This is a genomic window from Collinsella aerofaciens, assembly GCF_032584215.1.
Taxonomy (GTDB): Bacteria; Actinomycetota; Coriobacteriia; order Coriobacteriales; family Coriobacteriaceae; genus Collinsella.
Window position 1 is genome coordinate 1 of the sequence record NZ_JAWHPN010000014.1, and the last position, 57,671, is coordinate 57,671.

Genomic DNA, 57,671 nt, shown 5'->3' on the forward strand with positions numbered 1-57,671 from the left:
TCAGGGTCAACCAGGCGCGCGACAGGTGGGACCCGACTGCAAGGGTGGTGCGCCATATCCTGATGGCCGACGCGACTTACCGCAGCTTGGGATAGGTGCGGCATCACCCGTTATCTAAACTGTTAGAAAACAAAAAAGCGTGAGAACGTCAAAATTGTTAAAGCGTTTCAACAGATGATGAAAAATAATGCGGCAAAGGGACAGCCCCTTTGCCGCATTCGGTTACTTTCGGCAGCCCTCTTTCCAAGCCTCGGCCGCAACCTTCCAGCGTAAGCGCAAGTCGCGCTCGCGGTCGATGAACATGATGGCAAACGCGACAAATAGCAGCAAGCTCGCCACGATGATGGCATGCAGGCCCATGCGCTCAATACACCAGTTGCCCAGCACGGCGCCAAACACAAAGGTAAAGATCACGCCAAAGTACAGCACGCCGTTTTCCAAAAAGCCGCGCTTGTGGGTGATGATGTAGTCGTCCACGTTTTGCAGCGCATTGCGCAGGTTACCGATGCACATGGTCGTGGCGATGCCGTGACCATGTATCTTGCGGAAGCTCTCAACCTGCATGCCGCAGGCAAACGAGGTGAGGCAGTTGGCGAGCAGGTTGTAACCGCCACCGGGGATAAAGCTCACGCCCAGCAAGATGACGGCTTCAAAGAACACCGTCACCTGACGCCAGTGGATCACACTGCCAAACCGCTCGTGCACCAGGTCGGCAAGCATAATGCCCACGGCAAACGACACCACGGGGAAGAAATAGCGTCCCGCCAGCGCCCAATTGCCCTCCGAAATGCTCACGCCCACCAGCAAGATGTTGCCCGTCTGCGCGTTGGCGAAAACATGGTCGCGCCCAATGTACGAATACACGTCCATAAAGCCACCGGCGAGCGCCAAGATGATGCCCAGCTCAATAGACTCCGATATCTGTTTGGCACGCTGCATCGTCGTGCATCCTCCTTGTTGACGACTCTCTCGTGCGTTGGCGGAAACATAGCCGCCGTTCATACTGTAACCCATTGACAACATGGCGTGCGCGCGAGACGGGTTCTCCAACGCGCAGATACACAGTCTGGAAACAAACGATCCCCGCATCGACGCGCCGATCCCCAGCTCATGTACTCCCCCAGTCTTTTTAGCCCGGTCCCAAAAAGACTGGTTACAATTACGTGCAGCATACAAACACCGGGAGGGATCGTGGCAAAAAAGCCTCAGCACGCTCAGAACAACCAGCGCAGTCAGCAGGGCAAACAGGGCCAGCAGCAAAAGCGCGGCGGTAAGGCGCAGGCCACGATCGCCCGCACCAAGCATTCCCAAGCGACGCCCGCCCGCCCCTGGCGACCGGGCCGCGATAAGTTCCTCCCCGTCAGCCGCGCCGACATGGATGCGCGTGGCTGGGACCAGTGCGACTTTGTCTACATCTGCGGCGACGCCTATGTGGACCATCCCAGCTTTGGCATGGCCATCATCAGTCGCGTCCTCGACGCGCACGGCTACAAGGTGGGCATCATCTGCCAACCAGACTGGACCGACCCCGCCAGCATCACTGTGCTCGGCGAGCCGCGCCTGGGCTTTTTGGTCAGTGCCGGCAACATGGACTCCATGGTCAACCACTATTCGGTGACCAAACACCGCCGCCACACCGACGCCTATACCCCCGGTGGCGAGGAGGGGCGCCGTCCCAACCGAGCCGTCACGGTCTACGGCAACCTCATCCGCCAGACGTTTAAGGACGCCCCCATCATCATCGGCGGCATCGAGGCAAGCCTGCGCCGCCTGGCCCACTACGACTACTGGCAGGATAAGCTCAAGCGCTCGGTGCTGCTCGACTCGGGCGCCGACATCCTCATCTACGGCATGGGCGAGCACGCGATTGTCGAGATTGCCGACGCGCTCGACGCGGGGCTGCCCATCGATCAGATCACCTATATCAACGGCACCGTCTACCGCACAGGCTCGCTCGACGAGGTCTACGACTACGACCTGCTACCCAGCTGGGACGACCTTACCGCCGACAAGCTCAACTACGCACGCAGCTTTAACGTGCAACAGCAGAATATGGACCCCATCACCGGACATCGCCTGGTAGAGCCCTATCCCAACAGCGTCTATGTGGTGCAGAACCCGCCGTCGGCGACGTTGACGACCGATGAGATGGACGAGGTGGCCGAGCTCCCCTACGCACGCGATTGGCATCCCGACTACGATGCCGCGGGCGGCGTGCCGGCCTTTGCCGAGATCAAGTTTTCAATCAGCTCCAACCGCGGGTGCTTTGGTGAATGCTCGTTTTGCGCCCTCACCTTCCACCAAGGTCGCGTGTTGCAGATGCGCAGCCACGACTCGATCATGCGCGAGGCAGAGCTGCTCACGCGCGATCCCGAGTTTAAGGGCTACATCAACGACGTAGGCGGACCGACGGCCAACTTTAGCCGTCCCGCCTGCGACAAGCAGCTCAAGCACGGCGTGTGCAAGAACAAGCGCTGTCTGTGGCCGAGCGTGTGCAAGAACATGGTGGTCGACGAAAGCGGCTACACGCAGCTGTTGCGCGACCTGCGCCAGCTGCCGGGCGTCAAAAAGGTCTTCGTGCGCAGCGGCATCCGTTTTGACTACACCATGGCCGATGCCTCGGACGAGTTTTTACGCGAGCTGCTGGAACACCATGTCTCGGGCCAGCTGCGCGTAGCGCCCGAGCACGTGAGCGACGCGGTGCTGTCCGTGATGGGCAAGCCGAGCCGAGCTGTCTACGACGCATTCTGCCGTAAATTTGAACGCTTGAATCGCGAATACGGACTCAAGCAGTACGTGGTGCCGTATCTGATCTCGAGCCACCCCGGTTCAACCATGAAGGAAGCCGTGGACCTTGCCGAAGCCGTGCGCGACATGGGCTACATGCCCGAGCAGGTACAGGACTTCTACCCCACCCCGTCCACCATGTCGACCTGCATGTACTACACCGGTGTAGATCCGCGCACCATGCAGCCGATCTACGTGGCGCGCGACCCGCATGAGAAGGCCATGCAGCGCGCGCTCATCCAGTATCGCAAGCCCGAGAACTACAAGCTGGTGCGCGAGGCGCTAGAGAAGGCCGGGCGTCGTGATCTGATCGGCTATACCAAGCATTGCCTGATTCGCCCCGTGCCGCCACGCCCGGGCGAGACGTCTGCCGGCGGTGGGCATGGCACCGGCAAGAAGGGCGGCAAGGCCCACGGTGGCGCCGCCGGCAAGGGGCCCAAGGGCAGCAAGGGTCACGGCGGTATGTCCCGCGCGCAGAACACTGCCGGTCGCAATCGCGCGGCACAGGGGCGTCAGGGCGCCAACGGAGGCGGCAGACGCAACTAGCGCGGCGAGGCGGCATGCCGCCGTTGGCGACACGACACGCCCCACCAATAAAATGCCGCTCGCTGGAGCGTCGCAGAACGATTCCCCGGCGAGCGGCCGATTAATATTGTCTATCTCAAAACGTCGTTACTTTTTGTCGAAACGACCATAGAGCGCAAACGAGAGCGCCGCAGAGATAACCCAAGTCAAAGCGATGCAGACGACAATCATGATCAGGTTCATGGGATTGCCGCTTGGATCGGCATAAACGGGCAACGAGGTAATGCCGGGCATAACAAAGCCGAAGCACTTTGCGCCGAGAACAACGGTAAGCGCACCGCCAATGCCATCCGCAATCATCGCAGCGATAAGCGGAGTCCTGTTAGGAACCTGAACGGTAAACAAGGCGGGCTCGGAAATTCCCATAAATGCTGAGAAGGCGCACGTCATTGCAGCGGACTTGAGCTTTTCGTCGGTCATGCGCAGGGCTGCACCAAAAGACGCACCGCTTTCGGCGAGGTTATGGCAGAAAGAGATCGGGAGCAGATAGTCATACCCAAGCGTTGCGATATTGGAAATCTGGATAGGGCTCGTTGACTGATGCATGCCGAAGAGCACGATAAGCGGCATAAAGAAGCCCAGCAGAAAACCGGCAACGGGGCCTAACGTCGAGAATAGCCAAACGATACCGTTGGCAAGACCAAGACCGCACCAGGCACCAATCGGAGCGAGCACAAACAGGTTGACGGGAATCACGATAGCAAGGGAGAGCGCCGGAACGACAACGAGCTTAAAAAGATCCGGCACGACTTTGTCGATTGCACGATATACAAAAGACAAGCCAATGACGCCAAAGATAACCGGGAACACGGAATCGGCGTAGCTAAAAATCGGCACCGCAAAACCGAACAGCGCAAGGGGCGTCTCGCCCGTACCGACAGCGTTGACAATGGTCGGGTACATCAGCGATCCGGCAACACAAAGCGCAAGCGAACGGTTGACCCGGAACTTATCAGCTGTAGACATTGCCAGCAAAAACGGCAAGAAGTAGAACGGGATATCCGAAATCATATTGAATATCGCAAAGTCGCCGGCACCCGTGTCGATTCCAAAAGCCGCGATAGCAGCCAGGATGCCCTTTACGATGCCTCCCGCCACCAGTGCGGGAATGATAGCGGAAAAGATGCCGGTGATGATATCGAATACGCGAGCCGAACCTTTTTGGAGCTCAGGCTGCTCGGCGTCGGCGGAGACCTCGCCACCCATCCTGTCACCTAGCATGGGCTCCAATTCGTCATATACCGACCCCACGCTGGCGCCGATGATAACTTGCCACTGTCCGTCTTTAACCTGCGCGCCCAAGGCGCCGTCAAGCGTCTTAAGGGCCTCCAGGTCTGCCTTGCTATCGTCCTTCAGGTTGAATCTGAGCCTTGTAATGCAGTGCGTTGCCATAACAACGTTATCGGCGCCGCCCACGAGCTCGAGGACACGAGCGGCCAGTTCCTTCTTGTCTGCCACGACAATCACTCCTACCCAAGATCCTCGCCATTAGTGGCGATACATTTCTGATACCAATAGAAAGAGTCTTTACGCGAGCGCTCCGCAGTGCCGTTGCCGCAATTATCCAGATCGACATAGATAAGCCCGTAGCGCTTGTCCATCGTAAGAGGACCGCAGGCAACAAGGTCAATGAATCCCCAGATCATGTATCCGCGCACGTCAACGCCATCGATCACTGCTTCCTTAAGGCACTTTATGTGCTGGCGCAAATAATCGATTCGATACTCGTCGTGGATGCTGCCATCCTCCTCGACTACATCAGATGTACCGAGGCCGTTCTCGGCGATATACAGGGGCAGCCCATAGCGGTCATACATCTGGTTAAGGGTAACCCTCAGACCAATGGGATCGAGCTGCCAGCCCCACTCACTCGTCTCGAGATAAGGGTTCTTGTTTGCCATGACCAGATTACCCGCAGTCTTCTCCCATCCCTGATCGCAGGTGGATACCTGGGAAAAGTAGTACGAGAAGGCCAGGAAGTCGACCGTGTTGCGAGCGATGAGCTCTTCATCGCCCGGTTCCATTTGAATCTCGATATCGCACGCATCGAAATAGCGATTCATATAAGCGGGGTATTTTCCACGAGCCATCACGTCCGTATAGAACCAGTTGGAATACTGGTCGTCGTGAATAGCCTGCATGTTATCTTCGGGACGGCAGGTGGCGGGATACGTACAGAATCGAGCGATCATGCCGCCAACGGGAGTATCGGGCGAAAGACGATGGACAATCTCGACGGCACGCGCATTGGCAACGAACTCGTGGTGCAGGCACTGGAAGATGGCTCGATCGAAGTTCTCCCCCTCTTCGTCTTTGACCAGACAGACCCCGTCCCAAGGCGAAAAACGTGCTGCATTGAACTCGTTAAAAGGCAGCCAGAAATCGACCAGATCGCCCAATTCCGTAACGATTGTCTCGACATAGCGGGCAAAGAAATCAATCGTCTTGCGATTCTTCCATCCCCCATATGTGGTGACAAGATTTACCGGGATGTCATAGTGGAGCATGGTGACGAAGGTTTTAATGCCGTGCTTTTTGCACTCACCCAGCATGCTTCGATACCACTCGATGCCTTCGCGGTTAGGTTCAAGATCATCTCCGTTAGGATAGATTCGGCTCCAGCAAATAGAAGTGCGGAACAGCTTGAGGCCCATCTCCGCAAAAAGCGCGATGTCCTCACGGTAGTGATGATAGAAGTCGTTACCGCGCCTAAACGGGTAGAACTCAACACCATCATCTGCGAGAGCGTTCATTAGCTCGTCATGGCAGAAGGGGTTGTTTTGATGCTTGTCCTCAATCTGGTCATGAGTCCAGGTACCATCCAGCCATCGACAATCCTGCGTCGACTTTCCCTTTCCGCCCTCATTCCAGGCGCCATCGGCCTGCGAGCACGATATGGCTCCGCCCCATAAAAAGTCGGAGTCAAACCCATGTTTTAACTTACTCATTTTCCCTCCTTGATCGGATGCTCCAGCGAATAACCCAATACTAGGAAGAACAAGATGCATAAGATATCGCATAGAAAGCGTGGGTTTATAACATTTTTTTAGATATAATACCGTTTAAGGCATCGATTCTACCGTTCACCCCTGGAGCACCCCATGGATTCGAATCTCAAACAGCTGCTCTATACGCATACCGAGACCGAAGAGTGGCATCGCACACATCCGGGAGAGCTCAGCCCGCGATATAACAGGGTGGAAACCACAACCATTAACGGCGAAGAGATCTATCTGTTTGATTGGAAAGAAACTCTCGACGAAAACCCCGTGGGCCTTATCAAGGAGTCGCGCTTTACCGATATTCCTCCTCATATCAATCGGGATATGGAGCTTAACTACGTGTACGACGGCGTCTGCACGTTTATCGTCAACGGACGGCGACTACTCCTTAAAAAGGGCGACGTGCTCATTTGCAACACCGGCGTAGTCAGAAGCGTTCCATACGTTAAGGGCGAGCATGATATCGTCATTTCGATCGTCTTCAAAAAAGAAATGTTCGATTCGTTGTTCCTGAGCCAGCTACCCGGCGCGTCACCATTAACGAATCTTCTATTTGATTTTGTGTCCAAAAACCGCGAGGCCCGAAAATATCTCATTCTTCCAGAGGAATACGCCCGACATGCGCGACGCCTCATCGAGATGCTCTTTATCGAATATCACTTTAAAGATGCCTATTCCAATGAACTCATGAGGCACCTCGCCGTCAGCCTATTCCTTGTTCTCATTCGAGGACTGTACCGACGCTCCGCAACTGATAACCAGGCGATCATGTCGGACGAACGCATCGTGTCGATTCTGAATCATATTGAGCGAAGCTACGGCGACTGCACACTCGAAAGCATTGCGAGCGATACGGGTTATAGCACCAGCTATCTCAGCAGCTTGATCAAGCAAAAAACCGGCAAAACGTTTTCGCAAATCAAGCTCAACCAGCAGCTCACAGAGGCGGCATATCTTCTCAATAACACCGAGCGCAGCGTGCAGTATGTAGCCCGAAAAGTCGGCATCTCCAACATGTCATTCTTTTACTCAAAATTTAAAGAAGCATTCGGCGAAACGCCAGGTGCGTTCAGGACGCATCGGTCTAATTAAAGGCGTTATTACTCAGACCGATCAGCTTCGCGCGACACGGGAATGCGCAATCGAAGCAGCGAGCGCATCGCCTCTACCAGCACAAAGCCGGCGATGCCAACCGTGACCACAACGTCGAGCGGTGTGCTCACAAACCACAGCAGCCCCATGAGATACGACCCGGCATTAAACGCAAAGTGCAGCAGAATCGTGTAGCGAAGCTTTCCGGTGGTCACGAGTGCCCAACCAAAAATGAGGCCGGCAGCGCCCGCGTAGCAGCCCTGCACCCAGTTCATGTGCATAAAGCCGAAGACCGCCGCCTGCAGCACGATTGCCGCGGCGACGCCCCAGGTACTCGGGGCCGCCCAGGGCACTATGGCGCCGTCCTGCGCGTTCGCGCGGCGCCGGCGCTTCCAGAGCGAACGGCACTGTGGATTAAACGCACGCAGCGAAAACTCAAAGATGATGCCGCGCACCAGGAGCTCTTCGCAAAACGGAGCGCCGAGCACTGTGGTCAAGACAGCAAGAAGGCTGGTATCGCCCATGCCCGTCTCCTCGACGAGCTCGCTATAGTCTGCCGCGGCCTCGGGCAGCAGCGACAGTACGCCGTCGCATAGGTAGCTAATGACCACCTGCATGGATAGGCCGATCACAACAATGCAGACAATGCGCTTCCATGCCGCGCCTGCTCCCCCGCCGAGTGGGCGTTCGCCTTGCCGGCGCGCCATGAAGGAGCGGGGCCACAGATAGCGCCACCACAGCAGCGCCATCAAAAACGACGCCGTCTGCGCGACGGCCTGGAACCATTGGATATCGAGATTGTCGATCGGATAGCCCGTCAGCACCGACACGGCATCGAGAACTGAAAACAGAACCATGCTCAGGGCAATATCGGCAGCAACAACACCAAAACAGGCAAGCGCCCAAATCATCGCATTGAGCATGCCAACCTCCTCAAAACCCGGCACTTGGGGACGTTCCTTAACTGCCGGCAGAAAAGGAACGTCCCCAAGTGCCGGCAGTTTGGAACAGTCATTGTTGATGAGAATCGGGCGCAGCGCCAAAGGCCCCGTTGGGCGAAATGTCGAACGGAAAGGTGCCGCAGCGATTGAAGGCGGCGATGAACATGCGGATGGCGTTGGACGGCGTAGTGCCCACGAGCTGGGTTGCCGCCGCGAAGGCCGCCTTTTCCTCGGGCAAGACCTTCGCGACAACCGGGGTCATGTGTTCTGCCATGGCGCTTCCTTTTTGAAACGACGGTGGTGCGGATGGATGCGGGCCACGCGGCTGGGCGACGGGCTGTGAAGGCAACCCGATTGGCCCGCATCTGGAGTTTGTTCTACGGCGTTGGTATTACTTGGTATTCCTAAGTATTACCCCACAGATAGAATACCATACCCGACCCCATGGGGACGGAGAAAAACGGATCAATTTGTTGCTGAGCAAGTATTTAGAGCGTGATGATGTCCGAGATATTGAGGGCCTGAGCGTCGACGGCATCGTGCGTAGCAAGCAACAGCATGCGGCCGTCGAGCAAGTCGCGCACGACCTCGGCGCATGCGTCGCACGCAGCGATGTCTAGACCGGTAAAGGGCTCGTCCAGAATCACCGCGTCGCCTGGGCACAGCAGAGCTCGGGCAATCTCGACGCGACGGCGCTGCCCGCCCGAAAGCTCGGCCACACGAGCATGCACATCGACCCCCGGCACCAGTAGGCGCAACAGGGCTGCGGTACTCGAGGCGTCCACGCGCGCGTCTGCGCACACCAGCACGTTATCCAAAGCCGAGGCGCCCTCTACCAGGCGCATATCCTGAAACACCATGGAGCACGGCGCGCACTCCCCCGCCGCCAGCGCAAGCAGCGTCGACTTGCCCACGCCAGAGGCGCCCATCACGCAGGCGCGCCCACCGGCGGGCACACGAAGCACCAGCCCGTCGAGCGCCGGCGCCAAGGGCGCCCGATCGCCCACGGCGAGCGCAAGCTCCGCCGCAGCCCCGCCACCAGCAGAGCCGCCCGCACGCCCGCGCAGTCCATGCCCATGTGCCCGCACGGCCGCGCGCCACGCCACGGGTCCCGAAACCCGCAGCAGCCACACCAGCACGCGCTCACACGCCCACGAGGCGGCAACGACCAACACGGTCCACGCCAGCAGATCAGCCGTCTCGATGAGCAGCTTCGCCTGATAGATGCGTTCGCCCACGGTGCCCGCCGCCATGCCGATCAGCTCCGCCGCCACGCCGGCCTTCCAGCTCATGCCAATCACGGCACGGGCGCACGAAAGCGCAAACGGCAGGACTTCGCGCCAGGTGTGGGCGCAAAACAGACGCCAACCCCGCACGCCATGCAGACGGAACATCTGCTCCAGCGGTTTATCCACTTGTGCCAAGCCCTCGGCCAGCGAAAAATACACGCCCGGCAGCGCCATCAAAAAGACCGCCGCAATGCTCACACGCGCCGATCCCAACCAAATGAGCAGCAGGACCACCACGCAGGCAACCGGTGTCGCCTTAACAAACGAAAGCGCCGGCGCCACCAGGCGGGCAAACGTCCGCGACCGCACCGAGGCTCCCGCCATCACGCCGCCGCACACCGCGGCAAGCGCCAGCCCGCCCAAGATTCGCGCACCCGAGCCCGCCAGAATCGCCCATGTGCCGGCATCGCATACCAGTCGCAGCAACACCACCACGACAGCGCCCGGCCCCGGCAAAATCAACGGCTGCGCCACGAGACCCGCCACCAGCACCCACACGGCAAGCCAAAAGGCGGCAACGGCACCTGCTGCCGCCACCGCCTTCATACGCTCTGCCATTTGTCGAGCAAACGCACGCACGGGCTACTCCATGTAGTAGAAATCGTCAGCCGGGAGCTTGCCGCCCACGGCGCTCGCGTCCGCATCGGCCAGCACCTGCAGGTACCCACCGAGCGCCGCCTTCATATCCTTCCCCGTCTGGCACACGAGCATGCACCCGGGAATCGCCTTTTCGGCAATCGTGGCGTTATCCACGATGCCCGCATCGACCACGGCCTGAGCCCAGTCTGCCGGCGCCGCGTTCACGCCCTTCACACTCGCCGCGTGGCGGCTCAAGAATTCCGCCACGGCCCCGGGATGCTCCTCGGCAAAGGCCCGGCGCACCACGGTCACGCCCGTCAGCAAGCGCGAACCCGTGTCACCTGCCAGCTCGTCCCACACATCGGTCAGGCTTACCGGAGCCGACAGCTTGCCTTCGCTCTTTGCGATGGCAGCGGTCTTGAACGGCTCGGGCAGCACGCCCACGGCAGACGGATCGGCAAGCAGGGCCGACAGCACCTCGGTGGGCTCGCTCTTAAACTCAAGCGCCACCCGGCCGGTCAGGCCCGCGCGCTCCAGCAAGTAGTTCATGGCGTACTCCGGCGTGGTGCCCTTGCCCGTCATGTAGACGGTACGACCCGCCAGATCGCCAAACGAGGCAACGTCCGCGTTACCCGTCACCACGTTCAGCACGCCCAGCGTGTTGATATCGATGACCTGCACCGCACCTTCGGTCTTGTTGTAGAGCACGCTCGCCACGTTGGCGGGCACCAGGGCGATATCGACATCGCCCTGAATCACCTTGGGCACGATCTCATCGGCTGCGGCGCTGATCGCAAAGTCGAACTCGTTATCCGTCTCGCCACTCGCTGCCTGGTCCATAAACTGCACCAGGCCAATCGAGGTCGGCCCCTTGAGCGAGGCGACGTGCACCTCGACCGGCTCTGCGACAGCACCGGCGCCGTCCGTGGCAGCCGAGCCCACAGCAGACCCCGCCCCCGCAGCTCCGCCGCCACAACCAGCAAGCACGAGTGACAACGCGCCCGCAGCAAGCGCCGAGGCAAATCCCCGGCGCGTCATCTCAACATCAAACGCACGCATGGCTAGCACGCCCCCTCGTTAGGCATCGTCCATGCGTGATGGTCGGTATGCAGCAGCTCCTCGGCCAGCGGCGAGAGCGGCTCGCCCAAGAACTCGCGGTAGCATGCCTGGACATCGGGATTCTCGTGCGAGAAGCGAATCTCGGCATTCGCATCGAGGCCCCAGAGCACCTGACCGCGCTCGGCTGCCAGCTCGCAACCGTCGTGGATGGGCTGACCGCCGCCACCGACGCAGCCGCCCGGGCACGCCATGACCTCAACGAAGTCATAGCTCACGCGGCCGTCGCGAATCGCGTCGAGCAGACGGGCGGCATTGCCCAGCCCGTGTGCCACGGCGACGCGCACCTTGGTGCCATCGATATCGGCGACGGCTTCCTTCCAGCCATCCAGGCCACGCACGTCGGTAAAGAAATCGGCATCCGGGTTCTTGCCCGTCACCAGGTAATAGGCCGAGCGCACGGCGGCCTCCATCACGCCGCCCGTGGCGCCAAAGATCACGCCCGCGCCCGTGCCAAAGCCCAGCGGCGTGTCGAGCGGCTCCTCGGTAAGCGTGTCGACGCTCACGTGGCTCGCGCGGATCATGCGCACCATCTCGCGCACCGTCAGCGCAACGTCCACGTCGGGCGCGCCGCCCTCGCCCATCATGCTCGGCAGCGCGCACTCAGCCTTCTTGGCCGTACACGGCATAACGGACACCACAAACAGGCGCTCGGGCTCCACGCCCAGCACCTTGGCGTAGTAGGTCTTGGCAATAGCGCCGAACATCTGCTGCGGCGACTTGGACGTGGACAGGCTGTCGACAAACTCCGGATAGCGCGCCTTCACAAAGCGCACCCAACCCGGGCAGCAGCTCGTAAACATGGGCCAGCCGCGGCTGTCGCCCTCGCCCTTGGCCGCCTTGCCCAGGCGCTCGAGCAGCTCGGAGCCCTCCTCCATAATGGTGAGATCAGCCGAGAAGTCGGTGTCGAACACATACTCAAAGCCCACGCGGCGCAGCGCGCAAGCCAGGCGCTCGACGGTAGCCTCCTCGCGCGGAATGCCGAGCTCTTCGCCCCAGGCGCTACGCACGGCCGGCGCAATCTGCACCAGCACGATCTTATCGGGATCGGCGAGAGCATCGAACACGGTCTCGGTATCGTCACGCTCGCGCAGGGTGCCCGTCGGGCAATGTGTGATGCACTGGCCGCACGCGACGCAATCGGTCTTGCCGATCGGCGCGCGCCCGCGGGTACCCACGGCGGTATGTGTGGCGCGGTTGGTCAGGTCCCAAATCCCTAAGCCCTGAACGCTCTCGCACACCTTGATGCAGCGCATGCATTTGATGCACTTGTCGTTATCGCGGATGATGGGGAAATCGAAGTCCCAGCCCTCGCGCGCCAGGTGCTGCTCGTACGGCAGATAGAAGATGCCCAGGTCGTTGGCGATGGTCTGCAGGTTGCAGTTACCACTGCGCACGCAGCTCGTACAGCGCGAGTCGTGCTGGGACAGCAGCAGCTGCACGTTGGTGCGTCGCGCCTCGCGGGCCTTGGGGCTGTTGGTACGGACCACCATGCCGTCGAGCACGTAGTTGTTGCAGGCGGCAACCAGCTGGTCGCAGCCCTCAACCTCGACCACGCACACGCGGCAACCGCCAATCTCGTTTAGATCGCGCAGGTAGCACAGGGTGGGAATCTGGATGCCGACGGACTTGGCCGCGTCCAGGATCGTGGTGCGCTCGGGCACCACGACCTCGCAATTATCGATCGTGAGCTTGACCATATTGTTCGCTCCGTTTTCGGTGTTGTCGCTGACGGTGGTTTTGTTGGGCTCTACCATTCCAGGCTCCTCCCTCCGCGGAACGCGCCAAATCCAAAGTGGTCGCAACGCAGGCAGCGGCTTGCCTCCTGGCGTGCCTCCTCCTCGGTAAGGCCCTGCTCGACCAGATTCCAATCGTGGATGCGCTCGCCGGCCTCGCGCTCGCCCAGCTCGCAGCGGCCGCACTCGTGCTTGCCCTTAAACTGCACGGTCGGCAGCTCAACGTCGAGCTTGATCTTGTGGTCAAAGCCCAGATAGCGGTCGATATTTGCCGAAGCAACGCGGCCAGCGTTGATGGCCCGGATGACGGTGGCGGGACCGGTCTGGCAGTCGCCGCCGCTAAAGAGACCATCGAAGTTAGGCACGGCGCCATCCGAATCGGTGACCACGCAGCCCCACTTACAGGCAATGCCCATGTCCTCAAACGGCTTGGAGTCGATGTCCTGGCCAATGGCCACAAACACGCGCTCGCAGGGAATGACGCGCTCGGGCGTGGCTGCGGCACGCGGGGCCGGACGCCCACGACGGGGCTCGCCGATAATCTGCGGCTGCACGCGCAGGCCAGTCACGCGGCCTTCCTCACCCGTCTCGATAGCGAGCGGTGCGGTGAGTTCCAAAACCTCGCAGCCCTCGGCCTGGGCACCGGCGATCTCGGCATCCTGGGCCGTCATGTCACAGATGCGGCGGCGGTAGACGATGCTCACCTTTTCGGCACCGCAGCGCACGGCAGAACGCGCCACGTCCATGGCCACGTTGCCGCCGCCGATGACGCACACGTGCTGGCCACTCAGGTCGGGCAGCTCGTCGTCGCCGATGGCGCGCAGCATCTTGACGGCCGACTCCACGCCGGGCGCCTCTTCGCCCGGAAGGCCGAGCTTCTTATCGCTGTGGGCGCCAATGGCCAGGTAGACGGCATCGAACTCGTCGCGCAGGCGGGCAAGCTCCTCGCCGTTGACGGAGTGATCGAGCTCAACGTCGATGCCGGCGCTCAAGATCCAGTCGATCTCGGCCTGCAGGCGCACGCGCGGCAGACGGTAGCTGGGAATGCCATAGCGCAGCATGCCGCCCAGGTGGTGGCGCTGCTCATAGATGGTCACCTTATGGCCCATCACGGCCAGGTAGTAGGCGCAGGAAAGGCCGGCCGGACCGCCGCCAACCACGGCGATGCGCCTGCCGGTGTTGTCGGCCACGCTAGGCTTGTAATCGTTAAGGTCGCTGTGCTCAACGGCAAAACGCTTGAGGGCGAGGATGTTCATGGGGTCGTCGACCATGCCGCGACGGCAGTGCATCTCGCAGGGATGCTCGCACACCAGGCCGCAAACGAGCGGCAGCGGGTTGTTCTTGCGGATGACCTTGACGGCATCGGCATAGCGGCCGGCCTCGACCAGCGAAATGTAACCGGGAATGTCGACGTGCGCCGGACAGCCCGAGACACACGGAACGCGGGCCTCGCGGTCAAAGCCACAGGAGTGCTCGCGGATGTGGTGCTCAAAATCGTCGCGGAAACCGCGGATAGCCGTAAGCGCCATGGCACCGGCCTCGTAACCGATGGCGCAGTCGCTCGAAAGATAGATGGTGCGGGCGGTGCGCTCAATCAGGTTGAGCGTAGACTCATCGGCACGCCCTTCGAGCACATCGGCAAGCAGGTCGCTCAGCGCGCTCAGGCCCACGCGGCAGGGCGTACACTTGCCGCAGCTCTGCGTCGAACACAGGTTGACGAGCGCTGCCGTAAACTCAACGGGGCACGGGGCGAGCGAGCTCACCGCCAGACGACGTCCGAGCGCATCGTGCAGGTCGTCCATGACGGCCTGAGCGTGGCTGCGTTCCATTACGTGCAGTCGTGCCATAAGATCCCCTCTCATGCGGCAGCCCGGAGGCGAGGCCGGGCGAAATTGCTACACGCACAACACTGACCTAAAAAGTTGTTAGGTCTTCACGCAGTTCGGCAGGCGGCATGAAATGTCACCCTCAGCGGTGAAATAGAACATTACCGCAGATAAATGCCATATTTGATAAAACGCGTTACCAAATGACAATATTCAATGTGAAAAAGAGCGCCTTACTATTTTTCCTTTTTGATCCGTTTTCCTCCGTCCCCTTCGGATCACATGATCCCTTGGGAACGGAGGAAAACGGATCGTTTTTGGTGCAAAAGGGCCAGGTTTGTTTGCACCAATCTCACTTGCGCTAGATAAAGAGCTCGCATTCCTTCCGCACGACGCAAACCTTGCTCAGCATCTGGGAAACAGCGGATAGCTTGTTGGGATCAGCCTTACGAGCACCTCGCGGACATACGGCAATGCAGCGCATGCAGGAGATGCACGCCTCGCCAGCTGCTCGTTTGGGGTCACCCTTGTCGATAGCACAAACGGGGCACGCCGCGGCGCATGCACCGCAGGAAACGCAATCCTCTGTTGCCTCGGGTGCCATGCGGTGACCTCCAGCTTGTTTATAAGGACGATTGCCGGGGATAGAGGGCTCGGACGCATCCTCAGCCAACAGCTTTTGCTGAATTTGCTGAGCAAACTCAGCAAGCTGCGCCGCATCCTGCGCATCCGGACGACCGGCAGCAAACTGTCGCGCAATGGAATGTTCTGCAATGGCTGCAACTGCCGCGATCACCCGGAATCCCGCATGCTTCGCAACGTCCTCCAGCTCTACGAGCGTGTCCTCAAACGCGCGGTTTCCGTATACACAAACCAAAACAGCCCGAGCCCCGTTGCCGCGCACCATGCCCAACCGGTCAGCCACCACAGCCGGGATTCTACCGGCATACGCCGGCACAGAGATTACGGCCACGTCGTCCTCAGTCATCGAGACAGCGTTGAAATCCAACCCGCTATCGGTCAGATCGACGGTAACGGTATTCTTGCCCAGTGCTCCGGCCACAAGGCCTGACACCTTCTGCGTTCCACCCGTCGGACTAAACACAATTTCGAATACGCTCATCGAGGCACCCTCCCCTACGCCTGGCAACGCGTCAAGCCGCTTTCACATCCAGCCAGAGTATACGGCACGTGGGGTCCCCGTTTTAATGCACCAAGCTCCCCAATGCACCCACCCTACGCTGTCTGCCTCTTCGTTTTGTATAAATTACGGTACAAATTGTATATATTTACGGGATACCGCTGTGTTCTCCTGAGGTACCCCATCCTAGCCCGTGCAAAAAACGGAGTATTCTGCAACGTAACCACGCCAGCACCGCCGCGGGTGGGCAAAACTGTAGGGCGCCGTATCATTCTAAGTCCCGACATGGCGAGAATGACGCGCCCCTGCTCCGGAAAACGGCGAAATCTGACTCAGAACGCTCGCCAGGGATATCCGAAGGCCACCGTTGGCGACGTCGGATCATATGCAGACAACTCGAACTGCAGAATACTCCAAAAAATGCACGGCGCACCCCATGGGGCCCATTGCTGCATGGCAGAAAATAGGTCCTCAGCATCCCCCAGATGCATTCCCGAGAAAATCACGTTTGAATTAGCGATGGACACGGCAAACAAAAGGGCCCGAGCGTTGTTTGCTCGGGCCCTTAGCTTGTCTCACGCTAGCGTGCGATGTGTATGTTACTTGCGCTTGCCGCCGCCGTCACCGGGGCGACGGAAGCTGCCGCCGCGCTTGCCGCCACGGCTGTTGCCATAGCTGCCACGGTTATCGCGACCGCCGGCACGGCCGCCACGGGAGCCGGCCTGGTTGCCACCACGAGCGCCACGATAGCCGCCACGACGCTCTTCGCGGGTATCGTCGTAGTTGCGCCAGTCATCGCGACGATCGCGGCTGGCACGCGGGTCACGACGATCGCGCGACTCATTCGAACGACCAGCGCCGCCGCGGCCGCCATTGCCGCGAGCACCCTCGCGACGCTCGCCGCCGCGGCTACCGCGCTCTTCAAAGCGCTTGCCGCCACGGGACTCACCGCCACGGGCAGCACGCTCACCACGACCCTCGCCGCCGCGACGCTCATCACGGCCACCGCGCTCGTCATCACGACCGGAACGACGGCGGTCGCCCGCACCGCGCTTGCCACCGCGCGAACCGCGGCCCTCGTCCTCGCGCTCGACACGACGACGGCCACCGCGATCCTCGTCCTCGCGGCGGCGGCGATGTGCCTCGCCCTGGAACTGCTTGGCACGACGCTCGGCACGGTTGCCACGCGGGGCCTGCTTGACGGCGTCAGCACCGCCGCGCTCCTCGGCAGCAACCTCGCGGGCCACGCTCTCCACAGCCTCGTCCACGCGAGCCTGAACGCCCTCGCGCACGCGGGTCTTGCCGCCGCGCTTGGGACGGCTCGGACGCTCGCCGTCGCCGCGACGCTCGTCGCGACCGCGGTTGGAACGACCGGCCACATCGCCGTACTCATCGCCGTTGCGCTTGCCGTCGCGACGCGCCTGCTCAAGCTTCTTCTTGCTCTTGGACTTGCCGCGCTTGGTCTTCTTCTTCACCTTAAAAGCGGCAGGATCGCGCTCGGGGTCAACGGCGGGCGGGTTGGGACCCACGTGCAGGTCGCCGGCTTCATAGATGTCGGCGCTCTTGTCCATGAGCTTCTCGATCTCGTAGAACTCGTCGACGTCCTGCTCGGTCACAAACGTAATGGCCCAGCCCAGCTCGCCGGCGCGGCCCGTACGGCCAATGCGGTGGATGTAGTCGGTCGGCTCGGCCGGCACGTCATAGTTCACGACGTAGCGCACGTCGCTAATGTCGATGCCGCGGGCGAGAACATCGGTTGCCACCAGCACGTCAACGGTGCCATCGCGGAAGGCCGAAAGCGCGCGCTCGCGCTGAGCTTGGCTGCGGTTGCCGTGAATCGCGGCGGCCTTGATGCCCTTGCGCTCCAGACGACGGCAGCAGCTGTCGGCGCGGTGCTTGGTGCGCATAAAGACGATAGTGCGCTCCGGGCCCTCCTTCTTGAGGAACTCGGGCAGCAGGTTGTTCTTGGCCTCGATGGACACCGGGAACACAAACTGGTCGACGGTGTCGGCGGTCGACGTGGCGGGCGCGATCTCCACGCGTGCCGGGTCGCTCACCAGGTCGGTGATCTCGCCCACGGCCTCCTCGTCGAGCGTCGCCGAGAACAGCAGCGTCTGGCGCTCGGTCGGCGTCTCGCGCACAATGCGGCGGACGGCAGGCAAAAAGCCCATGTCGAGCATACGGTCGGCCTCGTCGAGCACCAGCACCTTGACCTCGTCCAGATGGCAGGCACCCTGCTCGATCAGATCGACCAGACGGCCCGGCGTTGCGACCAGGATGTCGCAGCCGTACTTGAGGGCAGCGGTTTGCGGCTTGTAGCTCACGCCGCCCACGACGGTCACGGCAACGTGGCCCGTGACGTCGGCGATCTTGCTCGCGACCTCGTCGATCTGCTGGGCAAGCTCGCGCGTGGGGGTGATGACGAGCATCACGGGGCCGCGGCCGTTGCCCTCGGGCTTTTTAGCACCGCGACGACGGTTGCGGCCGCCGCGCTCGCGCACGGGTTTGGGAGGAGCGATGTGCTCCAGATTGTTCATGGTCGGCAGCAAAAAGGCGGCCGTCTTGCCGGTGCCGGTCTGAGCGGCGGCAAGCAGGTCGCGGCCCTCGAGCACCACGGGGATGGAGCCGGCCTGCACGGGCGTCGGCGCCGTGTAGCCCAGGTTCTCGATAGCACGAAGCATCTCGTCGGAAAGCCCCAGCTCGTCAAAGGCGGGCAGGTTCTCAGTGGCGGACTCGACGGCCTGGGCGGCATTGGCCTCATCGGCGGCATCGAAGGCAGCCTGGGTCATGGCCTCGCGGGCCTCGTCCAGGATCTCGGCGTCCGTGACGTCGGATACAGAATTACGCATATGTTGTTGTTCCTTATCTGCACGCGCAATGGGCACGGCATGCGGCCGCGCGGGCGTGCTTGGTAGTGCGCTAATACATACAAAAACAGGTGCGCACAGAGAGGACGTTGCTCAGCACGCTGGCGATCGCTTTGGCAGCCCTATCACGCGCCGTCCAGACGCAGCAGCTCTAAGCGATGGAGCAGATTCGCCGCGGGTTAGTATACCCGTGCTTCGCATGCCCCCACGTAAACCACAGATGACGAGGCGGACGCGGCGGGCCCGGCTGATTGTCTCAATCTGTAACATCTACAGGGCAAATCTTCCTCTACGTGTTACAGATCGAGACAAACGGTCGACACGGTTCACAAACGTCTCGATCTGTAACAGTTACGGAGTAAAATCGGCCCTAATTGTTATAGATCAAGACAGAGGGGGATTTCCGTCCAGTCCAAACCAAATCTCTCAGTCTTCCTGCAATTTCGAACATGTGGCCTATAATGTTGCTTTGGTTACGCTATATATTGCGCAGCCATTTAATACGTCGCCCACCGGGGGCCATTAATTCCTATCGCCATATTGGCTAGGAAGCAATCAAAGGAGGTATCCGTGGCAGCAGAGACGCCTTGCTCGGTCCTCTATAACGATATTCGCTCGTTCGGCGGTCTTAAACATCTCGAGATCGCCCGAATGCTCATCAATGGAAACTCTTATCTCGGCAGTACCCTGCTCGAGAAATGCTCTTCCAACCGCTCGTATCTCACCCGTTACATCGTCCATCGCAAGCCTGACCAGTGCGCGCCCTCCATCTACAGCGACTTTACCGTCACCACGCTCAACCTTTCCTCGGCAATCTGCAGCAAGCTCGGCGGCGGCGAGTCCGCCTATCGGGCAATCGCCGAGCACTATCGCGGTCCGGCCGCCAACGAAATGATGTCGGCTCTCGCCAGCTACAAGCTGGACAGCCGCCTATATGCAAATGCCCTCAATCGCATCGACAACTTTGACGGCAATGCCGTGCGTGAGAAAAGCACGCTTTACCTTATGCTCTTTGTGGCAACGGGGGCGCTCGCCGATCCCGTTCAGGGCGTGGCCACCGTCGAGCGCTTTTGCGACAGCAAGACGGGCGGGCACTTTGGCACCACCGAAACTACCGTCGGACGTGGCTTTATGAGCAGCCTGGAGCAGCCGCGCACCGTCGCTCCCAACCTCGGTCTGCTCAGAACCCATGCCGACAACTGCGCCGACATGCAAATCCATCCCCTCACACGCGATCCGCGCGGCACCGTGATTGGTTCTTTGCCCAAAACCTCGCCCAGCATCACCGATGTGGGCGCCGACGCATCGCGCGAGCATCTTCGCATTTGGCTCGAGGGTGAGCACTGGTACGCCCAGGGCCTTGGATCGACCAACGGCACGGTACTCGAATCGGGTGCAGGCGACGGCGATATTGTGATTGAGCCGCCGCGCGACCAACGCGAGCCCGGCAAGATCTATCCCCCAGTGGAAATCGAAAACAGCGACAGGCTCCATCTGGGTCTCTACACGACATTCCTTGTCATTGTGGACTAGCGCGGACGGCGATCGGAAGACGGTCGCCGTCCGTCTTTCGTCTTCTACCTTCTGCGTCGTAAACGACAATGCTCAGCGGTATACGTGGGCAGTGCGGCTATCATGGTACTTTACCGATATCCGCACTGCTCGCGTATACGTGCGGCAACCCATGCCAGACAAAGGAACGCCATGGATACTACCGATAGCGCCTATGGCGACAAACTCATCCGTCTCGATACGTTCGATACCGCCGTGGCGGTCGACCCCAGCGCCGAGGACGACGCCAAACGTCGGTTTATGACGCTTATTCTCCAGACGGCCCACCGCAACAACGGCAACATCGGGCACGTGCTGCGCGCGACCAACACGAGCGGCGAGGTCTTTGCCGTCAAGCTACTCAAGGACAACGCTATCCTTTCCGGCCAAGCCCCCGACCGCTCCGCCGAGCAATCGGCCGCGCACCTGGCCAACACCGCTGCGCTGTTCGAGGAGTACCGTCATCTGTGTACCGTCTCGCAGCTGCGCGGATTTCCGCGCGTCTATGGCTACGGCTCGTGTGAGGATGACCCGCTCATCCTCATGGAGTGGGTCGAGGGCACCTCGCTCAAGCAGGCGCTGCCCCTGCTTCCGCACGACGCCTCGGGCGGGCTGACCACCCAGATGGTCGCCGCCGTCGGAAACGCCGTGCTTCGTGCGCTCTTGATGACCCAAGGCCTCGTGAATCCGGTCATCCATCGCGACCTGTCGCCTGCCAATATCATGTTCCGCACCACCAGCCGAACGCTCGAGCAGCAGATTGCCGATTGCTCCTTTGACCCCTGCCTCATCGACATGGGCTCCGCGACCATGGCTCTCGGCGACGACACGATCACCCGGCGCGCCGACATCTGGCGCTTTGCCACGCCCGCATACGCCGCGCCCGAGATGCTCACGCAGGATATCGAAGGCATCGCGGCCCTTCGCCGTTCGCCGGCAATCGACGTCTATGCGCTTTCGAGCATTCTGTACCAGCTCTACAGCGGTCGCAAACCGTTTGACTTTGAGTCGACGGACGCCGCTGCAACCGGCTCGTTCTATCTCGTAAAGACCAAGACCAAGCCGGCACCGCTCGAGCCGCGCTGCGAGGGCGATGAGGCGCTCGTCCAGATCATCATGAAGGGTCTCTCAGTCGAGCAGTGCGATCGTCCCACCGAGCAGCAGATGCTCGAGGTGCTCTCGGCATACCTCACCGATGCCGAATCCGAGGGCCGCGAAGGTGCAGGAGACGAGGCCGCAATTGATATCGATTCTGGCACGCACCTTAAGGTCGACGTCGCCGGCGAGCGCGCACGAGAGATCCTGAATCAGGCCCGCCACGATACCATGACCCGCCGCCGCTTTATTATCGGCGGCGCTATCGCAGCCGTTGCGGGGCTCAGCGTTATCGGGGCGGCAACCCATGGCTTTGGCATCCCCGACTACCTTGACGGCATCCGCGGTTCACTTGACGACTACACCTGGGATCAGCTGCAGGAGATTTCGCTCAAGATTAAGGCCGCCGAGACCCGTAGCGAGGCACGCGAGATTGCCAAGCGCTATCACCTGCTCGATGACAACGGGCATATCCCCTATCCATGCACCAAGCGCGTCACGCTCACCAACGGGCTGCAGGTTGGCGCGCAGCTTGTGGGTATCCGCCACGACGAGCTTCTAGACGGTACGGGCAAGGCCGGGCTGACGTTTATGTTCGACGCGGGTATTGCCGAGCGCAACGCTGCAGCTGAACCGCCGAGCGCCGGCTGGGCAGATTGCGAGCTGCGGGAATGGCTCAACGGCGACGGCCTTAAGCTGCTACCCAACGAGTTGCGCGCGCTCATTAAAGGGGTCAAGAAGGTCTCGAACAATGTGGGCGCCGCCAACAGTGCATCGTGTCTGAGCGAGTTGCCCGCAACCCTTTGGCTGCCCGCCATGGTCGAGCTGTGCGGTACGCAACCGCCCGATTCGTTTACCAAGGACTATCACTACCTGGCAGACATCTACAACAGCGAGGGCAAGGAGTACCAACTCTTCCGCGAGCTCAAGGTGAGCCCGTATTCCACGAACGAGACGATGGTCCGTCAGTGGAAGGGCAAGGACACCTGCTGGTGGGAGCGCACGGTGAGCCCCGACTCATCGGAGACCGAAGGCACGCTCTACATAAACCGTGTGGGCCACGACGGCGACGCCTTTACGTACGCAACGCCTGCGGACAAGCCAAACAAACGAACCTGCGTGATCCCCGGATTCTGTATCTAGAGAGCGGGCGTCTTGCCGTGACGGGACCCCTCCCCGGCAATTGTCTTGATCTGTAACAGTTAGAGGTCATTTTCCCTGCTAGATGTTACAGATTGAGATGATTGATTGGGACGGTCCATCGGTAAACCAACTACCCTCATCTGTAGCGAGATGTCATACATTTATTCTGTACTGGACACCCCCAGGGGGTATGGGTGTATAGTATCGGCAGGTTAACAATTCCAACACCGAACCACAGAAAGGAGAAGCCATGGCTCAAGATAAGTTCGACGTGGGCGGCATGACATGCGCCGCCTGCCAGGCGCACGTGGACCGTGCCGTCAGCAAACTCGACGGCGTCCAAAGTGTCGCGGTCAATCTGCTCGCCGGCTCTATGCTGGTGGACTACGACCCTGCGCAGGTCTCCCCCGACGACATCTGCACCGCTGTCGACCGCGCGGGCTACTCGGCCTCGCCCGTCAGCACGGGCATCGACGCCTCCCAAAACGGCAGTACGCAAGCCAGGTCCGGCGCCGCCCATATGGAGTCGCCCACCAAAAAGCTGGAGGCCGCCGCCTCCGCCATGCGCACCCGCCTCATCATCTCGATCGTATTCCTCATCCCACTGTTCTACATAGGCATGGGGCACATGCTCGGCTGGCCGCTGCCCGGTATTTTCACCGACCATACCCACAGCATGACACTCGCGCTCACCGAGCTCGTCCTGCTCATCCCCATCGTCTACGTCAACGACGCGTACTTTATCAACGGGTTTAAATCGCTCGCGCACGGCGCGCCCACCATGGACGCCCTTATTGCCGTGGGCGCCACCGCCTCCATCGCCTGGTCGCTCTACGCCATGTTCATCATGACCGACCAGCTAGCCGCGGGTCAGGTGCACGAGGCCATGATGACGAGCATGGACAACCTGTATTTTGAGAGCGCCGGCACAATCCTGTCGCTCGTCACCGTGGGCAAATACCTCGAGACGCGCAGCAAGTCCAAGACCGGCGGCGCTATCGAGGCGCTCATCGACTTAGCACCCAAGACCGCGACCGTCGTGGCAGAGGACGGCAGCGAGGCCACCGTCGACGTCGATGCCATTCTGCCCGGCCAGGTGCTGCGTGTGCGCCCCGGCGAGTCCATCCCCGTTGACGGCGTGGTGCTCGAGGGCAGCTCGGCCGTGGACGAAAGCGCGCTCACCGGCGAATCCATTCCCGTGGAGAAGACCGCCGGCGACACTGTCAATGCGGCCACGGTCAACCGCACGGGCTCGTTTACCTTCCGCGCCACGCGTGTGGGTGCCGACACGTCGCTCGCCAAGATTATCCAGCTCGTCGAGGACGCCAACGCCACCAAGGCGCCCATCGCCCGCATGGCCGACAAGGTCGCCGGTGTGTTCGTGCCCGTGGTGTTCGTGATCTCGGCCGTGACCTTTGCGGCGTGGATGGCACTGACCGGCAGCATAAACGAGGCGCTCACCTCCGCCGTGGCCGTGCTGGTGATCAGCTGCCCGTGCGCGCTGGGCCTGGCCACGCCCGTCGCCATTATGGTCGGCACCGGCAAGGGCGCCGAGATGGGCATTCTCTTTAAGAGCGCCGAGGCGCTGGAGAACCTGCGCAGCGTAGGTACCGTGGTGCTCGATAAGACGGGCACGGTCACCCGCGGCAAGCCTGCTGTGACCGATATCGTAGTAGCCACGCGCGCCGACGGCTCGCCCGCCATGAGCGAAAAAGCGCTGCTCAAGCTGGCCGCCGCGCTGGAGCGCTCGAGCGAGCACCCGCTGGCCGAGGCGATTATGGCCGAGTGCGAGACACGCGGGATCGTCGCGCGCATGGTCGAAGACTTTACTGCCGTGCCCGGTCGTGGCGTTACGGCGCGCGAGGGGCAGAATGTCATCGCAGCCGGCAACGTGCGCCTGATGAACGAGCTGGGCGCGAAGGTTCCCGCCGGCCTTGCCGAGCAATTTGCCACCGAGGGCAAAACGCCGCTGTTCTTTGCCAAGAACGGCGAGCTTGTCGGCACCATCGCCGTGGCCGACGAGGTCAAAGAGACGAGCGCCAAGGCCATCGCCGCAATGCGTTCACTCGGCGTCGATGTGCGTATGCTCACCGGCGACAACCGCGTGACGGCCGAGGCCATCGCCCGACGCGTGGGGCTCACCAGCGAGCAGGTTATCGCCGACGTTCTTCCCGCCGACAAGGAACGCCACGTGCGCGAACTGCAGGATGCGGGCGGCAAGGTCGCCATGGTGGGCGACGGCATCAATGACTCCCCCGCCCTGGCGCGCGCCGACGTGGGCCTTGCCATCGGCACCGGCGCCGATATCGCCAAGGAGGGTGCCGACGTGGTGCTCATGCGCAGTGACCTCATGGACGTCGCCCGCGCCATCAAGCTATCGCGCGCCACGATCCGTAACATCAAGCAGGACCTGTTCTGGGCACTGTTCTACAACGGCATCGGCATTCCGCTGGCGGCGGGCGTGTTCTTCCCCCTCACCGGTTGGCAACTCTCGCCGATGTTTGGCGCCGCAGCCATGAGCCTGTCGAGCGTCTGCGTCGTAAGCAATGCGCTGCGCTTAAAATCCTTTAAGCCAAAAGTGGCAAAATAAGCTCACCATTAAGTCCATTTAGAACGGGTTTTCCAGGTGCCCGAGATTGACCTGAAAGAGGAGCGACGCGTACTTTGATACGCGAGCGACGGCGTGAAGGTCAAGGTCGGGTGCCTGGGAAAGCCGACACAACAGAGAGGAATATCCATGCGTTACACGATTAAGACTTCCGGCCTTATGTGCGGCCACTGCGACGCCACTGTCGAGACGGCACTGCTCAACGTTGCCGGCGTGACCGATGCCGATGCCGACCACGAGACCCAGACCGTACAGGTGGAGTGCGCCGACACCGTGACCGCCGAGCAGCTCGCCGCCGCCGTCGAGGGCGCCGGCGAGAAGTTCCACGCCCTGTCCGTGGCCGCCGCGTAGCAGACGCCGCCTACTCAATCCTCAGAAGTTGCGGTGAAATACGGACTGTTGAGCCGCCCTAGGCCTTTAAACAGTCCGTATTTCACCGCAACTGACGGGGGCATCCGGAAGATCGACCAGAAACGAGGACCCGCCATGATGGCAGACCACAAATCGGTGACCCGCATGCTCAAGACGGCACGCGGGCAGATCGACGGCATCTTGCGGATGGTCGATGAGGACCGCTATTGCGTTGATATTTCCACGCAGCTCATGGCCACGCAGGCGCTCCTCGCGCGCATTAACGCCGACGTGCTCAAGGCCCATATCGAGGGCTGCGTCGCCTCGGCCATCGAATCGGGCGACGAAGAGCTCAAGGCCGCGAAGCTCGCCGAGATCGAACGCGTCGTCGACAAACTCACCAAGTAATTGGTGCAAGGGGGACAGACTTCTTTGCACCGTCTTGGTGTTCCGGGGACAGGTACGTTTGCACCACATTGGTGCAGATTAACCTGTCCCCCTTGCTCTAAATCGGGTATAAAGGCGTGCAGCATATCGAACGAAAGGCAATTTGCATGAATGACTTTATGAAGGGTCGCAATGGTGCCGATGAACTCACCATCGTGATGGGTTTTGCCGGCATCGTCATCGCGATGATCGGATCGATAGCCCGCATCCAGTGGCTCAGCTGGATTGCCATCGCCGTCATCGTGATTGGCGTGCTGCGCGGCCTGTCCAAAAATATCGACGCACGTCACAAGGAGAACGAGGCCTTTGTCGCCGCGACTGCAAACGTACCCGGCTTGGGCAAATTTGTAGCTAGCTTGGGCGGCGGAGCTGCAGCGGCCAACGCCTCGCGCGCAGCCGGTACTAGCAAGGAAGACTTTGAACGTGCCAAGCGCACAGCCAAGAAGATGTGGAAGGGCCGCAAGACCACGGCCTATCTCAAGTGCCCCAACTGCGGCCAGATGCTCTCCGTTCCCAAGGGCAAAGGCAAGATCCGCGTCACCTGCCCCAAGTGCCATGCCAAGATGGAGACGCGCTCATAGCCGCCATACCATGGGACAAATAAAAGCCGAGGCCTCGCACTGGGACCTCGGCTTTTTCTGATTATGACAAAAGGATTGCCCCTTTGTCACACCTATGCCACGCCGTCGCGGGCGAGCTCCTCGGCCAACGCCTCGGCAGGCATGGCCATAATCGCGTCGAGCTCGGCGTCCACCTCGGGAATACGCTTCACCTTGAGCTTGCGCACCAGATCACCGCGACACATCACGTGCGTCGGTTCACGCAGTGCGCACAGGTCATCGAGCGGGTTCTCGCGCGTCACCAGGATATCGGCGGCCTTGCCGCACTCGATCGTGCCAGTCTCGCCGCCCAGCCCCAGCAGCTCGGCATTAACCTGCGTGGCCGTATGCAGCGCGAAGGCGTTGCTCACGCCGACATACTTGGCAAAATAGGCCACCTCGCGCCACATGTCATACTGCGTCACGAACGGGCAGCTTGAGTCCGTGCCAAGGCCCACCTTAACGCCAGCTTCCAGTGCGGCACGGGCGCTCTCGATGATGCCCGAGCACACGATGTCGCCGTTCTTCTTTTGCGTATCGGTAGAATGGGTCTTTTCCGGGTCGAGCAATACAAACGGCAGCGCCGGGCTGATAGTGCAGGTCACACTCGGAGCACGCCCCTCGAGCTGCGTGCCCGCGGCGCCACGGTACAGCTCCAAGATCTCGGGTGTCAACGGAGCACCGTGTTCAATCGTGTCAACGCCGGCCTCAAGCGCGGCCTTCACGCCCTCGGTACTCTCGACATGGGCCATAACCGGAAGGCCCATATCGTGCGCCGCCTTGCATGCCGCCGTGGCAACCTCCACCGGCATACGCAGCACGCCCGGCTCGCCCACCTCGGTCGCATCGAATACGCCGCCCGTTACGAACAGCTTAATGACGTCGGCACCGCGCGCATACAGGTCGTGCACCTGTTCGGCTGCCTCGGCGGGACTGTTTGCCACCTCGGCGAACAAGCCTGCACCATGGCCGCCCGGCACCGTGACGCCCGTTCCCGGCGCCACCAGGCGAGGACCTTGATACTTGCCGGCGTCGATGGCATTACGAACGGCGATGTCGGCAAACAGTGGGTCGCCCGCGCCGCGCACCGTGGTCACGCCGCTTGCCAGTTGTTGTTGGGCGCTGCCCTTAAGAATATGGCGCACGATGGCGCGCCCCACGGGATTATCGAGCTTCTTCATCAGCGCGCCCGCATCGCCCGCCGAAACCGGCTTGCCCGAACCGCACAGATGCACGTGCATATTGATGAGACCGGGCATGAGATACGCACCTGCCAGGTCGATGACCTCGGCACCCGCGGGCGCCTGCGCCACAGCACTCGGCCCCATCCATGTGATGACACCGCGCTCAACGGCCACGGCCATATCGGGTTGCGGCTCCATATGCTCCGAACCATCCAGAATGGTCGCATTGATAAACAATGTAGAACGATCAGCAGACGCCATATCGAGCTCCTCCTTCACGATTAACTTGAACATTTGTCCATTATTACCTAGTCCCGCTTGATTGCTGCAGACGCATCGGTTAACGGAGGGAAGAGGGGATGTGGGGAACGGAATACGTTGCAGTCCCACCCCAGCGACACCAGGGAATGTCTTGATCTGTAACAATTACGAGCTCAAATAACCTCTAAACGTTACAGATTGAGACAAAACCTCTCAGCGCCCATACCACTGACGTCTCCACTCCTCAGCCAAATCGGGCCGTCGCGGAATACCCGCCAGCCTCATCTTCTCAACCAGCTTCCCCGGATTCTTGAGCTCATCAAACGTAAACCGAAGCACCTTGTGCCCGAGCATTGTCAGATGGGACTCCCGTTGACGTTCTGCCACGAATGGGTCGACCGACTCCCAGCCCTCGCTGTTCTGCAAGGCATACTTCCCCTTTCCGTCGAGCTCGCCGATGACACACGTCCCGTCCTCGAGCCGCCAAAAATAGTCGACGCGAAACACCTGGCTCGGATCGAGCGGGTCGCGAAACTCCACCTGCAGCTCCGGAACCGGAAAGCCGTACGCAATAAAGAACGCTCGGAACCGAGACTCGCCGCCGTTTTCGGACAGCCCGTCCGCATACGACGCAATCACCTGCGCCCTGCGATACCCTCGCCTGCCCTCGCAATCGGCGCGGAGGCGCTCGCACAAATCCCCACGTGATACGCCTTTCGCCCGCAGTGCAGAATCGGCAATCGCCAACCCGTAGGAGAACGGCGCACGCAGCAAGCAATCCTCCACCGTGCGCCAAAACGACGTCACCCGCACGCCATCAACACGCTCGAGCGCGCCCGCCATCTGTGGACGCAACAACCTGCACCCGCTGCTCAACGTCACCGAACAACCCGTCTTAACAAGAAAACGCGGCCCAAGCAGATCATTCGGCACCTCCAGACCCCACAAAAGTGCCGCGTCATAACCCCAAAACGCCCAATCGGGATGAAATTCCGCAAGCCCTTTGATAGTCCTCAGCGCTCGCTCTGCCGGCGTCAATGCATCCCAATCATGCTGAAAACAGAACAGGTACGGCTCGGGCTCCGCGATATCGTCGGTTCCAACATGGCGTCGCAGCCACATGAGCTCGGTATTGTCATGCGTTGCAAGCAGCGCACCTTGCTTGGCCGTCTCCGTGAGCCGCGCGAGCATCCTATTCCGCGCCAACGTGTTGCGAGTCGCATGTTTGTGTTTGAGAACGGTATTAGACACTTTCATCACCACCACGTCAAACAAATGGACCATCGCCGCTGTTGCCTCCGCTGGCAAATGTCTTGATCTGTAACAGGAAGACCGATTTTTGGCCGCTAGATGTTACAGATCGAGATCTTTCGACACCGCGTCCAACCTTTGTCTCGATCTGTAACAGTTAGACGTTCTCCAGCCCCCCAAACGTTACAGATTTAGACAAACCAGCGGCGCCCAAGCGTTCGTCTCAATCTGTAACAGGTAGACCGGTTTTTTGTCCCTAAACGTTACAGATTGAGACAAAGTCAGGGGCAGCAGAGCGACACCAGAAACATCCCCTACTCCCACTCCTGCTCGTAGATGTTGAGCGACTTTACGTACCGCCCCTGGGCGCCCATGATGTCGCGGACCAGACGCAAGAAGAAACTGATGCACGAGGTGTCAAAGCCATCCTGCAGGTCCTCCGGATGCACCGCACCAGGCCCATCGACCGCCGTGTCACTCAGGCGTGCGATGTCATACAGATAGAGTTGTCCCGCCGTCAGCCAGACATCGTCGACGCAGGCGAGGCGCACCGCAATCGCTCCGTCGCTCCAATGCTCCTTTTGCACGATATGCGGGTCGTAGACATCAAAGCGACGGTCGGCGCGCGTGTCCTTCAGCGCGACCATACCAGTCGCAGGATCCTTGTCCAAAATGCCAAAGCGCGAGAAATACTGCGTGTCGCGTACCTGCTCGAGCCGCTTGAGCGAGGCAGGCGAAAGCGATGTCGGCGGCTCTTCAACATACAGCTCGAGCAGCGTCTTGCCATGGCGATAGGGGCGCTCGAAGAGCAGCCAATCGGTAAATGCCATGTTGTAGGCCATGATTTCGTTTTGCGAAGGCTCGGTGCAATAGCTGAGCCACGGGTCGACAATGATCTCGAACTGTTCGCGCGCCGGCTCCAAAAACTGGAACTTCCGCAGCATCCAAAAATGGGCCATGTCGGCAATATCGTTGCCGACGGCTTCGGCTAGCTGCGCTCGGTCTAAAGCGTGATCAGTCATGGCATCCTCCTCAAACTGATGGACCTCAATTTGAGCTTACGAGGAGGGTGGGCAGCCACGACCAGCGCGGGCAAAATAGGCCTCCGGCTGCAAACCAGATGCTGACCAAACACTTGACTAAAAGCTTGACCGAAAATGCGCACCGCAACAAAATCGCAGGTAAACATAGACGGCCAACCCGTCCTTTTGAGCCAGATACCCACAGCCACCACAGAAACAACAGGTGACCACAGCCCAAGAAGTCGACAAATGAACACCCGTACGTCGACAAACGAACAAATCGGTCGCAAAGAGTGTCCCCAACGACTAGACAAAAAATGACTAGTCATTGGGGACGTTCTTAAATGACTACTTTACAGCTCCAGCGCGTCGGCGACTTCGGCAGCGCAGGCCAGGGCGTCGGCCATGGCGTTCACCACGAGCGAGCTGCCGTTGCGAGCGTCACCGGCAACATACACCGGCGCGGCATCCGCGGCGACGCCGTCGACACGCGCCGCAAGGTGCGAGCCCTCGGCAGCCATCACCGGCAGCGGACGACCAGCGGTGGCAACAGGCACGCCAACGGCGTCGAACACGCCATGCTCGGGACCCGTAAAGCCGCAGGCGATGAGCACCAGCTGGGCCGGCACCTCGTGCTCGGAGCCCGCGATGCGCTCGGGCTTGCCAGCCGACCAATCCAGATCGACCACGCGCAGGCCCGCGGCCGCGCCCTTCTTGTCCAGCAGCACCTCGAGCGTATCCACGCCCCAAGCGCGCATCTCGCCGCCCATGGCAGCGATGGCCTCCTGCTGGCCGTAATCGGTCTTCTTCACGTTGGGCCACTGCGGCCAGGGGTTGCTCGCCGCGCGCGCATCAGGCGCCGCCGGCAAAAACTCAAACTGGCGCACGCTGCGCGCACCCTGACGTACCGCGGTGCCCACGCAGTCGTTACCGGTATCGCCGCCGCCAATGACCACGACGTCCAGGCCGTGTGCATCGACGACAGGCTCGCCGCCATCGAGCACCGAGATGGTCGAAGCCGTCAGGTAGTCCACGGCATACACCACGCCGGGCGCATCGATGTTCGCAGCAGAAAGCCCACGCGGGGCGCGGGCGCCGGCAGCCACCACGACGGCGTCAAAGCCATCGAGCTTGGCCGCCACCGCAGGGTTCGTAACGTCAGCGCCCAGCTCAAACACAATGCCCAGCTCGCGCATAAGTGCCACGCGACGCTCGACCACGGACTTCTCGAGCTTCATGTTGGGAATGCCGTACATGAGCAGGCCGCCCGGGCGGTCGTCACGCTCAAACACCGTCACGCGGGCACCGCGACGCGCAAGCTCCCATGCTGCCACCAGGCCAGCCGGGCCGGAACCCACCACGGCAACCGTGGGCGCGCCCTCCCCTGCCGGCTCAAAGCGGCGCGGACCGCCATTTGCCCACTCATGGTCGCTGATCGCGCGCTCGTTGTCGTGAATCGTCGTGGGCTGGCCGTCGACCGAGCCCAGGTTACACGCGGCCTCGCACAGCGCCGGGCACACGCGGCTCGTGAACTCGGGCATAGGCGAGGTGAGTGACAGACGCTCGGCAGCCTCGTCCCAGCGGCCGCGATACACTAGCTCGTTCCACTCGGGAATCAGATTGTGCAGCGGGCAGCCACTCGGACGCGCCTTGCCAAAGCTCGCGCCCATCTGGCAAAACGCCACACCGCACATCATGCAGCGGCTCGCCTGGGCACGGCGCGCATCGTCGTCGAGCTCCACGTACAGCGGATCGAAATCGCGGCTGCGCTCCTCCACGGGGCGCAGCTCGTGGGTCACGCGATCGATATCAAGAAAAGCACCGGGCTTACCCATGGCACTTACGCCTCCTTCTTGGTCGAAGCAACAGAGCTGGCGGTGGTGGACGCAGCGCCCGCAGCACCGCCCGCGACATCAAAGCGAGCGACATCCGCGGCACTCGCGCGCCCGGTCACAATGTCAAACGCCAGCTCCTCGGCTTGCGCATGCGTCTTGCCCACAGCCTCGGCCGCAGCGACAATCGCCAGCACGCGCTCGTACTCGGTCGGAATGACCTTCACAAAGTGCTTGCTCATCGAGTCGAAGCTGTAGAGCAGCTTAATGCCGCGCGGGCTCTGCGTCGCGTCCACGTGCTCCTGGATGAGCTCGCGAATCTGCGCCAGCTCGCCGGCCGTCGGGGCCTTGAGCTCCACGCTCTCGTGGTTCACACGGGCATCGAGCGTGCCGTACTGGTCAAAGACGTAAGCAACGCCGCCCGTCATGCCGGCGGCGAAGTTCCGCCCGACCTCGCCCAGGATGAGCGCCAGACCGCCCGTCATGTACTCGCAGCCATGGTTGCCGCAGCCCTCGACCACCACGGTGGCACCGGAGTTGCGTACGCCAAAGCGCTGGCCGGCCAAGCCGTTAATGAAACCGCGACCGCTCGTGGCGCCAAAGAACGCAACATTGCCCACGATGATGTTCTCGTCGAACTTGTAGGTCGCATGCGGGTTGGGGCGCACCGACACCTCGCCGCCCGAAAGGCCCTTGCCAAAGTAGTCGTTGGCGTCGCCGCACACGTTGAGCGTAATGCCGCGCGGCAGGAAGGCGCCAAAGCTCTGACCAGCCGAACCATCGCAATCGATGGTGATGGAGCCGGCGGGCAGGCCCTCGGGATGCGCCTTGGTCACCGCGTTACCCAAGATGGTGCCCACGCAGCGGTTGACGTTGGCGATATCGGCGCGGAAGCGAATCGGACGCAGGTGCGCACGGGCATCGGCCGTATAGGGCACAAACAACGTGGAGTCGAGCGTCTTGTCGAGCTCGCTGTCGGCAGCCATCTGCGGCAGGAAGTGACGGCCGTCGGCACCCGGGATATGGGCACCGAACTCGCAGGTCGCGCTCGCCAGCACGGGCGACAGATCGAGCAGGTTGGCCTTGCGGTTGCCCGGGACCTCAATCTGGCGCAAGCACTCGGGATGGCCGACCATCTCGTCGACGGTGCGGAAGCCCAGGCTCGCCATGACCTCACGCAGCTGCTCGGCAACAAAGAGCATAAAGTGCTCGACGTGCTCGGGCTTGCCGCGGAAGCCGCGACGCAAGCGACAGTTTTGCGTGGCAATGCCGGCCGGGCAGGTATCCTGCTGGCAGTCGCGCTGCATGAGGCAGCCCATGGAGATGAGCGGCATGGTCGCAAAGCCAAACTCCTCGGCACCCAGCAGGCAGGCGACGGCGACATCGGTACCGTCCATGAGCTTGCCGTCGGCCTCGAGCACCACGCGAGAGCGCAGGCCGTTTTGCAGCAGCGTCTGCTGGGCCTCGGCAAGGCCAAGCTCCAGCGGCAGACCCGCGTGCCAGATAGAGTCGCGCGCAGCGGCACCCGAGCCGCCATTGTGGCCGCTGATCAAGATCTTGTCGGCAGCGCCCTTGGCCACGCCGGTGGCGATGGTGCCGACGCCGGCCTCGCTGACCAGCTTGACCGACACGCGTGCGCCGGGGTTGGCGTTCTTAAGGTCAAAGATCAGCTCTGCCAGGTCCTCGATAGAGTAAATATCGTGGTGCGGCGGAGGCGAGATCAGGCCGATGCCGGGCGTGGACTGACGGACCTCGGCAATCCAGGGGTAGACCTTCTTGCCGGGCAGGTGGCCGCCCTCGCCGGGCTTGGCGCCCTGGGCCATCTTGATCTGAATCTCGAAGGCGCTGCACAGGTAGCGGCTCGTCACGCCAAAGCGCGCGCTTGCCACCTGCTTGATGGCGGAATTCTTGGAGTCACCGTTAGCCAGCGGGGTCTCGCGACGCGGGTCCTCGCCGCCCTCGCCCGAGTTGGAACGGCCGTGCAGGCGGTTCATGGCGATGGCCATGCACTCGTGTGCTTCCTTGCTGATGGAGCCGTACGACATGGCGCCGGTGTTAAAGCGGCGGACGATGTTGAGCGCGGGCTCCACCTCGTCGAGCGAAACCGGCGTGCGACCGTTGGCATTAAAGTCCAGCAGGTCACGCAGGCGCACGGCACGGCCGGTGCGGTGCAGGCGGGCGCTGTACTCCTTAAAGGTGTCGTAGCTGTCCTCGCGGCAGGCGGTCTGCAGCAGGTAGACGGTCTGCGGGTCGATAAGGTGATCCTCGCCGCCGAGCGGGCGCCACTTGGTCAGACCCAGCGTGGGCAGTTGATCGGGAGCCGGGCTCTTAAGGATAGCGAGCGCGGCGTCGTAGCGCTCGTTTTGCTCGCGCTCAACGTCCTCGACACCCATACCGCCCACACGGCTCACCGTGCCGGCGAAGTACGCGTTGACAAACTCCGGCGTAAAGCCCACGGCCTCGAAGATCTGCGCCGAATGGTAGCTCTGCACCGTGGAGATGCCCATCTTGGACATGATGGAAACGATGCCGGCAGCCGCAGCCTTGTTGTAGTTGGCGATGCCTTGCTCGGCTGTCACGTCCAGATCGCCGTGCGCCGCCAAGTCGCGAATGCACGAATGCGCGTTGTACGGATAGATGCCGCTCGCGGAGTAGCCCACCAGTGCCGCAAAGTCGTGCGGAGACACGGCGTCGCCACACTCCACCACGATGTCGGCAAAGGTACGCACGCCGGCGCGGATCAGGTGGTTGTGCACGCAGCCCACGGCGAGCAGCGACGGTACGGGCACCTCGCCCGCAGCGGCACGGTCGCTCAACACCACGATGTTCACGCCGTCACGGACCGCGGCCTCAACGTCCTCTGCAAGCTGCTTGAGCGCAGCCTGCAGCGCACCCTCGCCGGCATCGCGGCGGTAGACGGCACGGAAACGGCGGGTCTTAAAGCCCACGCGGTCGATGGCGCAGATACGCTCGAACTCCTCCTCGCTCAGCAGCGGACGCTCCAGGCGCACCAGCTGACAGGCCGTACGGGAGTCCTCGAGCAGGTTGCCGTGGTTGCCCAGGTAGAGCGTGGTCGAGGTGACCATATGCTCGCGAAGAGCGTCGATGGGCGGATTCGTGACCTGAGCGAACAGCTGATAGAAGTAGTCGAAGAACGAGCGCGTCTTCTTGGACAGGCAGGCCAGCGGCGCATCGATACCCATCGAGGCGAGCGGCGCCTTGCCCTGCTGGGCCATGGGACGCACGACTTCGTCAACATCATCCCAGTGATACCCGAGCTTGGCCATGCGCACGGCGGCGGGCACCTCGGTATCCTCGGCGGGCGTGGGCGCGACGGGCTTGTCGAGCGCGTCGACGGTCAGCGTCTCCTCGGCGATCCAGTCGCGATAGGGCTTTTCCTTGGCGTAACGGGCACGCAGCTCATCGTTGTAGATGACGCGACCGCGGGCAAAGTCGACCTCGAGCATCTGGCCCGGTCCCAGGCAGCCGCTCGTCAGGATGTTCTCGGGGCTCACCTCGATGGTGCCCACCTCGCTTGCCAGCATAAAGCGACCGTCGCGCGTCACATAGTAGCGGGCGGGACGCAGGCCGTTACGGTCGAGGGCGGCACCCAGCGTGCGACCGTCGGTAAAGGCGATGGCCGCCGGGCCATCCCACGGCTCCATGAGCATGGACTGGTAAGCGTCGTAGGCGCGGCGCTCCTCACTCAGGCTGTCGTTGTGGTCCCACGGCTCAGGCAGCAACATGGACGCGGCACGCGTAAGCGGGCGACCGTTCATGACCAAAAACTCAAGCACATTGTCCAGAATCGCGGAATCGGAGCCCTCGCGGTTGATGATGGGCATCACACGCTCAAGATCGTGCTGCAGCACGGGGCTGTACAGGTTGGGTTCGCGGGCGCGAATCCAGTTGACGTTGCCCTTGAGGGTGTTGATCTCGCCGTTATGGATGATAAAACGGTTGGGGTGCGCGCGCTCCCAGCTGGGTGTAGTGTTGGTGGAGTAGCGCGAGTGGACGAGCGCCACGGCCGTTTTGACGGCGGCGTCGTTGAGATCGGTGAAGAAGCGGCGCATCTGCGTGGCGACCAGCATGCCCTTGTACACGATGGTGCGAGAGCTCATGGAACACACGTAGAAGATCTTGTCGCGCAGGGCGAACTCGGCGTCGGCCTTTTTCTCGATGGTGCGGCGGCACACGTACAGGCGGCGCTCGAAGGCGTCGCCGGCGGGCGTGTCGTCCGGACGGCCCAGGAAAGCCTGCAAGATGGTGGGCATGCAGGCGCGGGCTGTCTCGCCCAGGTCGTGCGGGTCGACCGGCACCTCGCGCCAAAAGAGCAGCGGCACGCCGGCCTCGGCGCAGCCCTCCTCAAACACGCGACGGGCATCCTCTACGCCCTTGTCGTCCTGCGGGAAGAACAGCATGGCCACGCCATAGTCGCCCTCTGCCGGCAGAATCTGGCCGCACTTTTGAGCCTCTTTGCGGAAAAAGTGATGCGGAACCTGAAACAGGATGCCGGTGCCGTCGCCGGTGTTCTTCTCGAGTCCCGTGCCGCCGCGGTGCTCCAAGTTGACCAGAATGGACAGTGCATCGTCCAGAATCTGGTGATGGCGCTCGCCGTTGATATCGGCAAGCGCGCCGATGCCACACGCATCGTGATCGAATTCGGGGCGATAAAGGCCCTGCTGCTGAGCGGAATCTGCCTGCATCGCGATCCTCCCCTAGATATTAGACAGTCAGTTGAATAGGCATACTAGGAGCATCGCCGGCCCGTTGTGTTTCCCGCCCGTTTCGAAACAATCGCGTAACGCACGCCCTACGAGTGAGTGCCGCAGGTGGAGCACGCGCCCGAGGTGTCGATTGAGCCCATCGACAACGCCACGCTCCGCGTGCCGGGCGGTCTGTAAGCTCACTGCATCTAACATCTCAATCTGTAACAGGAGGAGCCGATTTTGGCGCCTAGATGTTACAGATCGAGATTTTCCATAGGACCATTTCTTCCTGTCTTGATCTGTAACACCTAGACCCAATTTCCATCCCTAGTCGTTACAGATCAAGACATTTCGGCAACTCCCTTTCACCATCCTATTCAAATACAACAATTTTGTTAGTCTTGGTTAACTTTTTAGCATAAAACGGGTATCCTTTGCGGCGTCAAACAAACGGCACGCAGGAGCGCACCATGCTCAACCATCTCAAACAACACTTTGGCTCCCGGCGTACCGGTGGTCACGGAGGCCTAGACATTGCGCGGCATGTCGGCCCCGGGCTGCTCGTGACCGTCGGCTTTATCGACCCGGGCAACTGGGCCTCCAATATGGCCGCGGGCTCGCAGTTTGGCTACGCGCTGCTGTGGATCGTCACGCTGTCCACAATTATGCTCATTGTGCTGCAGCACAACGCGGCACACCTGGGTATCGCCACGGGCGCCTGTCTTGCCGAGGCCACGACACGTTACCTTCCCCGCTTCGTTGGGCGCACGGTGCTTGCCAGCGCCTATCTCGCGACCATCGCCACCGCCATGGCCGAAGTCCTGGGCGGTGCGATCGCGCTCCAGATGCTCTTTGGGCTGCCCGTGCGCGCGGGCTGCGTCATCGTGGCGGCAGTATCGATGGCGATGCTCATGACGAGCTCCTACAAGCGCGCCGAGCGATGGATCATCGCCTTCGTAGGCGTGGTAGGACTCTCGTTTTTGGATGAGCTTACGCTGGTCAAGGTCGACTGGCCGCAGGCCGCCGCAAGCTGGATCACACCCAGTATGCCCACCGCCTCGGCCGCGATTATCGTTAGTGTCCTGGGTGCGGTCGTTATGCCCCACAACCTCTTTCTACACTCCGAGGTCATCCAATCCATGCACTTCGAAGGCCAAGGCGAGCAGGTTATCGAGGAACGTCTGCGCTACGAGCTCTTCGACACGCTCTTTTCGATGGGCGTGGGCTGGGCGATCAACTCGGCCATGGTCATCCTGGCCGCAACGACCTTCTTTGCGCACGGCATTCTCGTAGACGACCTCGCCGTCGCAGCGGACACGCTCTCCCCCATTCTGGGCCCGGCAAGCTCGACCATCTTTGCGGTGGCGCTGCTGTTTGCGGGCATATCGAGTAGTGTGACGGCGGGCATGGCGGCGGGCACCATCACCGCGGGCATGTTCGACGAGGAATACGACATCCACGACCGGCACTCATCGATTGGAGTGGCGGTCTGTTTCGTCGGCGCAGTGGCGGCGTGCCTGATCGTCCCGAATCCTTTTGAGGGTCTCATCTGGAGTCAGGCGCTGCTGTCGCTTCAGTTGCCGATTACGGTCTTTGTGCTCATACGACTCACCAGTTCGCCCCGCGTTATGGGCAAATACGTCAACTCGCGCCCGCTCAACGCGCTGCTCGTAGGGATCGGTGCCATCGTGACGATTCTCGACATCGTGCTGCTAACGGGGATGTAATTGGGATGGCGTGGCTGTCCAGATATAACGTCTTAATCTGTAACACGTGAGACCGTTTTAAACCGTCAGATAAATCAAAAGGGTCCCGACCGAGAATTCAACCGGGACCCTTGGACAGAGCTATGTTCGGCTTTCGCCGTGTGCCTGCGAGTTACTCCTCGACGAGCTCAAACTGATCGGGACCGACGCCGCACACCGGGCACACGTAATCCTCGGGCAGCTCGGGCGTGTCGACCTCAACCTCGTAACCGCAAACGGTGCACACAAACTTATACGTCTTCTTTTCCTCAGCCATGATGTTCTCCTCTCGAACGTGACTGCTGGTGTACTTACTTATTAGTATATATTCTCAATAGTATAATGCAAGTATTTTTAGAACATTTCTAGCCTTGATACGACGAGGCTTTGGGCGGCGTCTTGCCCTTTAGCACCTTGTGATAGTAGTCGTACGTCAGCGGCGTCTCGTCGCTCAGGCGCTCGGCATCCTCGACCTCGCCAATAAACAGCAGATGCGTGCCCACATCCACAGTGTCGATCAAACGGCAGCTAAACAGGGCCGCCGCGTGCTCGGGCACATAGGGCATGCCCAGAGCCGTCTCGCGGGTCTCGTATTTGGCAAACTTGTCATAATCGCTGCTGGTGCGGAACCCAAAGTTACCGATGTAGAGCATGTCGGCCGTCTGATCGATCACGGTCAGCGCGAACGCTTTGGCCGATGCGATGACGCCCGAGGTGACATTGTCCTTGTTCACGGCAACCGAAATACGCGGCGGCATGGACGTCACCTGCACCGCAGTGTTGATGACGCAGCCGGCACGCAGCCCGTCTGCCGCAGCGCTCACCACGTACAGACCGCTCGGCATGGTAAAGAACGCAGTTTTGTCCATAACGATCACTCCCCTAGCTCGGGTTGGAACCTCATGAATGTATGTACCCACAAAAAAGGCGGCACCCATAACGGACGCCGCCTTTGAGACATATGTGTCAGAACAGTAAGAAAGATGAGACGCCCGCAGTTGCGGTGAAATAGGGACTGAATAGCCCCTCAAACAGGCAAAACAGTCCGTATTCCACCGCAACTTATACAGAGTGCCTAGCGGTTGCGTTCCTTAAGGGCGCGATCGATCTCGCGTTGGACATCACGCTTGGCCATGTCCTCGCGCTTGTCGTAGAGCTTCTTGCCGCGACCCAGACCCAGCAGCAGCTTTACGCGGCCGTCGGTATTAAAGTAGAGCTCCAACGGAACCAGCGCATAACCACGGTTGCGAAGTTTGCCGTCAAGAAAGTCGATCTCCTTGCGGTGCAGCAGCAGACGACGCCGACGATCGGGATCGCGATTCCACACGCCACCATGGCTATAAGGGTGGATATGCAGGCCGACGAGCCAGCACTCCCCGCCGCGGATCAGCGCGAAGGTATCGGTGATCTGGCAGGCGCGCTCGCGAATCGACTTGACCTCGGTGCCACTCAGTTCAATACCGCATTCGAACGTCTCATCGATAAAGTACTCGTGATGTGCCGAGCGATTCTTGGAAATGAGTTTGCGCTCGCGCTTACTGGGCATCGCCGGTCTCCTTGGCTCCATCGGCGTTTGAGCCCGCAGTCTCGCGCTTTGCCTTGCGCTCGGCATTGAGCTCGGCATCGCTCTCGCGCACCAGTTTGATAATCGCCGCGCAGGCCTCCTCGCCCACCAAGTCGCGAGCACGTACCGTCAGGCGCGTCGCCTCCTGCTTGTCGCCGTCGCTTGCAGCATCGGTCGCGCACATAATCAGGCAGATGGCAATCTCGGCCGAAGGCGAGGTCGGCACGCCTTGCAGGGCCAATTCACCCATCACGTGGTCGTCGCTCTCATCAGCGGCATCCGGATAGGTGGTATGGATCTTGTTGAGCAGGCGCGTCGTATGCGCATCGTTGGGCGCCAGGCGCAGCGCCAGACGCGCGCAGCCCACGGCAGCCGAAACGTTCTCGGTCTCGGGCTCCAAGAAGTACTGACCCAGATTGGCGTAAGCGCGGGCGGCGCACTTGCCATCGCTTGCACGCTCCAGCACCGAGAACGAGAGCGATGCCCATTCCTGCTTGTCCTCGAGTGCGCGGAACAGCTCGGCCAAATCCAAGCGATAGTTGCAGTTCATGGGGTCCCAACGCACAGCCTGCATCAGGGCATTACGAGCGCTCACATAATCCTGCTGGCGAATGTAGGCAAACGCCATATCAGAGTACAGGCGGTCAAACGGCACCTCGACCTGCACGAGCTCGCGCGGATCCTTCTCCACGCGGCGATAGGCCAAGCGCTCAAACTTGCTATCGAAGCTAAAGTATTGGCGCTTCTCCTCCGTCTTGCACTCAGCATCAATATACTCCTCGGCGAGCTCCACCAGACGCTCCAGCAGCGGCGTCGCCGTAGCCAAGTCGCCCTGCGCCAGATAGTTCTCGGCATACGTGATGTCTTGCAAGCTGATGGGCAGATCCATGGCTACTCCTCGATCTGAGCGAAACACGGCAGGCGCCGTATATACGGTCAATACACAAAACCCGGGTCTCTTACGAGGCCCGGGCGTTCAATTTTGGTAGCCCGTACCAGATTCGAACTGGTGATCTCCGCCTTGAGAGGGCGGCGTCCTAAACCGCTAGACGAACGGGCCATATGTAGCAAATGCAATGGCTGGGATGGAGGGAGTCGAACCCCCATTGACGGAACCAGAATCCGCTGTCCTGCCATTAGACGACATCCCAATGACTGCATCGCTGCGCTCGGCTGTGCCTTTGCGCAAGAAAGAAATATACGGGAAGTCTCGCCGTGACGCAAGCCCCAATTTTGACTTTTTTGAAATTCAGTCAAATTGGCCTTATTTAGTCCAACCCGTGAAGGACCTGTGAAGCCGACCGCTGTACACGAGGGGCAAAACGCCGCGAGCGGTAGCCGTCAACCGTTGGCAGATTCTACCGCGAAAACGATAGCACCAGGCAACACAATCGAAGTATCAATGATCGCGTAGATATCGAGGCGCCATGGACGAAGAGCTTGATTACCTATGGGAGACCCTGGGCCTCGAGATCACTGCCGACCTTTGGCCCGAACGGGACAAAATCCATCCCACACTGCGCCCCGCCATTACTGTGGTGCAGGCAAAATACCGCCGTGCATCCTTTTTGATCATGCGGATGTCATGGCACGCGGGACTACCCGACCTTAAGCGAATCCAGGCAAGTCTCGTCGAGCTGTCCGGCATGCCGACCGTCATATCCGAGGCGCACCTGGAACAGCGTCAGCGCGAGCGACTGCAACAGCAGCGGATTCCCTTTATCTGCCCTGGCGTTCAGGCATATCTGCCCTTTATGGACGAGGAGTACTGGAGTGGCAAGCCCAACAAGCACGTAAAAGTCTACGATCCGCACGAATGGGCACAGCTGGCGGACTGACTGAGGCAGGCCCGCCGGCGGAAAGTGCGTCCCAGATTTCAAGCTCAAACTGGTCCCTACTTTCCCGTCGAGCCCTCAACCGGAAACCGTGTCCCGCAATCGAAGCTCAGAATGGGACGTGCTTTCCGCAACCGGCCACTTTGGGAAAGTGCATCCCATTCTGGAAGCGAATTCCGGGTCGCACTTTCCGCAGCCGCTACAGCAACGCCTCGGCCCAAGCCGATTCCCTAAAGCCGGGAATCACAAAGTCGTCGCCCACCAGCAGCGGACGCTTGACCAGCATGCCGTCGGTCGCCAGCAGCTCGTAGCACTCCCGATCCGTCATGCCCGCATCCAGACGCGCCTTCAGGCCCAGCTCTCGATATTTCATGCCCGACGAATTAAAGAAACGCCGCACCGGCAGCCCCGAACGAGCAATCCAGGTCGCAAGCTCATCAGCCGTGGGATTGTCCAAAACGATATCGCGGTCGATATACTCAACCCCATGTTCGTCCAGCCATGCCTTGGCCTTCTTACAGGTCGAGCACTTGGGATATTCAACAAACAGTACGGTCATGGGAATCCTCCGAATATAGATCGGCCAACGCAGGCACACGCCACACGAGGCGCCTTCGTATGATGGGCCAATTGTAGCCCACGGGTCACACGCTAAACGAACCGTACCCCGAATCCGCGTTTGATGAACGGCAGCAGCTCCATTGCCTCGGGCGTGATATGGCCCGCAACGTTCATGCGCTCGTCACCGGGAAGATCAACCCGCGCAATCTCAAGCTCGCCTTCGTAGCGCCCATATCCGCTATTGCTCACAGCGATCGACCCCGCCTTTCGCGGCAGGCCGGCTCCGGCATCCGTCGGCACGGAATCCGGCTTAAGCGTTGTACGTGACTCCTGAGACCTAAAGATGAAGACGCTCGAGTCGGGCCGGTCGTGATGAATCTGCCCGCGCGCATAGGCATAACCGGGCTCAAGCTCGCATTGCAGGTCCACGTATCCGGCGGAAACTTGAGCAAACTGTGCCCAGCCCGCATCGGAAAGATCGGGGTCGCCGACCAACACAATGTCGCAATCGGCGCCATGTGCAAGCTCAAGCATATTGAGAGCAACCTTTGACGCGCGACCGCGCTGCGCCTCGACCGTCGGCAGTCCCTCGAATACCGGCCCGCGAACGTTAGCATCACCCGGCACAAAAGCCATGATTTCGAATCCAAGCGCCGCAAGACGAAGATTCACCCGAGCAATGTCCTCCAGAGCTAAACCGGTATAAGGCTTGGGGTAAAAATTGTGGCAGGCGGCAAAACGAGTCACATCGGCACCGGCCTCACGCCACGATGCGATTTCATCAGAACTCACTGTCGATGCATTGACCACAATGCGAAATACACCGGACAGCTCCGCGACCCGTTGGGCGCTAAAGCCATAGTCCAAACGAAGGTATTCCAACCCCAGATCGCGCAGGTCCTCGATGCGCTCAAGCCCGAGCAAATCGCACGTGCGAGGCCCCACATCGGCAATGAGCGCAATGCCGCGGGCGGAAAGCAGCGACAGCACATGACGGACCTTATCGGCATACGCCGCTCCCCCATCCTCGGGAATATGCAGCGAGGTGAACGCGTAGCGCGCACCCGCCGCGGCGCCACGCTCAATCGTCCGCTCAATATCCTGCAAAGGGCTGGAAAGATAAATCGAAATACCCGTTTTCACGCTTCAACGCTCCTTTAAAAAAGGCCGGCGGAGCAGTTAGCCCCGCCGGCACAACCATAGCATCAAGAAATCTGCCGCGCGCCGCGAGCCCCGAGCAACACGGCTCGCGATATCAAACTACTCGCCAAAGAACTCGTTGATCTTCTGCTCGTCGACGCCAAAGAACCACGTCAGGACAAAGCCGGCGGCATAGGCAAGCAGCATAGCGGCAACGTAGCCGAGCTGCTGGCCAGGAACGACGATCAGCAGGCCAAACAGACCGGAAACGCCCTGAGAAACCGTGCCGATGTGAAGCAGCGCCGCGAGCGCGCCGCCAAATCCGGCACCCAGGCAGGCCGTCACAAACGGACGAACGAGCGGCAGCGTAACAGCATACATCAGAGGCTCGCCCACACCCAGGATTCCAACGGGAATGGACTCTGCGACGTACTTCTTGAGCTTGGCGTTCTTGGTCTTAAAGTACAGCGCCAAACCGGCACCGACCTGGCCGCCGCCAGCCATCATAAGGATGGGAAGCAGGTAATTGATGCCCTTGGTAGCACCGTCGGGATCGTTGAGCATAGCGTGGATCGGCGTGAGCGCCTGATGCAGGCCGACGGAAACCAGCGGCAAGAAGCCTGCCGACAGGATATAGCCGCCCAGGACGCCCAGCTTCTCGAAGATAAAGGTCAAAACGCTAAAGATGGCAGTCGTCAGCCATGCGCCAACCGGCTGGATGACGAGCATCAGAGCAAAGGCGCCGATGATGAGCACCAGCAGCGGGGACAAGAACGTGTCGAGTGCGTTGGGCATAACCTTGCGAATCTGACGCTCCATCCAGGCAAAAAATGCGCCAGCGATGAGAGCCGCGATCATGCCGCCCGCTGCGGGGTTGTACTGCGCATTGGTGAGCGGCAGCAGAATGGCAGTGGCAGGATCAGCCGCGCCAGGCGCAAGCAGGGGCATGGCGCTGTTGGCGATACACATCATGCCGGCGATGCCGCCCAGCGCAGCAGAGCCACCAAACTCACGCGCCGCGTTATAGCCCACCAAGATGGGCAGATAGGCAAACAGGGCCCAGCCCATGGAACGAATGCCCTGGTACCACCACTCGCCTGCAAGCGCGCCTGCCGTCGAAACGTTAATGACGTTGCAGATACCGTTGATGAGGCCAGCCGCAATGATGCCGGGAAGCAGGGCGACGAAGACATTGGAAATCTTCTTGAGGAAGGCCTGAACCGGCTTAGACTCGTACTTGGCCTTCTGCGCGGCCTTGTTTGTGGCCGCAGCATCAACCACGCTCTCGTCAGCAACGCCTTTCGCAAGGCCGGTGAGCTTGGAGAACTCCTCGAGCACCTTATTCACCTTGCCCGGACCCAGCACGATCTGCATCGTGTCATCCTCGACCAGGCCCATCACGCCGTCGAGCGCCTTAATACCCTCCGTGTCGACGTTGCCCGTGTCTTTGACGGTCACGCGCAGGCGCGTCATGCACGCCGCGTTTGCGAGCACGTTGTCTTTACCGCCCAAAAGGTCCAGCAGCTTTTGAGCCAGCTCTTTGTTCGTCATAACTCCTCCTTGTATTGGGTATCTCGTCTGGATGTCATATCAGCTCGCGCCGCGCACCTATTGGGCATCGGCATTGCTCTTCTCATGGCCACTCACCGCAGCACGGACATGGCCACGCGCCCGCTCAAGAGCTACCGCAGCCTGCTCGGCATCGCAGTCCAGCAGTACCGAGACAATAGCGGTTTTTACGTGGCCGCCGGCATCTGCAAGCGCCTGAACGGCGCGCTCGCGCGTGCAGCCGGTCGCCTCCATCACGATGTTCTGGCCGCGCACCACCAACTTCTCGTTCGTCTGCTGCACATCGACCATCAGGTTTTGGTATACCTTGCCAATCTTGGCCATGGCACCGGTCGAAATCATGTTGAGAATGAGCTTTTGAACCGTTCCCGCCTTGAGCCTCGTTGAGCCGGTCAGTACCTCGGGACCGGGCACGGGCTCAATGGCAAGATCTGCGCTCTCCCCGATCTTCGACCCTTGGTTGCAGGCAATTGCAATGGTCTTGCACCCAGTTGCCTTGGCGTACACAAGGCCGCCCACCACATAGGGAGTACGACCGCTTGCCGCCAGGCCAACGACAAGATCCTTGTCCGAGAGTCCACGCTCCCGCAGGTCGCTCGCGCCAAGCTCCTCGCTGTCTTCGGCACCTTCGACAGCCTTGATAAACGCCGTCTCGCCCCCGGCAATGAGCCCGACAATCAGATCGGGCGATACGCCAAACGTGGGCGGACACTCCGAAGCGTCGAGTACGCCCAGACGACCGCTGGTGCCTGCGCCCATGTAAAAGACGCGCCCGCCGCGCTCGAGTGCCTCAGCAGCCCAGTCGATTGCTGTGGCAACCTGGGGCAACACTTTCGTGACCGACTGGACGGCACGAAGATCCTCATCGTTCATCGTCGTGACGATTTGCAGCGATGTCATCGTATCGAGGTCCATTGACCTTAGATTACGCTGTTCGGTCGTGAATTTTGTTAAATCGAGCATTTCATTCACCTCATCTTTCCTGTTTCTCGATGTAGTTTTGCTTAATGACATGCGTCGCCCGTTCGTAGTCGCTGGCAACGTAAGCAGCGTACAGGGCATCGACAACCATAAGCTGGGCCATACGCGAAGCCATGGCACCGCTGCGGACCAAGGGTTCACTCGCAGCAACGCCGAGCACGGCATCGGCCATGGTGGCAAGCTTGGATGATCCATCTACTTTGGTAACGGCCACGACGGGACAGTTGTGACGTTGAGCCTCGGCGGTGCAGTCCAGCACCTCTTGCGTCAAGCCCGAGTAGCTAAAGGCGATTGCCATATCGCCCTCATGCATGTTCTTGGCACATAAGAGCTGATCATGCCAGTCGTCGTACAGATGGCACTCTTTGTCGACACGCATGAGCTTTTGCGCCAGGTCGTGCGCGACCAAACGAGAGGCACCAATACCGAACAGATTGACCGCGCGTGCCCGCTTAAGACGGGCCGCGCATCGCTCCAAGACGGTGTAATCGAGCGTTCGCGCCGTCGCCTCGATCGTTCGCACGTTGCTTTTCATCACCTTCCCCACGATACGTTCGACGCTGTCATCCATGGAGATGTCCTCGAGGGCAACGTCTTTCTTGTCACCTAAGAGCGCCAGCTCGGCAATCAGTTCGCGCTGGAACTCCTTGTAGCCCGCAAAACCCAAACGCTTGCAAAAGCGCAAAATGCTCGAGGGCGAGGAGAACGTGACATCGGCAAGACCGCGGACGGACAGCCCGACCACCTCGTGCGGATGAGCACTTACATATGCGATGACATTGCGTTCCGCCGGGCTCGCGCTGAGCTCACGCTCGCGAAGCCGCAAAAGCAATCCGTTTGCCATCTCAAACACCTCCGTTGAGAAGAATTAAAGACCAACGAACGATTCGTACCGGATACAAACAGCTTTTGCGGTACATTGTGCCGCATCGTGGCGCACAAAGGGCGAGCGTTCTACCGCTCGCCCCTCAAATCCGACCGCTCGGAAATACGCGCGACACAAAATAATTCAACAAGGTCGCATTATCAGAAACGGGTTTGTTACCGGCTAGCGCCTCGCATGGGCGCCGATCGGCCGAGTCGCATGGCGCACCAACGCCGCTGCCAGCAATACCAACAGCATGGCGGTGACATAGCCCGCAGCATCGAATCCTAAATCGATAACGTCGAAATGTCTGCCGGGAACAAAGATCTTATGTACCTGATCGCCAACGGAGCAGGCGGCGCAAAAGAGCAATACGGGCACGCAACGGGAGCATACGCTCCACGGACGCCTGGAAAAGCAAACCACGACCACCGAGGCGAACAATCCGACGAAGAAAAACTCTACGGTATGGGCAACGCGACGGACGTTTGTGCCCACCCACATGCGAATGGAAGCAAGTCGGCCAGACCGGACATTCGAGGCAGCCGAATCGGTGCCCCCGGTCATTCCGTTCTCCGCCTGAGCTTCACCCGTGGCATCGACAGCCTGAACGCCCGTAGCCTGGCCCTCCACCACACGCGCGGTAGACTCGCTCAGCAACGACGTCTCCACCGCATTTTGCTCCGTCAGCACCCAGATGCCCGCCAGCGTTGCAGCGAACAGAACGATCGCGGTCCATCCGATTATCTGTTTTACGCGCGCCAAGGGCCAACCTCCTTTTTTGAATATCAGCGAGTGTAGCCCCAAATGGCATCGTTACCGTATCAAAATTTGAATCGCAACAGGAAGCGACAAAGCGACGCAAACCCCTACCCCGCCTCGCGCATCCAGCGATCGAACGTCCCCACGCACACGCCCAGGCACTTTGCTGCCTGGCTGCGGGTAATATCGCCTGCCTCATAGCTATCGCGCACCAGCTCAAACTGAGGAGGGCACGGCTTGCGAGGTCGACCGAAACGGACCCCTCGCGCCCGCGCCGCTGCAATTCCCTCCGCTTGGCGCCGATGGATATTCTCGCGCTCCACCTGCGCCACGTAGCTCAGCAGTTGCAGCACAATATCGGCAATCAGGACGTTGGTCACATCCGGCGCGCCGCTGGACCTAGCGCGCGTGTCAAGCAATGGCATGTCCAACACCACAATGGCAACCCCGAGCTCCTTGGTAATGCGTCGCCATTCCTCAAGAATCTCGGAGTAATTACGGCCAAGTCGGTCGATAGAAAGCACCACCAGCACGTCCCCGTCTCCCAGGACGTGCAGCAGCTCGCGATAACGCGGTCGATCGAAGTCCTTGCCGCTCGCATGGTCGGCATAAATATTCGCCGAGCCCACGCCATAGGCGCCCAGCGCATCCAGCTGCCGATTCAGGTTCTGATCGCGCGAACTCACCCGCGCATAACCGTACACCGTCGCCATCTCATCCCCGCTTTCTTGTAAACCTGCCAAAAGGGACAGGTTTATTTTGGTAGGTTTTACCTCTCAAATAGCAGGTAAGCGGGCGGCCGAGCAGACGGCAAGGTAGCCATGATTCAAATGCGAAGGGCGGTCCCGAAAGGCCGCCCTCCGCTCCCCCACCATGAGTCGGGATTTGGCTAATGGATAAGCTTAAAGTCCAAGTGCCCACGCGTGGTATTGACGCGCGAGACCTCGACAATCACGCGCTGACCCAGTTCATAGCGAGTCCCCGTGTCGGCGCCCGTCAGCGTAAGCGCGTCCTCGTCAAACTCGAACCACTCGTTGCCCAGGCTCTTGATCGAAACCAAGCCTTCGACCTGCGTTAGGTCCAAGCGCACAAAGAGGCCCATGCTGCTAACCCACGAGACGGTTCCGGCATAGCGCTCGCCCAGACGGTCCTCATAGTACTGGGCAATCTTGATCTTTTGCGTCGCATGGCTGGCGGCATCTACCGCGCGCTCGGCATCGCTGCATGCGCGGCAGATCTGCGGCAGAATGCGTGGCAGCGACTCGCGCCCCTTGCCGATCAGCCGCGGCGTACGGACCAAGGCGTCCTTGCCGCCAAGCCGCTCATAGGCCAACTGCAGTTTGAGCACGCGGTGCACCACCAGATCGGGGTAGCGGCGGATGGGACTCGTAAAGTGACAGTAGCACGGCGCGGCGAGCGCAAAGTGGCCCTCGTTGCGCGGCTTGTACAGCGCGCGCTGCATGCTGCGCAGAAGCAGCGTGTTGACGAGCGGTGCGTTGGCCGTACCGGCGGCAGCATCAACTGCAGCCTGCAGCTCATCGGGACTCCCCAGGGCAATTCCGGCAGCACGGCGATCGTCGATGATGCCTAGCTGCGCCAGCGCAACGGCAGCACCGTGCAGGCTATCGGGGCTCGGATCCTCATGCACGCGATAGCAGGCCTCGATATCACGGTCTGCCAGCCACTCTGCAACGCACTCGTTGGCGAGCAGCATGGCTTCCTCGATAAGCGACGTGGCACACGAACGCTCACGCGCCACAATCTGCACGGGTACTCCGTCCTCATCCAACAGAGCGCGAATCTCGGCCGTGTCAAAATCGACTGAGCCGCGGGCGCGACGGATACGACGGCGGAGTTCGGCGAGTTCGTTGGCGGCGACAAGGAAATCGCCGAGGTCGACGTTGTAGCCGCGGGCGGCCTCCTCGCACGCAAGACCGCGCTCAAGCGCTTCCTCGCGCGAGGTCTCGGCAGCCGCAACATCCTCGGCCGCACCCTCCAGCACCGAATACTCAACCGCGCCGGCACGCACCAGCAGCGCCTCGGCGCCGTCATAGTCCATACGCACACGCGAGCGAATCACGCTGGGGTACGGATCGTAATGCCGCACGCGACCCTGCGCATCGAGCTCGATATCGACGGTAAACGCAAGACGGTCCTCGTCAGGGCGAAGCGAGCACAGGTCACAGGACAGGCGTTCGGGCAGCATGGGAAGCACGCGATCGGCCAGATACACCGATGTCGTACGATGGCGAGCCTCAAGATCGATATGTCCGTCCCAAGCCACATAGTGTGAAACGTCGGCGATATGCACACCCAGCTTGTAGCCACCCTCGGGCGTGCGCTCCAACGAAACGGCATCGTCAAAGTCGCGCGCGTCGACTGGGTCGATCGTGATGACAAAGCGGTCGCGCAGATCGCGGCGGAGCGGGTCCTTAAGCGCCGCGGACACATCGAGCGAAAGCCCCTCGGCCTCGGCCAGCGCGGCCTCGGGATAGCTATCGGTATAGCCGTAACGCGCCATCACATATTGAACGCCCAAATCGGGCGCGTCATCTCCGCCAATGCGGCGTTCGATCGTCACAGTGCCCGATTCCAGGCGCGTCGGGTAGGTCAAAATGCGCGCGACAACAGCATCACCCGGGTGGACACCCAGACGATCCGCCGAGGTATCCTCGGGCAAAATGAAGAAGTCGGCCTTCAGGCGCGAATCGAGCGGCTCAATCACACCGAGCGGACCGGCGGTCTGGTACGTGCCCACCACGCTTATAGCTGCGCGCTCAACCACGCCCTCGATCACGGCGCGACGCTCGCCATGCGGGCTGTTCTTAATGCTCACGGCAACGGTATCGCCATCCATGATCTCGCGCTTACCGCGGCCCATGACCTTGTAGTCGCCATTCTCGGTTATGACATAGGCACTGTGCTCATGGAGCTGCACGCGCCCGGTCAGGCTCGGACGGCGTTCGCTGCGCACCGGCCCGCGCTTATTGCGAGCTCCACGCTTATGCTTGTTATTGCGCCCCATGGCGCCTCCTAACTATCGATTGCGAACTCCAAAGAGTCTACCCAAATGAATCGCTTTCCTGCCGTCCTCTAGGGATCAAAAAACGGGCCGCCCCATAAGAGACGACCCGTTGGAAGGGATGAGTTCCAGGCATGCCTACACGCGCAGGTAGCGGCGCATGGCGATGGCAGAACCAAAGAGACCGATAATCACGCCGACCAGAATCAGCGCAGCATAGGTCACCAGGTAGTACTGCATCGGCAGGGCAAACGACATCCAGCCGATGCTCTCCTGCAGACGCGGAATCATCAGATTGCGCAGCAGCTCAAGAACGCCGATGGAAAGCAGCGAGCCCAAAATGGCCTGCAGTACGCCCTCGGTGATAAACGGGCCGCGAATGAAGCCGTTGCTGGCGCCGACCAGACGCATAATCGCAATCTCACGACGACGCGCCGTGATGGACAGGCGAATCGTGTTGTTGATGAAGATGAATGCGATAAAGGTCAGAAGGCCAACGAGCACCACGGCGGCAATGCGGATGTAGTTGGTCACCTGGAACAGGCGGCTCACTTTCTCCTGGCCGTACAGCACGCTCGCGTTGACGTCGCCGTCATCCGCGATCTTCTGGAAATCGTCATCCTTCTTGAGCTTCTCTGCCGTGCTCTCGACCTTGGACGGATCGTCCATCTCAATAGCAAAGGAAGCCGGCAGCGGGTTCTGGCCATCGAGCGCGCTCATGGTGGCGTCGGCGTTGCCCGACATCTTGCTCGTATACTCGGCCAGCGCGTCGTCCTTGTCCTTATAGGTCACGGACTTGACGTTATTCCACGTCTTAAGTTCGGCCTCAAAAGCCTGAACATCGGCCTGATCAGCGTCATCGCTAATGAACGCGTTGATGACAACCTGATCCTCGACGGTGCCGATCACGGAGTTCAGCATCGCGGAGCCCATGATGAACAGGCCGATGATAAACAGCGAAAGGAAGATCGTGATGACGGCGCCGAGCGAGGTAGTCCAGTTACGGAAGAAGTGGCTGATTGCCTCTTTGAAGGAGTAGCCCACGTTAGTTGGTGCCATAGTTACCGTAACCTCCCCTCTCCTGGTCGCGGATAACGTGGCCGCCCTCGAGGGCGATCACGCGACGGTGCATGCTATCGACCATCTCGCGGTCGTGCGTGGCGACGATCACGGTGGTGCCGGTGCGGTTAATACGCTCGAGCAGCTTCATGATGCCCAGCGAGATCGCCGGGTCGAGGTTACCCGTGGGCTCGTCGCAGATCAGCAGCGGCGGACGGTTGACCATAGCGCGGGCGACGGCAACGCGCTGCTGCTCGCCACCGGAAAGCTGGTCGGGCAGCGAGTCCATCTGATCGGCCAGGCCGACCAGACGCAGCACCTCGGGCACCTGGCTGCGAATGACGCCCTTGGGCTTGCCGATGCACTGCAGGGCAAACGCCACGTTTTCGTAGGCGGTCTTTTGCGGCAGGAGCTTAAAGTCCTGGAACACGGCGCCAATCTGGCGGCGCAGGAACGGAACCTTGCGGTTCTTGATCTTCATGAGGTCCTGACCGGCAACCAGGATGCGGCCGCTCGTCGGCTTGACGTCGCGGTTGAGCGTCGACAGCAGCGTGGTCTTACCCGAGCCGGAGTGACCGACCAGGAAGACGAACTCGCCCGGATAGATCTCGATGTTGATGTCGTCGAGTGCAGGCTTGTTGGGCTGTGCCGGATAGATCTTGGCGACATGCTCCATAAGGATGACGGGCTCGACACCGGCCTGCTTGGCCATCTTCTTGCGGCTGGCCTGCGGATCGATGGGCGCAAACACCGACGTAAAATCGGGGTTGTTGAGCGCGTTGTCGAGGCTTGCGACCTCGGCTGCCTGATCGCTCTCGACCACCGGGGCAGCAGGCTGCGTGGGGTCGGGAATAGCGGCAAAGAGACCGGACTGCGCAGGCTGAGGAGCCGGCGTCGCAGGGGACAAGGGGTCGGGAATGCCGGCCATGGTAGGCTGCGGCGTGGCGGCACCAGCCTGAGGCTGCTCCACGCGAGCGGTCACGACCTGAACGGGCTCAAAACCCGCCGTGCCGGAAAGCGCGACATCGCTGGTTGGATTGTAGGCAAAGGGATCGGATGCCGGCTGTGCCTGATCTGCCGGCTGAGCGGGGGCCTGAGCAACAGGCTGGCCCTCTGAATCCGGAGTGGCGAAACGACTGCCCTGGACGCCTGCCTGCGTCTTGGGGGCATCATCGCCCGCACCGGAGGTACGGAAGTGGTTACCCACTGGTGCTCCTTATCGTCGTGCGTTTAAACTACATGAGCGCTTAATATTTTAGCAGCATTAGCTTTGCTGCACATAAGAAGCATGGCCGTGTTTGGGTCCCTCCGGCCGGACACAGGGTTACTTTCCAAATCGTCCTCGGACATGTCGGAGCCTCCGCTGCGCACTACGTGCGGCGGGGGCTCCTCCGTCCTGCGGAAAGATTTGGAAAGTAACCCTGTGTCCGGCCTGCGATAACTAAGGGGTCGCTGCGTTTTACTTGGGTGCAGCAGCACCGTGCTTGGGGGCTGAATTGCACTTTGCTGGTCTGGGCCCGTTTCCCGGAGAAAGCCTTTACTTGGTGCGGGCCTAATTTGTTTGTTGCCGACAAAAAACAGGGGCGTCCTCTTTGAGGACGCCCCTGTTATGGATTGCATACGGTTGCTGAAGCGATACTTTGCCTCGTCTTGCCCTAGGCCAAGAACTCCTTGGTGGTCGCCACGATGTTGGCGGCGTCCAGGCCATACTTGTGCAAGAGCTCGGCACCCGGGCCGGACTCGCCAAAGGTGTCGTTGACGCCGATCTTCTTGAGCGGCGTCGGGCACTGCTCGCACAAGACGTCGGCAACGGCGCTGCCCAAGCCACCGATCACAGAATGCTCCTCGACGGTCACGACGTGGCCGGTCTTGGTGGCGCTCTTGACGATCAGGTCGGCATCGATGGGCTTGATAGTGTGCATGTTGATGACCTCGGCGTCGATGCCCTCGGCAGCGAGCTGCTCGGCGGCCTCGAGAGCCTCGCCGACCATCAGGCCGCAGGCGATGATGGTCACATCGGCGCCCTCGCGCATGACAATGCCCTTACCCAACTCGAACTTGTAAGTCTCGGGGTCGTTGATAACCGGCGAGGCCAAACGGGCGAAGCGCATGTACACCGGACCGTCGCACTCGTAAGCGGCGCGCGTCACGGCGCGGGCCTCGATGTCGTCGGCGGGAACGATCACAGTCATGCCGGGGATGACGCGCATGAGGGCGATATCCTCGCAGCACTGGTGCGTGGCACCATCCTCACCCACCGAAATACCGGCGTGCGTGGCACCGATCTTAACGTTGAGGTGCGGGTAGCCGATGGAGTTGCGGACCTGCTCAAAGGCGCGGCCGGCGGCAAACATGGCAAAGCTGCTCGCGAAGGCGACGCGACCGGTGGTCGCGATACCGGCGGCGACACCCATCAGGTTGCTTTCGGCGATGCCCACATCGAAGAAGCGGTCGGGGCAAGCGGCCTTAAACTTACCGGTCTGCGTGGCGGCGGCCAGGTCGGCGTCGAGGACCACAAAGTCATCGTGCTCGCTGGCGAGCTCGACGAGGGCCTCGCCGTAGCTTACGCGCGTGGCGATTTTCTTGACGTCTGCCATCCTAGAGCTCCTCTCCGGCGGCCGTGAGCTCTGCCATGGCCTGCTCAAACTGTTCATCGTTGGGGGCCTTACCGTGCCAACCCACCTGGTTCTCCATAAAGGAAACGCCCTTGCCCTTCATGGTCTCGGCGATAATGGCAGTCGGCTGGCCCTTGGTAGCGCGAGCCTCGGCAAAGGCGGCGCGGATCTGGTCGAAATCGTTGCCGTCGGCAAGCTCCACCACGTGGAACTTAAAGGCACGGAACTTGTCGGCGAGCGGCATGGGGTCGTTGACCTCCTCGACGGGGCCGTCGATCTGCAGGCCGTTATGGTCGACGATCACGCAGAGGTTGTCGAGCTGCTGGTTGCCGGCAAACATGGCGGCCTCCCAAACCTGGCCCTCCTCGCTCTCGCCGTCGCCCAGCAGGGCGTAGGTGCGATAGTCGTCGCCCCAGTGCTTGGCGGCAACGGCCATGCCCACGGCGGCGGAGATGCCCTGGCCGAGCGAGCCGGTGGACATGTCGACGCCCGGGGTGTCGTTCATGTTGGGATGACCCTGCAGGTGGCTGCCGATATGGCGCAGCGTCTCGAGATCCTCCTTGGGAAAGAACCCACGCTCGGCGAGCACGGCGTACAGGCCCGGAGCGCAATGGCCCTTGGAGAGCACAAAGCGATCGCGGTCGGCCTTGCGGGGATCGGCCGGGTCGACGTTCATTTCCTCAAAGTACAGATAGGTCATGATGTCGGCAGCGCCGAGCGAACCGCCCGGATGGCCGGACTTGGCAGCGTGCACGCCGGTGACGATGCCCTTCCTTACCTCGTTGGCAACCTTTTTGAGCTCTTCGTCGCTCATTGTGCCTTCCTTTCATCCTCTTTAGACAAGATGCGCACGGCACGGAAAGGTAGTCCCAACACAGCCGCAATGCACGTACGTCATTCATTATGCTGGAAACTGATGGCTTTACCAGAGTTTTTATCATTATTTGAACAATTTAGCAGGCAGAACCGCTGATGAAACGGTTTATCAATGTGAACGTCTTTTGGATGGAACGCGATCGACCCTACGCGCTAATGTCCTTGAATCCCTCGCCGAAGGCTTCCGTAACGTCAGCGACCGTCACAATGGCGTGAGGATCGCGCTCGCGCACGATCGTCTTGAGGGTATTGAGCTCTCGACGGCTCACGATGACCATAATCACCGGCTTCTCGGCACCCGAATACATGCCAGTCGCCTTAAACTTGGTACAACCACGACCCAGGCCATACATGATATCGGCAGCGATATCAGGGAACTTGTCCGAGATGATGAGTACCATACGGCGCTTGTTGCCACCATCGACCACGGCATCGATCACGTAGCCGCTAATGACCATCGAAAGGCCTGCATATAGTGCGTTTTCGATTGAAAAGACCGGAGCCGACAGCGCGCATACGGCAACATCGATCGCCATGACGGTCGAGCCCACCGGCAGCGAGGTGTTACGCGAGATGATTTGGCCAATCGTGTCCGAGCCGCCGGTGTTGGCGCCGGCGCGCAACACCATGCCGTAACCGATGCCCGTTATAATGCCGCCCCACATGGCAGGGAGCATCAGGTCCGCATCCGCCAGAGGTGCTACAAACGGGGCGAACAGATCGGTAAAGAAGCCCAGCAGCACAAAGCCCGTCGCGGTCTGCACCACGTAGAACATGCCACCTTCGCGCATAACGACCAGCAACAGCAAGGCGTTCATCACGATCGTCTGAATACCAACGGGAAGCGATAGGCCACGCGATGCGCCGACCGCCTGGATAATGGTGGCAAGGCCCGTAACGCCACCGGCAGCAAGGCCGTTGGGAATCAAAAACAGGTCGGTCGCAATAGCGGCCAGAGCGCACCCCAACATAATCTGGGGCAGGTCGTGAAAGAAGTTCATCGATAGAATGCGCTTGATGTCCAGACGATATGCCATGCTGCCTCCCTCAAAAAAGCGCACCCAAACGGATGCGCTTCGAACTTCTTGCTGTATTCGATTCTACCGATTCGCCGGACAAAAACCACCCCTGCGCAGGGTTTGCTCTGGATACAAAACCACCCTGCTGGGAGGGTTTTAATCCATCTCCACATAAACCGGGCGGTTTATGCAGACGGGGTCTCCGCGTCGGCGTTGCCGGTGGCCCAGCGATGGTAGCCAATAACAAACGGGTCCAGGTCGCCATCGTCAAGAACGGCCTCGACATTGCTGGTCTCCACGCCCGTGCGTAGGTCCTTGACCATCTGGTACGGGTAGAGCACGTAGCTGCGAATCTGGTTGCCAAAACCAATCGTGGTCTTGGGTCCGCGGATCTCATCCAGGGCCTCGGCGCGCTTCTCGAGCTCAATCTCGTACAGGCGGGCCTTGAGGATCTGCATGCACGCGGCCTTGTTCTGAATCTGGCTGCGCTCGTTTTGACAGGTAACCACAATGCCGCTGGGGAAATGCGTCACGCGCACGGCGGAGTCGGTGGTGTTGACGCCCTGACCGCCCGGGCCGCTCGCGTGGTACACGTCCACGCGGATGTCATCGGGGCTGATCTCGATGTCGATATCATCGGGTAGCACGGGGATGACCTCGACGCCGGCAAACGTGGTCTGGCGGCGCTTCTTATCGTCGGTGGGGCTAATGCGAACCAAGCGGTGGACGCCGGCCTCGGCGCGCAGCATGCCAAATGCGTCCTTGCCCTCGACGGTAAAGGTCGCGCGGTCGATGCCGATGACCTCGGCTGCGGGACAGTCGTTGATGGTGACCTTCCAGCCGCGACGCTGGCAGTACTTCATGTACATCTTAAAGAGCATGAAGGTCCAGTCCTGGGCCTCCAGACCACCCTGTCCGGGCTTGATAGTCACAATGGCATCGCCGTGATCGAACTCACCGGTAAACCAGCTCGAAAGCTCAAGCTCATCGATGGCACGGGCCAGGCGCTCAGCCGTGGCTGTAGCCTCCTCGCGAAGGGCGACG

The 57,671-nt window shown here is 60.8% G+C and carries 44 protein-coding genes and 2 tRNA genes (1 of these 46 running past the window's edge); 10 read left to right on the top strand and 36 right to left on the bottom strand.

Going from position 1 to position 57,671, the window contains the following annotated elements; all coding sequences use genetic code 11:
• Positions 1–222: 222 nt before the first annotated feature.
• A complete protein-coding gene (locus RX395_RS05370) occupies positions 223–939 on the bottom strand; it encodes a YoaK family protein (RefSeq protein WP_316366048.1) in 717 nt (238 codons plus the stop codon).
• Between the two features lie 252 nt (positions 940–1,191).
• Here RX395_RS05370 and RX395_RS05375 point away from each other — a divergent pair, with 252 nt between their 5' ends.
• Positions 1,192–3,333 carry a YgiQ family radical SAM protein gene (locus tag RX395_RS05375; RefSeq protein WP_316366050.1) on the top strand — a complete coding sequence of 714 codons (2,142 nt, stop codon included), beginning with the start codon at positions 1,192–1,194 and terminating at the stop codon, positions 3,331–3,333.
• A 126-nt stretch (positions 3,334–3,459) separates the two neighbouring features.
• Here the strand turns inward: RX395_RS05375 and RX395_RS05380 are convergent, their stop codons facing one another.
• Positions 3,460–4,830: a PTS transporter subunit EIIC gene (locus RX395_RS05380; protein ID WP_055250969.1), complete on the bottom strand. Its 1,371-nt coding sequence runs from the start codon at positions 4,828–4,830 to the stop codon at positions 3,460–3,462.
• 11 nt (positions 4,831–4,841) lie between these two features.
• Positions 4,842–6,320: a family 1 glycosylhydrolase gene (locus tag RX395_RS05385; protein WP_035137362.1), complete on the bottom strand. Its 1,479-nt coding sequence runs from the start codon at positions 6,318–6,320 to the stop codon at positions 4,842–4,844.
• A 153-nt stretch (positions 6,321–6,473) separates the two neighbouring features.
• Here RX395_RS05385 and RX395_RS05390 point away from each other — a divergent pair, with 153 nt between their 5' ends.
• On the top strand, positions 6,474–7,466 hold the full coding sequence (locus tag RX395_RS05390) for a helix-turn-helix transcriptional regulator (RefSeq protein WP_316366053.1): 993 nt from the start codon (positions 6,474–6,476) through the stop codon (positions 7,464–7,466).
• Positions 7,467–7,474: 8 nt separating this feature from the next.
• Here RX395_RS05390 and RX395_RS05395 read toward each other — a convergent pair whose 3' ends face one another.
• The 8 genes from RX395_RS05395 to RX395_RS05430 form a co-directional block, all read right to left on the bottom strand.
• Positions 7,475–8,389 (bottom strand): CPBP family intramembrane glutamic endopeptidase, encoded by a 915-nt coding sequence (locus RX395_RS05395; protein WP_316366055.1) that lies wholly within the window; start codon positions 8,387–8,389, stop codon positions 7,475–7,477.
• Positions 8,390–8,477: 88 nt separating this feature from the next.
• Positions 8,478–8,681, bottom strand: coding sequence for a type II toxin-antitoxin system RelB/DinJ family antitoxin (locus RX395_RS05400; protein ID WP_055252556.1), 204 nt, complete (start codon positions 8,679–8,681; stop codon positions 8,478–8,480).
• 214 nt (positions 8,682–8,895) lie between these two features.
• Positions 8,896–10,275 carry an ATP-binding cassette domain-containing protein gene (locus tag RX395_RS05405; RefSeq protein WP_316366057.1) on the bottom strand — a complete coding sequence of 460 codons (1,380 nt, stop codon included), beginning with the start codon at positions 10,273–10,275 and terminating at the stop codon, positions 8,896–8,898.
• A gap of 3 nt (positions 10,276–10,278) precedes the next feature.
• Entirely contained in the window at positions 10,279–11,334 is a 1,056-nt protein-coding gene (locus RX395_RS05410; RefSeq protein ID WP_316366059.1) for an ABC transporter substrate-binding protein, read from the bottom strand.
• Positions 11,335–11,336: 2 nt separating this feature from the next.
• A complete protein-coding gene (locus tag RX395_RS05415; RefSeq protein WP_316366061.1) occupies positions 11,337–13,148 on the bottom strand; it encodes an NADH-dependent [FeFe] hydrogenase, group A6 in 1,812 nt (603 codons plus the stop codon).
• Positions 13,142–14,974 carry an NAD(P)-binding protein gene (locus RX395_RS05420; RefSeq protein WP_316366063.1) on the bottom strand — a complete coding sequence of 611 codons (1,833 nt, stop codon included), beginning with the start codon at positions 14,972–14,974 and terminating at the stop codon, positions 13,142–13,144. The genes RX395_RS05415 and RX395_RS05420 overlap by 7 nt, the downstream gene beginning before the upstream one ends.
• Positions 14,975–15,314: 340 nt before the next feature.
• A complete protein-coding gene (locus RX395_RS05425) occupies positions 15,315–16,016 on the bottom strand; it encodes a 4Fe-4S dicluster domain-containing protein (protein WP_271748317.1) in 702 nt (233 codons plus the stop codon).
• 677 nt (positions 16,017–16,693) lie between these two features.
• Positions 16,694–18,943 carry a DEAD/DEAH box helicase gene (locus RX395_RS05430; RefSeq protein WP_316366066.1) on the bottom strand — a complete coding sequence of 750 codons (2,250 nt, stop codon included), beginning with the start codon at positions 18,941–18,943 and terminating at the stop codon, positions 16,694–16,696.
• A gap of 588 nt (positions 18,944–19,531) precedes the next feature.
• Between RX395_RS05430 and RX395_RS05435 the strand changes: the two genes are divergently transcribed.
• The 6 genes from RX395_RS05435 (at position 19,532) to RX395_RS05460 (ending at position 26,737) form a co-directional block, all read left to right on the top strand.
• A complete protein-coding gene (locus tag RX395_RS05435) occupies positions 19,532–20,494 on the top strand; it encodes an FHA domain-containing protein (protein ID WP_316366067.1) in 963 nt (320 codons plus the stop codon).
• 171 nt (positions 20,495–20,665) lie between these two features.
• Positions 20,666–22,750, top strand: a complete 2,085-nt coding sequence (locus tag RX395_RS05440) for a protein kinase domain-containing protein (protein ID WP_316366069.1) — start codon at positions 20,666–20,668, stop codon at positions 22,748–22,750.
• Between the two features lie 250 nt (positions 22,751–23,000).
• Positions 23,001–25,340: a heavy metal translocating P-type ATPase gene (locus RX395_RS05445; RefSeq protein ID WP_316366071.1), complete on the top strand. Its 2,340-nt coding sequence runs from the start codon at positions 23,001–23,003 to the stop codon at positions 25,338–25,340.
• A 147-nt stretch (positions 25,341–25,487) separates the two neighbouring features.
• Positions 25,488–25,709, top strand: a complete 222-nt coding sequence (locus RX395_RS05450) for a heavy-metal-associated domain-containing protein (RefSeq protein WP_316366072.1) — start codon at positions 25,488–25,490, stop codon at positions 25,707–25,709.
• Positions 25,710–25,847: 138 nt separating this feature from the next.
• Positions 25,848–26,117 (top strand): metal-sensing transcriptional repressor, encoded by a 270-nt coding sequence (locus RX395_RS05455; protein WP_316366074.1) that lies wholly within the window; start codon positions 25,848–25,850, stop codon positions 26,115–26,117.
• A gap of 146 nt (positions 26,118–26,263) precedes the next feature.
• Complete coding sequence (locus tag RX395_RS05460) at positions 26,264–26,737, top strand: hypothetical protein (RefSeq protein WP_055310332.1); 474 nt, start codon at positions 26,264–26,266, stop codon at positions 26,735–26,737.
• A gap of 92 nt (positions 26,738–26,829) precedes the next feature.
• On the opposite strand, the gene RX395_RS05465 is transcribed toward RX395_RS05460, so the two are convergent.
• The 5 genes from RX395_RS05465 to gltB all read right to left on the bottom strand — a co-directional run bounded on the left by RX395_RS05465 (position 26,830) and on the right by gltB (position 37,011).
• Complete coding sequence (locus RX395_RS05465; protein ID WP_316366075.1) at positions 26,830–28,200, bottom strand: amidohydrolase family protein; 1,371 nt, start codon at positions 28,198–28,200, stop codon at positions 26,830–26,832.
• 213 nt (positions 28,201–28,413) lie between these two features.
• A complete protein-coding gene (locus RX395_RS05470) occupies positions 28,414–29,484 on the bottom strand; it encodes a hypothetical protein (protein WP_316366077.1) in 1,071 nt (356 codons plus the stop codon).
• 281 nt (positions 29,485–29,765) lie between these two features.
• On the bottom strand, positions 29,766–30,473 hold the full coding sequence (locus RX395_RS05475; RefSeq protein ID WP_271757465.1) for a hypothetical protein: 708 nt from the start codon (positions 30,471–30,473) through the stop codon (positions 29,766–29,768).
• A 353-nt stretch (positions 30,474–30,826) separates the two neighbouring features.
• Complete coding sequence (locus RX395_RS05480) at positions 30,827–32,308, bottom strand: glutamate synthase subunit beta (RefSeq protein ID WP_316366079.1); 1,482 nt, start codon at positions 32,306–32,308, stop codon at positions 30,827–30,829.
• Positions 32,309–32,313: 5 nt separating this feature from the next.
• Positions 32,314–37,011 carry a glutamate synthase large subunit gene (gene gltB / locus RX395_RS05485; RefSeq protein WP_316366081.1) on the bottom strand — a complete coding sequence of 1,566 codons (4,698 nt, stop codon included), beginning with the start codon at positions 37,009–37,011 and terminating at the stop codon, positions 32,314–32,316.
• A gap of 473 nt (positions 37,012–37,484) precedes the next feature.
• On the opposite strand from gltB, the gene RX395_RS05490 reads away from it, so the two are divergent.
• Positions 37,485–38,741, top strand: a complete 1,257-nt coding sequence (locus tag RX395_RS05490; RefSeq protein WP_316366083.1) for an Nramp family divalent metal transporter — start codon at positions 37,485–37,487, stop codon at positions 38,739–38,741.
• 151 nt (positions 38,742–38,892) lie between these two features.
• Here RX395_RS05490 and RX395_RS05495 read toward each other — a convergent pair whose 3' ends face one another.
• The 6 genes from RX395_RS05495 to RX395_RS05520 all read right to left on the bottom strand — a co-directional run bounded on the left by RX395_RS05495 (position 38,893) and on the right by RX395_RS05520 (position 41,474).
• Positions 38,893–39,036 (bottom strand): rubredoxin-like domain-containing protein, encoded by a 144-nt coding sequence (locus RX395_RS05495; RefSeq protein ID WP_035137395.1) that lies wholly within the window; start codon positions 39,034–39,036, stop codon positions 38,893–38,895.
• A gap of 88 nt (positions 39,037–39,124) precedes the next feature.
• Positions 39,125–39,628 carry a flavin reductase family protein gene (locus RX395_RS05500; RefSeq protein ID WP_117746556.1) on the bottom strand — a complete coding sequence of 168 codons (504 nt, stop codon included), beginning with the start codon at positions 39,626–39,628 and terminating at the stop codon, positions 39,125–39,127.
• A 206-nt stretch (positions 39,629–39,834) separates the two neighbouring features.
• Positions 39,835–40,305 carry an SsrA-binding protein SmpB gene (smpB, locus tag RX395_RS05505; protein ID WP_006235325.1) on the bottom strand — a complete coding sequence of 157 codons (471 nt, stop codon included), beginning with the start codon at positions 40,303–40,305 and terminating at the stop codon, positions 39,835–39,837.
• Positions 40,295–41,212 (bottom strand): tetratricopeptide repeat protein, encoded by a 918-nt coding sequence (locus RX395_RS05510; protein WP_316366087.1) that lies wholly within the window; start codon positions 41,210–41,212, stop codon positions 40,295–40,297. The genes smpB and RX395_RS05510 overlap by 11 nt, the downstream gene beginning before the upstream one ends.
• A gap of 94 nt (positions 41,213–41,306) precedes the next feature.
• Positions 41,307–41,383: transfer RNA gene (locus tag RX395_RS05515), tRNA-Glu, on the bottom strand.
• 17 nt (positions 41,384–41,400) lie between these two features.
• Positions 41,401–41,474: transfer RNA gene (locus RX395_RS05520), tRNA-Gln, on the bottom strand.
• A 276-nt stretch (positions 41,475–41,750) separates the two neighbouring features.
• On the opposite strand from RX395_RS05520, the gene RX395_RS05525 reads away from it, so the two are divergent.
• On the top strand, positions 41,751–42,161 hold the full coding sequence (locus RX395_RS05525; RefSeq protein WP_006235322.1) for a hypothetical protein: 411 nt from the start codon (positions 41,751–41,753) through the stop codon (positions 42,159–42,161).
• A 196-nt stretch (positions 42,162–42,357) separates the two neighbouring features.
• Here the strand turns inward: RX395_RS05525 and RX395_RS05530 are convergent, their stop codons facing one another.
• The 14 genes from RX395_RS05530 to prfB form a co-directional block, all read right to left on the bottom strand.
• Positions 42,358–42,717 carry an arsenate reductase family protein gene (locus tag RX395_RS05530; protein ID WP_118066575.1) on the bottom strand — a complete coding sequence of 120 codons (360 nt, stop codon included), beginning with the start codon at positions 42,715–42,717 and terminating at the stop codon, positions 42,358–42,360.
• Between the two features lie 92 nt (positions 42,718–42,809).
• Entirely contained in the window at positions 42,810–43,862 is a 1,053-nt protein-coding gene (locus tag RX395_RS05535; protein WP_316366091.1) for a MupG family TIM beta-alpha barrel fold protein, read from the bottom strand.
• 117 nt (positions 43,863–43,979) lie between these two features.
• Complete coding sequence (locus tag RX395_RS05540) at positions 43,980–45,410, bottom strand: PTS transporter subunit EIIC (protein ID WP_035137407.1); 1,431 nt, start codon at positions 45,408–45,410, stop codon at positions 43,980–43,982.
• A gap of 57 nt (positions 45,411–45,467) precedes the next feature.
• Positions 45,468–46,391: an N-acetylmuramic acid 6-phosphate etherase gene (gene murQ / locus RX395_RS05545; protein ID WP_316366094.1), complete on the bottom strand. Its 924-nt coding sequence runs from the start codon at positions 46,389–46,391 to the stop codon at positions 45,468–45,470.
• Between the two features lie 10 nt (positions 46,392–46,401).
• Positions 46,402–47,253, bottom strand: coding sequence for a MurR/RpiR family transcriptional regulator (locus RX395_RS05550; RefSeq protein WP_055310345.1), 852 nt, complete (start codon positions 47,251–47,253; stop codon positions 46,402–46,404).
• A 204-nt stretch (positions 47,254–47,457) separates the two neighbouring features.
• Complete coding sequence (locus RX395_RS05555; RefSeq protein ID WP_316366097.1) at positions 47,458–48,039, bottom strand: VanZ family protein; 582 nt, start codon at positions 48,037–48,039, stop codon at positions 47,458–47,460.
• A 104-nt stretch (positions 48,040–48,143) separates the two neighbouring features.
• Positions 48,144–48,749 (bottom strand): recombinase family protein, encoded by a 606-nt coding sequence (locus tag RX395_RS05560; RefSeq protein ID WP_316366099.1) that lies wholly within the window; start codon positions 48,747–48,749, stop codon positions 48,144–48,146.
• A gap of 176 nt (positions 48,750–48,925) precedes the next feature.
• Complete coding sequence (locus tag RX395_RS05565; protein ID WP_316366100.1) at positions 48,926–51,061, bottom strand: ribonuclease R family protein; 2,136 nt, start codon at positions 51,059–51,061, stop codon at positions 48,926–48,928.
• 135 nt (positions 51,062–51,196) lie between these two features.
• Positions 51,197–52,117, bottom strand: a complete 921-nt coding sequence (gene ftsX, locus RX395_RS05570) for a permease-like cell division protein FtsX (protein ID WP_316366102.1) — start codon at positions 52,115–52,117, stop codon at positions 51,197–51,199.
• Entirely contained in the window at positions 52,104–53,324 is a 1,221-nt protein-coding gene (gene ftsE, locus RX395_RS05575; protein ID WP_316366104.1) for a cell division ATP-binding protein FtsE, read from the bottom strand. Before ftsE ends, ftsX begins: the two co-directional genes overlap by 14 nt.
• A 448-nt stretch (positions 53,325–53,772) precedes the next feature.
• Positions 53,773–54,714 (bottom strand): transketolase family protein, encoded by a 942-nt coding sequence (locus tag RX395_RS05580; protein ID WP_316366106.1) that lies wholly within the window; start codon positions 54,712–54,714, stop codon positions 53,773–53,775.
• 1 nt (position 54,715) lies between these two features.
• Complete coding sequence (locus tag RX395_RS05585; protein ID WP_055285663.1) at positions 54,716–55,546, bottom strand: transketolase; 831 nt, start codon at positions 55,544–55,546, stop codon at positions 54,716–54,718.
• Between the two features lie 208 nt (positions 55,547–55,754).
• A complete protein-coding gene (locus RX395_RS05590) occupies positions 55,755–56,645 on the bottom strand; it encodes a YitT family protein (RefSeq protein ID WP_035137417.1) in 891 nt (296 codons plus the stop codon).
• 167 nt (positions 56,646–56,812) lie between these two features.
• Positions 56,813–57,671: the 3' portion of a peptide chain release factor 2 gene (gene prfB, locus RX395_RS05595; RefSeq protein ID WP_316366109.1), read on the bottom strand. The gene runs 290 nt beyond the window's last position; only the last 859 of its 1,149 coding nucleotides appear in the window; its start codon lies beyond the right edge, outside the window; it ends in the stop codon at positions 56,813–56,815.

Coding starts and splice junctions, on each gene's coding strand:
- RX395_RS05490 (WP_316366083.1), top strand. CDS start 37,485: ATGCTCAACCATCTCAAACAACACTTTGGCTCCCGGCGTACCGGTGGT.
- RX395_RS05580 (WP_316366106.1), bottom strand. CDS start 54,714: ATGGCAGACGTCAAGAAAATCGCCACGCGCGTAAGCTACGGCGAGGCC.
- gltB (WP_316366081.1), bottom strand. CDS start 37,011: ATGCAGGCAGATTCCGCTCAGCAGCAGGGCCTTTATCGCCCCGAATTC.
- smpB (WP_006235325.1), bottom strand. CDS start 40,305: ATGCCCAGTAAGCGCGAGCGCAAACTCATTTCCAAGAATCGCTCGGCA.
- RX395_RS05455 (WP_316366074.1), top strand. CDS start 25,848: ATGGCAGACCACAAATCGGTGACCCGCATGCTCAAGACGGCACGCGGG.
- RX395_RS05460 (WP_055310332.1), top strand. CDS start 26,264: ATGAATGACTTTATGAAGGGTCGCAATGGTGCCGATGAACTCACCATC.
- RX395_RS05420 (WP_316366063.1), bottom strand. CDS start 14,974: ATGGCACGACTGCACGTAATGGAACGCAGCCACGCTCAGGCCGTCATG.
- RX395_RS05465 (WP_316366075.1), bottom strand. CDS start 28,200: ATGGCGTCTGCTGATCGTTCTACATTGTTTATCAATGCGACCATTCTG.
- RX395_RS05430 (WP_316366066.1), bottom strand. CDS start 18,943: ATGCGTAATTCTGTATCCGACGTCACGGACGCCGAGATCCTGGACGAG.
- murQ (WP_316366094.1), bottom strand. CDS start 46,391: ATGCTCGATTTAACAAAATTCACGACCGAACAGCGTAATCTAAGGTCA.
- RX395_RS05480 (WP_316366079.1), bottom strand. CDS start 32,308: ATGGGTAAGCCCGGTGCTTTTCTTGATATCGATCGCGTGACCCACGAG.
- RX395_RS05450 (WP_316366072.1), top strand. CDS start 25,488: ATGCGTTACACGATTAAGACTTCCGGCCTTATGTGCGGCCACTGCGAC.
- RX395_RS05585 (WP_055285663.1), bottom strand. CDS start 55,546: ATGAGCGACGAAGAGCTCAAAAAGGTTGCCAACGAGGTAAGGAAGGGC.
- ftsX (WP_316366102.1), bottom strand. CDS start 52,117: ATGGCACCAACTAACGTGGGCTACTCCTTCAAAGAGGCAATCAGCCAC.
- RX395_RS05445 (WP_316366071.1), top strand. CDS start 23,001: ATGGCTCAAGATAAGTTCGACGTGGGCGGCATGACATGCGCCGCCTGC.
- RX395_RS05400 (WP_055252556.1), bottom strand. CDS start 8,681: ATGGCAGAACACATGACCCCGGTTGTCGCGAAGGTCTTGCCCGAGGAA.
- RX395_RS05525 (WP_006235322.1), top strand. CDS start 41,751: ATGGACGAAGAGCTTGATTACCTATGGGAGACCCTGGGCCTCGAGATC.
- RX395_RS05495 (WP_035137395.1), bottom strand. CDS start 39,036: ATGGCTGAGGAAAAGAAGACGTATAAGTTTGTGTGCACCGTTTGCGGT.
- RX395_RS05565 (WP_316366100.1), bottom strand. CDS start 51,061: ATGGGGCGCAATAACAAGCATAAGCGTGGAGCTCGCAATAAGCGCGGG.
- RX395_RS05370 (WP_316366048.1), bottom strand. CDS start 939: ATGCAGCGTGCCAAACAGATATCGGAGTCTATTGAGCTGGGCATCATC.
- RX395_RS05385 (WP_035137362.1), bottom strand. CDS start 6,320: ATGAGTAAGTTAAAACATGGGTTTGACTCCGACTTTTTATGGGGCGGA.
- RX395_RS05475 (WP_271757465.1), bottom strand. CDS start 30,473: ATGACTGATCACGCTTTAGACCGAGCGCAGCTAGCCGAAGCCGTCGGC.
- RX395_RS05390 (WP_316366053.1), top strand. CDS start 6,474: ATGGATTCGAATCTCAAACAGCTGCTCTATACGCATACCGAGACCGAA.
- RX395_RS05590 (WP_035137417.1), bottom strand. CDS start 56,645: ATGGCATATCGTCTGGACATCAAGCGCATTCTATCGATGAACTTCTTT.
- RX395_RS05540 (WP_035137407.1), bottom strand. CDS start 45,410: ATGACGAACAAAGAGCTGGCTCAAAAGCTGCTGGACCTTTTGGGCGGT.
- RX395_RS05510 (WP_316366087.1), bottom strand. CDS start 41,212: ATGGATCTGCCCATCAGCTTGCAAGACATCACGTATGCCGAGAACTAT.
- RX395_RS05440 (WP_316366069.1), top strand. CDS start 20,666: ATGGATACTACCGATAGCGCCTATGGCGACAAACTCATCCGTCTCGAT.
- RX395_RS05530 (WP_118066575.1), bottom strand. CDS start 42,717: ATGACCGTACTGTTTGTTGAATATCCCAAGTGCTCGACCTGTAAGAAG.
- RX395_RS05560 (WP_316366099.1), bottom strand. CDS start 48,749: ATGGCGACGGTGTACGGTTATGCGCGGGTGAGTTCGCGCGATCAGAAC.
- RX395_RS05395 (WP_316366055.1), bottom strand. CDS start 8,389: ATGCTCAATGCGATGATTTGGGCGCTTGCCTGTTTTGGTGTTGTTGCT.
- RX395_RS05550 (WP_055310345.1), bottom strand. CDS start 47,253: ATGGCAAACGGATTGCTTTTGCGGCTTCGCGAGCGTGAGCTCAGCGCG.
- RX395_RS05410 (WP_316366059.1), bottom strand. CDS start 11,334: ATGCGTGCGTTTGATGTTGAGATGACGCGCCGGGGATTTGCCTCGGCG.
- RX395_RS05500 (WP_117746556.1), bottom strand. CDS start 39,628: ATGGACAAAACTGCGTTCTTTACCATGCCGAGCGGTCTGTACGTGGTG.
- RX395_RS05415 (WP_316366061.1), bottom strand. CDS start 13,148: ATGGTAGAGCCCAACAAAACCACCGTCAGCGACAACACCGAAAACGGA.
- RX395_RS05470 (WP_316366077.1), bottom strand. CDS start 29,484: ATGGTCCATTTGTTTGACGTGGTGGTGATGAAAGTGTCTAATACCGTT.